Genomic DNA, 46413 nt, shown 5'->3' on the forward strand with positions numbered 1-46413 from the left:
AAAAGCCCCGCTTGGCCTGGACGGTAGTAATCGCCGCCGTTAACGTCGTCTTGCCGTGGTCAACGTGACCAATCGTGCCCACGTTTACGTGCGGCTTCGTCCGTTCAAACTTTTCCCTCGCCATGGTAAAACCCTCCGACTTTGGCGTACGAAATTTAAGGTGACGCCCAATTTCAATTAGGCGCACACAAAGGGACATCGCTGGCGTCGTTTAACTTCACGGCCGCCGCTGCGAGTCCGCTAGTCTAAGCTATATATCAGGTCTTCTTTATCGGTTCGTTCTCGGGGAACCAATTAAAAACCCATACCTGCGACGAGTTGTTGCTGCACCAATTTGGGAGCCTCTTCGTAATGGGACAATTGCATCGTGTAGGTTGCACGTCCCTGGGAAAGTGAACGAAGGCTCGTCGCGTATCCGAACATTTCTGACAATGGAACCTCACCCTTGATGACTTGCGAGCCGCCGCGTTGCTCAATGCCCGACGTACGGCCTCGCCTTGAGTTAAGGTTCCCAAGAATGTCACCCATACATTCTTCCGGGGTGACAATCTCGATTTCCATAATCGGCTCCATCAACACAGGCCCGGCTTTTTCAACTGCCTGCCGGAAGGCGATGGATGCTGCGATCTGGAAGGCCAGGTCATTAGAGGTCGCTTGATCGTACGAGCCTCCTACTAGCCGCGCTCCTAAATCTAGCATAGGAAAGCCAATTAAAATACCACTTTGTAGGTTCTCTATCAAGCCCTGCTTAACGGATTCTGCAAAGTTTTTTGGAATTACATCATCTGTAACTTCATTAATGAATTCAAACCCCTGATCGCGCTCACGGGGATACACTTCTAAGATGACATGGCCGAACATATTTTTGCCAGCCTGTTGGCGTTCATAGCGCTCTTCCGCGCGGCTTTTTTTAGTAATCGTCTCGCGATAGGCGACTTGCGGCTTGCCGACATTCGCCTGTACGCCATATTCACGCAATATTCGATCTATGATAATTTCGAGGTGTAATTCGCCCATGCCCGACAAAATGGTCTGCCCGGTTTCTTCATCAATTTTCACATGGAAGGTCGGGTCTTCTTCCATCATTTTTTCAAGAGCGAATGCTAATTTATCTTGATCGGCGACCGTTTTCGGTTCGACAGCGACGGCAATGACCGGGTCAGGATACGAAAGGTTTTCAAGAAGGATCGGGTGATTCAGATCACATAGCGTATCGCCCGTCGTCGTAAAGTTCACTGGCGCACACGCAATGTCGCCCACTGTCACTTCGCTAATTTCTTCTTTTTTATTGGCGTGCATCCGCAACAGACGCCCAATTTTTTCTTTTTTGCCTTTTGCGGCGTTCAGAACAGCCTTGCCCGCCTGGGCCTTGCCGGAATAGACGCGAAAAAACGCCATCCGCCCGTGAGAGTCGGACGTGATTTTAAACGCCAGCGCAGAAAACGGCTCATTAATATCCGGCTTGCGCGTTTCTTCTTTTTCCGTATTCGGATGAATGCCTTTCACCGGCGGAATATCCAGCGGTGACGGCAGATAATCAATGACCGCATCCAACATCAACTGGATGCCTTTATTCTTCAATGCGGAGCCGCACATTACCGGTACCAATTCGCTTGAAACGGTCGCTTTGCGAATTGCCCTACGAATGGCGGCGGGGTCAATGTCATCGCCTTCTAAAAACGCGTGCATGATATCGTCGTCATAATCGGCGATGGCTTCAATCATGTGATTGCGGGCTTCTTCAGCGGCGTTTTGTAATTCATCAGGAATCTGACAGTCAGAAAACGCCGTACCGTAATCATCGGCGCCTTCTTCCCAGGTGCGCGCTTTCATTTCGATTAAATCAATGACGCCCTGGAAATTTGATTCCGCGCCGATGGGGATTTGGATTGGCAACGGCTTGGCGCCTAAACGGTTGGTCATTTCATCGACAACGCGCTCAAACTCCGCGCCAGTACGGTCCATTTTATTAATAAATGCAATTCGTGGGACATGATAGCGGTCAGCCTGGCGCCAAACGGTTTCAGACTGCGGCTCGACGCCGCCCACCGCGCAAAAGACGACGACAGCGCCATCGAGTACGCGCAAGGAGCGCTCGACCTCAATGGTGAAGTCAACGTGCCCCGGCGTGTCAATAATATTTATCTGGTGATTGTTCCACTGGCAGTAGGTCGCAGCGGAGGTGATGGTAATTCCCCGCTCTTTTTCCTGCTCCATCCAGTCCATTTCAGCGGCGCCGTCATGGACTTCGCCAATCTTGTGCGTACGCCCCGCGTAATACAGGACGCGCTCAGTGGTGGTCGTCTTGCCCGCGTCGATGTGGGCAGCGATTCCAATGTTGCGGATTATGGAGAGGTCGTTTTTTTTAGCGCACACAATAATTGTCTATCCAGGCTGAATAAAATTTATTTTTGGACTTGAAAACGCCGAGGCCCAAATGAGCCTCGGCGAGATTGACAAACTTTACATGCAAGTGATTTGTCCCGCGCTGGTTGCGCGACAGACTACCAGCGGTAGTGGGCAAACGCCTTGTTGGCTTCCGCCATGCGGTGAGTGTCTTGTTTCTTTTTAATCGCAGTGCCCTGGTTTTGAGAGGCATCGAGCAATTCACCCGCCAATTTGGCGCGCATGTTCCGTTCACCACGTGAACGGGCAGCAGCAACCAACCAGCGGATCGCCAAGGTTTGTTGGCGCGTCGAGCGAACTTCGACTGGCACCTGATAGGTAGCGCCACCGACGCGACGAGAGCGAACCTCTAATGTCGGCTTCACATTATCAACCGCAGATTGAAACATTTCAATCGGGTCTTTGTCCGCTTTTTTCTTGATTTCTTCCAAAGCGCCATAGAAGACATGTTCAGCCAGCGAACGCTTGCCGTCCAACATGATTCCATTGATGAACTTGCTCACCAACACGTTTTTGTAAACGGGGTCGGGAGCGACTTTTCGTAGATCCGCACGCGATTTTCTTGACATTTTACTTTATCTCTCCAAGAACTCTTTCAAGTCTCTTATCTATAACGATTTTATGATTATTCTTTTGGACGTTTGGAACCATACTTGGAACGTCCGCGCCGACGGGAGTCTACGCCAATGGTTTCCAACACGCCGCGAATGACGTGATAGCGAACCGAAGGCAAATCTTTCACACGACCGCCGCGAATCAGCACAATGGAGTGCTCTTGAAGGTTATGGCCTTCGCCGGGAATGTACGCATTCACTTCAATGCCGTTGGTCAAACGAACGCGAGCAACTTTGCGCAGCGCTGAATTCGGCTTTTTGGGGCTCATGGTCCACACGCGAGTGCAAACGCCGCGTTTTTGCGGGCAGCCTTTCATCGCCGGGGCTTTGGATTTTTTGGTTTTTGTCTTGCGTCCCTTTTTGATCAGCTGATTGATCGTCGGCATAATAATTCCTTATGTCTTATATATTCTTGTGTCTATAAAAGTTGTTTTTATCCACAAATTGAGCCCCGATCATGCACTTTATTCGCATTAGGGGCGCAAGTGGAAAAGAATAAGAGCGATGAGGCCTATCGTCAAGCCTCACCGCCCGTATTTGTCACTCGAATCAAACGTGAGCCTTCACACGGTCCCGGCTTAAAATCTCGTTGTAATACTTTGCATGATACCCCCAGCCGGTGCCTGCTGGAATCAAGTGGCCCATGATTACGTTTTCTTTCAAGCCCAAAAGGTGGTCGATCTTGCTGCTGATCGCGGCTTGAGTCAGTACCCGCGTGGTTTCCTGGAAGGAAGCCGCCGAGATAAATGATTCCGTATTCAAGGAGGCTTTGGTGATGCCCAAAAGCCTCGGTTTGAACTGGGCCGGTTTACCACCCTGTTGCATGACCTTTTCGTTTTCCTGGCTCACTTGATAGCGGTCGATATCTTCATCCAGTAAGAAACTACTATCGCCGGAGTCAGTGATGGTTACCTTGCGGAATTGTTGGCGGACAATGACTTCGATGTGCTTATCATTGATGCCAACGCCCTGCAAACGATAGACTTCCTGCACTTCATTGATGAGATACATCTGCGTTGCGCGTTCACCCATGACTTCGAGATATTCGTGAGGGTCAATGGAACCATCAACCAGTTTGTCGCCAGTTGAAATCCAATCGCCGTCACGAACAATCACGTGCTTGCCAGCGTCGATTTCATGAGCACTGAGCACTGAGCCGTCTTTATCGGTAATCAAGATAATACGCGTACCGCGACGGCGTTTTTTGCCGATCTTATCTTCGATTTGCTCAGCCAGTTCTTCCAGTTCATCCGGCATTGGGATTTTCACCCAGCCGTCGACTTTCGTAATAATGGCCAAGTCGCGTTGTTTCGGACGACGCGCTTCGAAGAGTTCTTCAACACGGGGCAAACCACCGGTCACGTCGCGGGATTTAAAGGTTTCTTTTGGAATTTTGGCCAGAATATCGCCAGGGCTGATCTCATCGCCGTCGTTCACAACAATATGCGCGCCGGAAGGCAAGGAGTGGTATTCAGGCTGCTTGCCGCGTTTTTTGATGATTAGCGATGGGTGCTTGTCTTCGCGGTGCTCCATAACAATCATCTGCGATGACGCGCCGCCTTCTGGACGCTGACGGCGCATGGTGACGCCTTCAATGATCTGTTCAAAATGCGCGACGCCTTCCATGGAAGCGATTTCCGCCTTGAAGTACGGGTCCCAACGCGAAATTACGTTGCACTCGTCTTTCTTACCAGACGTACGGAAGAAGGACGTTCCGCGCCGCTCGACTTCTTCGCCGGCGGCGACAAAGATCGTTGCGCCCAATGAAATGCCGCCTTCCAACTGACGGAACCGGTCCGCGAGTTGTTCGGTGTGGGCGAGAATCATCCCACTGAGAACATCTGCGCCGTCTTCAACGGTAATGATTGATCCCGGCGGCAAGGTGTATTCGTCAATGACGTCTTCATTTCGGTCAACAACGCAAATACGAGGAGGTCTGCCGCTCGTATAATCGCTGATAATTGATTTCAGGTTATTGGTAACGGGGTCCAACACGCGGCGAATGGTCACGCCTTCAACGATGTCCGCAAAGCGAATTTTGCCTTCAGTGCGGGCAATCGTCGGCGTGATGTGATACGCCAATGGCTGCCCTGCTTTGACCGATTCGCCGTCTTTAATCTGTAAGCGGTGACCCGGTTGCAGATTGTACAATTCAGCCGCTCCACCTTTGGAGACTTCAACCTGTCCATCAAAGAAACCGCGCGGGACGACCAACTCATCGCCGTCTTTTTCCAGGTCTTTTGTGGTGATGTTTTTGAACTGTGCTTTACCGTCAATGTGAGTAACGACAGGCACCTGCAGCGGGTTCCATTCGGCGATCATATCTCCAGGAGTAACCCGGTCGCCGTCACTGAAGCGCAATACGGCTCCCTGAGGAATGTTCGGGAAAGACGCAATTTCTTTTCCACGCGTGTTCACAAGCATAATGGTACCGCCGCCGCGAACTACGCAGAATTTCTTGCCCATCGGAATGGTTTCTAATTTACTGAACTTAATCAACGGTTCGCTTCGACTCAGACCGTCAGGACATGTGATGCTAGACCGTAACAAGATCGGACGACCGATGTTGTTGACCGCAATCAGGTCTTTCTTACGGTTTTCGACTAAGTTTAAATTGATGTATTTGATAACGCCTGATTCACCGTTGCGAAGACCGCCCACGCCGTCATCGTTATGGCGCATACGGATTTCGGATTCTTCCAGAATACGGCTTGTCGTACCACCGATGTGGAAGGTACGCAGCGTTAACTGCGTTCCCGGCTCGCCGATGGATTGCGCTGCGATAATCCCAGTCGCTTCACCGATGCGGACGGGGCTGCGTCGCGACAAATCGCGTCCATAGCATTTGGCGCAAACGCCGCGCGGCGATTCGCACGCCACCACGGAACGAATATAGACGTTTTCCAAACCGCAACGACCAATCATAGAAGCAGCGGTTTCATCGACTTCTTCGCCCTGCGCCACGATCACGTTACCGTTGAGCGGATTGATAATATCTTCCGCCGCCGTACGGCCCAACACGCGATCTTCCAGCGATTCCATTTCCTGGTCGCCTTCTTTAATTGAAGCGACATCCAACCCGGCCAAGGTGCCGCAGTCGGGTTCCGTGATAATTACGTCTTGGGCGACATCAATCAGGCGGCGCGTCAGGTAGCCCGCCTCCGCCGTCTTGAGCGCCGTATCAGCCAGACCCTTACGGGCGCCGTGCGTAGAAATAAAGTATTCCAACACGGTGAGGCCTTCTTTAAAGTTCGATTCAATGGGGGATTCGATGATTTCACCGATACCACCCGTCAGTTTTTTCATTGGCTTCGACATCAAACCGCGCATACCCGCCAACTGGCGAATCTGTTGTTTTGAACCACGAGCGCCGGAGTCAGCCATGATATAAATGGGGTTGAAGCCCTGATTGTCGGTCTTCAACTCATTCATCATTTCTTCCGCGACTTTTTCCGTGGTTTCAATCCAACGGTCAATCACTTTGTTATAGCGTTCGATATCGGTGATCGCGCCTTTTTCAAACTGATCAAGAATGATTTGGACTTCGCCGCGCGCGGCGTCGAGCAATTCATTTTTGCGTTTGGGAACCACCATGTCAGTCAAGCCGATGGAGATGCCGCCGACCTTGGCGTAGTGATATCCTAAGTTCTTGAGATCATCCAAAAATTTCGCGCACCGCTGTTTTCCACATTTTTTGTAGCAATCCAAAACCAATGCGGCCAACGATTTTTTATTGAAGATTTTGTTCGCAAAGCGAAGTTCTTCAGGCAGAATGTCATTAAAGATAATGCGGCCCGCTGTGGTACGAAGGCGGATGCCTTTAATACGGACTTCGATTTCATCCTGCAAACCAATGATGCCGTGATCGTAAGCGATCAACGCTTCACGTTCATCGGTATAGCGCTTCGGTTCCGAACCATTGATTGCATTCCGAACTTTCGTTACGAAATAGCACCCCAGAACGATATCCTGGCTGGGCGTCGCGATTGGCATACCGCTGGCAGGCCCTAAAATGTTGTGCATCGCCAGCATCGAGTCGCGACACTCCTGTTGCGCTTCTTGTGAAAGAGGAACGTGTACCGCCATCTGATCGCCGTCAAAGTCAGCGTTAAACGCCGTACAGGTTAGGGGGTGAAGACGAATCGCCTTCCCTTCAACCAGTTTGGGCTGAAACGCTTGCATACCCATCCGGTGAAGAGTCGGGGCGCGGTTCAGAATGACCGGGTGGTCCCGGATGACTTCTTCCAAGACGTCAAACACTTCCGGGTCGCCGCGCTCAATTTTGCGCTTGGCGCTGCGGATGGTGGTCACTTCGTCCAGTTCTTCTAACCGGCGAATGATAAATGGTTCAAAGAGTTCGAGCGCCATTTGCTTGGGCAACCCGCACTCGTTGTATTTCAAATCAGGGCCGCAAACGATAACAGAACGGCCGGAATAATCGACGCGCTTTCCGAGAAGGTTCTGGCGGAAGCGGCCTTGCTTGCCTTTCAGCATATCGCTAAGCGACTTGAGCGGACGGTTGTTGGAGCCTTTAACGGGGCGACCGCGACGACCATTGTCCAGCAACGCATCGACTGCTTCCTGCAGCATGCGTTTTTCATTGCGGATAATGACTTCCGGCGCGCGCACTTCTTTCAAGCGGCGCAAACGGTTGTTGCGGTTAATCACGCGACGATAGAGGTCATTCAAGTCAGACGTCGCGAAGCGCCCGCCGTCCAATGGAACCAAAGGACGCAAGTCAGGCGGTATTACGGGTAATACTTCCATGACCATCCATTCGGGACGGTTGCTGCTATGTTTGAAATCGCCGATGACTTTCAGGCGTTTGATGCATCGTTTCACTTTTTGTTTCGACTTGCCTTCACGGATGACCTTACGCATTTCTTCCGTCATGGATTCCAAGTCGAGATTTTGCAAAATTTCCTGAATCGCTTCCGCGCCCATGCCAACGCGGAAATCGCTGCCGTACTCTTCGCGCATCCGCAAGTATTCGCGCTCACTGAGAACGTCCATATAGGTGAGTTCAGCGCTGCCCGGATCGAGAACGATATATTCTTCGTAATAGAGAACGCGTTCCAGCGTCTTGATGGAGAGATCTAAAAGCAAGGCCAAAATGCTGGGCACGCCTTTTGAAAACCAAATATGCGCAACCGGCATTTCAAGTTCAATGTGTCCCAGGCGGGTACGGCGTACGCGGGATTGAGTCACTTCAACGCCGCAACGGTCGCAAACGACGCCGCGATGTTTAATGCCTTTGAACTTGCCGCAAGAGCATTCATAGTCGCGGGTCGGACCGAAAATGCGCTCGCAGAACAAACCGTCATTTTTCGGTTTGTATGTTTTGTAGTCGATGGTTTCAGGGTTTTTCACTTCCCCATACGACCAACCGCGAATTTGGTCCGGTGAGGTCAAACTGATCCGAATAGAGCGGACCCGGTTGATGTCACGGATTTCATCTTCACGGCGTTTTGATGCTGGCGTTTGTAACGATTTCCACATAGGAGCGTACTCCTTAATTAGTATCTGGTTTTGCGTTCGACGGAACGGTTACTTCGTTTCAGTTAACAATGCTTTTTCAGGCCGTTTTTCTGGCCTGGATTCACCCGGTTCACCGGCTCCGCCCTCTTCTTCCACCAATTCGATGCCGAGCGCGAGACTCTGCAATTCTTTGATGAGAACGTAGAACGATTCGGGAATTCCCGGCGCTCTCGCGTTCTTGCCTTTGACGATTGCTTCATAGATGCGGTTACGGCCTATGATGTCATCTGACTTCACCGTCAGCAGTTCCTGCAAGGTATGCGCGGCGCCGTATGCTTCGAGCGCCCACACTTCCATCTCGCCCAAACGCTGACCGCCGAATTGCGCCTTACCGCCCAATGGCTGTTGTGTGACCAGTGAATAGGGGCCAATCGAACGGGCGTGAATTTTATCATCGACCAAGTGGTTCAATTTCAACATATAGATGATGCCGACAGTGACCTGCTCAGCGAACGGCTCGCCAGTGCGTCCATCAAAGACCACGCTCTTACCCGTTTCGGGCAGACCGGCTTCTTTCAGGAGATCAAAAACGTCCGATTCTTTTGCGCCGTCAAAGACAGGCGTGGCAATGTGAAAGCCCAGTTTATGGATCGCCCATCCAAGGTGCGTCTCAAAAATCTGCCCGACGTTCATTCGGGACGGAACACCCAACGGATTCAACGTAATATCGACCGGAGTACCGTCTGCAAGGTGAGGCATGTCTTCAACCGGAACGACGCGCGAGATGACGCCCTTGTTTCCGTGACGACCCGCCATCTTGTCGCCAATAGAAAGGCGTTTCTTTTTGGCAATATATACTTTGACCATTTTGAGTACGCCAGGAGACAGGTTGTCGCCGGTTTTGATGTACTCAACTTGCTTTTCGTACTGTTGCTGAATCTCTTCCATGTCAGCGCGGTATTTCATGCGCAAATGGTCGAGTACGGGATCATCGGGAATGCTCAAATCACGGATATCCAAGTCGCCCAATTTATTGAGATCGTTCTTGGTTACCTTTTTGCCTTGCGACAAGAGAATTTCGCCCGTTAGAGGGTTCACGATGTCGCTGGCCAATTCACGACCAACTAGCGCCCGCTCGGAACGCTCGATCCATTCGGCGTCAATGGCTTCGGTTTTCTTTTCACGGTCAGCCAACAATCGCTTGATGGCGCGTTCGTCTTCCGTACGGCTGCGCCCGCCGCGCATCTTGCGAGCGAACACTTTGACGTCAACAACAATGCCCTTGGTTCCAGGCGACGCCTTGAGCGAAATATCTTTTACGTCTTCCGCCCGCTTACCAAAGATGGCGCGCAGCAGCTTTTCGACGTTTGAGGTTTGCACTTTGCCCTTGGGCGAAATCTTACCAACAAGAATGTCGCCGGGGCTAACGGGAGCGCCGATGCGGATCACACCGTTTTCATCCAGGTTGCGTAATGCTTCTTCGCCAACATTGGGGATGTCGCGGGTGATTTCTTCTTCGCCCAATTTAGTGTCGCGCGCTTCGACTTTGAATTCTTCGACGTGAACGCTGGTAAAAACGTCTTCTTTAATCAAGCGCTCGCTAACAACGATCGCGTCTTCGAAGTTCGCGCCTTCCCATGACATGAAAGCGACCAGGACGTTCTTGCCGAGAGCGATTTCGCCTTTGTCGGTCGCAGGGCCATCAGCGATAACCCAACCCGCGTCAACATGGATACCTGCACGGACAATCGGCTTTTGGTTCACGCAAGTATTCTGGTTGGAACGCATAAACTTCGACAAAACGTATTCGTCTATGTCGTTCTCGTGTTCAGGATCATCCGGCCGAACCACAATGCGTTCGGCGGAAACATATTCCACATTGCCGGAGCGTTTCGCGACCACAACAACGCCGGAGTCTTTCGCGGCTTTGTATTCGACGCCAGTACCAACAAGCGGCGCTTCGGGACGCAAAAGAGGAACCGCTTGGCGCTGCATGTTTGAACCCATGAGTGCGCGGTTGGCATCATCGTGTTCTAAAAATGGAATCAACGCGGACGAAATAGAAACCAACTGTTTCGGCGAAACGTCCATGTAGTGAATCTGGTCAGGAGAAACGCGAGGGAAGTTGCCGCGATAGCGCGTCAACACCGTCTCGTTGATGAACTTGCCCTTACCGTCAATCGGCGCGTTGGCCTGAGCGATGATCGAATTGTCTTCATCATCGGCGGAAAGGTATTCAATTTCTTTTGAAGCAATGCCGTTCTTCACTTTACGGTAAGGCGTTTCAATGAAACCAAATTCATTGACCCGCGCATAAGTAGAAAGACTTGAAATCAGACCGATGTTCGGGCCTTCCGGGGTTTCAATCGGACAAACGCGACCATAGTGGGTGTGGTGAACGTCGCGCACTTCAAATCCGGCGCGTTCACGATTCAGGCCGCCTGGTCCCAACGCCGACAAACGGCGCTTGTGGGTCAACTCAGACAGCGGGTTGACTTGATCGAGAAACTGCGACAACTGGCTGCGCCCAAAGAAATCGGCGATGGCTGTTGTGATTGGCTTCGCGTTAATCAAGTTACGGGGCATCACGTTTTCGATGTCAAGAATGCCCATCTTTTCGCGAATGGTGCGTTCCATGCGGGCCAAACCAACGCGCACTTGATTTTCTAACAATTCGCCGATGGTGCGGACGCGACGGTTGCCCAAGTGATCAATATCATCCGAGGCCGCCTCGCCGCGATACACGGAGAGCATATAGCGAACCACGCCGATGATATCTTCAACGGTCAGGGTCACGTCTTCGATTGGAATATCAACGCCCAATTTTTTATTGAGACGATAGCGGCCCACGCGGGAGAGATCATAACGGCGCTCTTTGGTAAACAAGTTCTCAAAAAGCATGATCGCGTTTTTGGCTGCGGGCGGCTCGCCGGGACGCAAGGTTTGATAAATTTCACCCAGCGCCGACTCTTTGTCTGAAGTATTATCTTTAAGGATCGTGTTTCGAATAATATTAAAATCGCGCGAATCGCCTTCAACCAACCAAATCGAACCGGCTTTCATTTCGACCAATTTATCGAAAACAGCGTCGGTGATTTCCGTACCCGCTTCAACGAGAACGGAATTGGTTTCGGGGTCAACGTAATCACGACCGACGACCTTGCCCACTAACGTATTTCGGCTGCGGGAAGTCACCTTGGCTTCGCGTTGCTTGACGAATAAATTCATAATGTCTTCGTCGGTTTCATACCCAAATGCGCGAAGCAATACCGAAGCAGGCAACTTTCGGCGACGATCAATGATAACGGACAAAACGTCATTGAGGTCGTTTTCAAATTCCAGCCAAGCGCCCCGATTGGGAATTATGCTCGCTTTAATCAAGCGCTGACCGCTGTGGTGAGACTCGACATTAAAGGTCGCGCCTGGAGAACGGTGCAACTGGCTGACTACAACGCGCTCGGCGCCGTTAATGACGAACGTTCCCCGCTCGGTCATCAAAGGAATCTCGCCAAGATAAATTTCTTCTTCGCGAATATCGACAATCTGAGGCTCGGAATCTTTGTCTTCGGCCTGCTTGACCACCAAACGCACCTTGATGCGCAACGGCGCAGCGTAGGTCATTCCACGGTCAATACACTCCATCACGGAGTACTTGGGGCGCCCCAACGTATAGTTAACAAACTCCAACATTGAGCCGTCGCGGCCTTTGACCGGGAAAATGGAACCAAACGCCTGTTGCATTCCAACATCTTTGCGGCGATCAGGCAGTTCCTGGCCTTGCAGAAACAACGCATACGACTGTTGCTGCGTTTCGATTAAGTCGGGAATTTCGATGACGTCCTGAATCTTGGCGAAGCTGCGTCGTTCGCGCCATGGACAATCGTTTACGGCTTTCGTCATGAGCGTCTCCTCAGATCAAGAGGTTTTCCGTACCATTGTTATTCGTGTTAATATCTTTGGTGGTTGCCTTCCGCGTACCTGACACATATACAGGCTGGTTCACAAAAACGGTCTCCATGAGGGAGGCCGCCCACGCGGAACACGTAAAGCCGGCAATCTATTCTGCCGGCGGTGCTTCCTGGTTAGGCGGGGTTCAAATTCGTACGAACATTGCAATAACGCAAAAATCCCCGTCTTGAAGACGAGGTTATCCCCTTCATTCATTCTCGATATCCGTACGTTCATCGCGCGCTTTTTTTGGTGAGTGGTTCTTGGTTCACAGGGTCTCTTTACTAGAAAACGAATCAAGTGAGAAAAGATAACCCTATGCGTCAATGATGTCAAGGGCATCTATCAGATTTTTTATCATAATATCCAAATCACAGTTGACCCTGCCAGTTTATGGGGCTTATATAAATTGTTTGGCCTATTCCCCCTAATAATCCAGGGCAAATAAGCCGCCTCGCCTGATTGTATATAATATCGAACTCGCAAAATTGGAGAAAAACGTGCTCGAAGCAATTATTTTTGACATGGACGGCGTGTTGGTTGATTCAGAACAGTTTATTCGTCAGGCGGCGGTAAACATGTTCGCTGAAAAAGGCGTTTCGGTCGATGCTGACGATTTTCTTCCTTTCACAGGAACAGGAGAAAACCGATTTATTGGCGGCGTGGCTGGACTCTATGGAATTTCGATTGATCTCGAAAAGGACAAAGCCCGGCTGTATGCGATCTATGGCGAACTCATTGTCGGGAATCTCGAGCCGCTTGACGGCGTAGTCGATTTTATAGCGCACTGCCGCAAAAATGGATGGAAGTTGTCTGTCGCATCAAGCGCGGACGATATTAAAGTTGACCAAAACTTGAATGGGATCGGCATCCCCAGAGACCAATTTGATGCGGTGACAACCGGAAGCGATGTGACCCGCACCAAGCCCGACCCCGATATCTTCTTAATCACGGCGAAAAAAATGGGCGTTCATCCTGGAAATTGCCTGGTAATCGAAGACGCCGTTTCCGGCGTGACCGCTGCCAAAGCGGCGGGATGCCGTTGTTTGGCGCTGACCACCAGTTTCTCTCCCGAAGCGCTCCATGAAGCCGACTGGATTGGAAAAACCCTCGCTGATTTCCCTAAAGAAGCCATAGAATGGTAAAAAAAAGCCGGAGTGGAAATATCCGCCCCGGCCTTTTATCTCTCTATTGTACAAAAACAACTACATATTGACTGCTTCAGCCGACTCGTCATCCTCGTCGGAGAGTTTGCTTTTCAAGATTTTTTGAACCCGGTCAGCCATATCCGACGGGATGAGAGCGTCTAACCGTCGGCGGAAGCCTACATCCGCTTCGTGGTAATCGACCCGCTCACCGTTCTCGCCAGTGTCAATCTTGGCCAGATTCAGTCTGAGTCTCTCTTTTGTCATCGCCCTGCTCAACAATAATAAAATAATAGATAGTATCGTTATCGACAGAGCGAAGCTGATCTTAACCTATTCTTCGTCAAGTTCTTCCATTGCGCATTCGGCAATAATCTTCTGGGCCACTTCATTCGGCACGGGATCATAATGCGAAGGCCGCATTTCAAAACTGCCGCGCCCCTGGGTAATCGACCGTAAGTCGATTGAATAGGTGAACATTTCCGCTAACGGCGCGTGAGCGCGAATGATTTGCTTTCCATTGGCTGGCTCCATGCCCAAGACGCGCCCCCGGCGGGTGTTGAGGTCACCCATTACGTCGCCCATGTAATCGTCAGGGATCGTAACTTCAACTGTCATAACAGGTTCTAACAGGACTGGCTTGCATTTTTCTTTGGCAATTTGACGAAAACACTTAGAAGCCGCCATTTTAAAAGCCATTTCAGATGAATCGACATCGTGATACTTTCCATCGAACACTTCAGCGCAGACATCCACAACAGGAAATCCGGCTAAAAATCCGCGTACCATCGCATCCGCAATGCCCTTCTCTACCGCAGGAACGAATTTTGTCGGTATTGATCCGCCGAAGAGGCTATTAACAAATTCATATTCTTTACCGCGTTCCAATGGTTTGAGACGCAAATGGACTTCGCCGAACTGACCGCGCCCGCCGGATTGCTTTTTGTGACGGTAGCTGCCTTCGCCCTGGGCGCTAATGGTTTCCCGGTAAGCGACCTTCGGCGTTTTAAGTTCTACTTTGATTTTGCTTTGGTTTTTGAGACGTTCGATCAATAAATCAATCTGCATCTGCCCCGCAGCAGAAATCACCGTTTCACCGGTTTCGTGGTCGCGTCCCGCTTTAATGGTCGGGTCGCCTGAAATCAATTTTGGAATCAGGCCGCCAATTTTGTCTTCGTCATTCTTATCGTCCACATGAAAAGCCTGGTGAACTTGCGGTTGTGGGTACGTCGTCGGCGCGACCAGAAGATCGCCCGCTTCCGTCGAGATGGTATCGTTGGTTTCAAACGAGTCAATTTTTGCGATTGCAACAATATCGCCCGTTGAGGCGCTTGGAATTGAGGTGTGTTTTTTACCGTTGACTTCGAGGATATGCCCCACGCGGTCTTTGCTGTCTTTGCTGCGGTTGAATAATTCGCCATCGCCTTTCAGGGTTCCACTCATGACGCGCAGGAATGAAATTTTCCCGACAAACGGGTCAACCAAACTTTTAAAAATAAAGCCAATGCCGGGGCCGTCTTCTTGAACAGGCTCTTCGGTAATTTCGTCGCTGCCTTTTTTGCACGCATGGAAGGTTTTGCGATCAAGAGGAGTTGGGATGTAATTCACCAAACCGTCCATGAGCGATTCGATGCCAATGCAGTTATAGGCGTCGGAAACCAAAATAGGAACGGTTGCTCCGGTTAGCGCGCCGTCGTGCAGGCCATGACGAATGTCTTCATAGCTTAATTCTTCTTCATTAAGATATCGCTCCATCAATGTATCATCGGTCACAACGGAGGCTTCGATCATCTTGGCGTGAAATTCTTCTTCCACGTCTTTGACGTCATCTGGAATTTCTTCGCTTTTTTCCACGCCGCCTTTTTCATTAAAGGTCAACGCTTTATCGGTAACCAAGTCGATGACGCCTTTGAAACCGCTTTCCTGGCCCCAGGGTAAACGAACGGGACAAACTTTTGCGCCTAAGTCTTCTAATTGCTGGACGCAGTTTTGAAAATTTGCGTGTTCGCAATCCATCCGGTTAACGACGACAACGCGAGGAATGTCCATCTCAACGATATAGTCCCAGATTTTTTCGGTTTCGACCTCGACGCCGCTTTGCGCATTGATGACAAGCAATACGCCATCGGCTGCGTGCAGTGCGCCTTTGATATCGCCGACAAAATCCGAGTAGCCCGGCGTGTCGATCAGTTGGATTTCAATATCTTTATACGTGCAGGTCAATATTTTCGAGGTAAGGGTGTGTTTCTTTTGTTTTTCGTCGTCTAAATAGTCGGCATACGTGGTCCCATCCAAAATTCGCCCCAACTTGTCAATGACGCCGGTATGATAAAGCATCGCTTCAATGAGAGAGGTTTTACCGCAACCGTGGTGCCCCACAACAGCGATGTTTCGTTTTTTACTGACTGCGATCTGGCTCATGTAAAACTTCCTCCTCTATGTCCTCTGCTTCCAAGGATGAAATTGAGGGTCGCCCCTCCCCATGCGAAGCGTGATTAGAATCCCATTAAAGTTGATAGATTAACATTAGATACGGGTCGAAGGTAAGCCTCTCAGAATAAAGCGGCTTATTCGCTAGGAAAATGAGGATCAAACACAAGCGCAAGAGGAGCCGATGGATTAAATTGAAGGCGGGTTGAGATAACGGTTTGTTGGAGAAAATGTGGAGATAAATTGCGATGGTGGTTCAAATTACCAGCGCCGCCATGAGAGACGGAGGAAGAAAAACTCGTAGAAAACGAGCCTCCTATGTCCGACTGGGTCGCGCATCCAACTGATGTCAACACCAAGGAAATAATCACAAACAAAATTGAAACGCGTTTTCTGTTCATTTAACCCTTTTCTCATGCTCTCCAAGGTTTCATTATAGGGAAACGATTCGCACTTCGCAACAGATAAATTTACAGGACGCTTCTCAATTGATCCGCACACTCTATCAATCCATCGCAAAGCCTATCTTTTTCCGCTTCGATCCTGAGTGGATCCATGAAACGATTTTGCACACGCTACCACTCATCGGCCCCTTGAAGCCGGTCATGCAAAATCAGTTTTCATTTAACGACGGCCGGCTCAAGCAAACCATTTGGGGATTAGACTTCAATACTCCAATCGGTCTCGCGGGCGGGTTCGATAAAAATGCGCGATGCGTGAATTTGTGGGACGCTTTCGGCTTTTCATTTTTTGAAATCGGAACGGTGACGCCGAAACCGCAACCTGGCAATCCCAAACCACGGTTGTTTCGCTACCCGCATCGGGAAGCTTTGATTAACCGCATGGGGTTCAACAACGACGGAAGCGAAGTCATCGCTGAGCGCTTGCAACATCTGGCGGCGCTGCCTCACCGGGCGTTAATGGGCGTGAGCCTGGGCAAGCAATTTGATACTCCAGTAGACGATTTAGACCAAGTCGTTGATGACTATTGCACGTCCTTGAAACGCCTGCATGATTACGGTGATTTCTTCGTCGTGAATGTGAGTTCGCCCAATACGAAAAACTTGCGCGAACTACAACAGAAAGAATCCCTGCAAGCGATACTGAATGCGTTAAAAATGGAACTTCAGACAAAAGATAAGGCGAAACCTCTGTGCGTGAAATTTGCGCCCGACCTCAGCGAAGAGCAAATCAACGAAGCGGTAAGCGCCGCATTAGAATGCGGGATTGACGGCTTCATCGCAACCAACACCACCAACCAAACCGGGGAAACGGAAAGCGGCGGACTCAGCGGCAAGCCCCTACGGGAACGCGCCACCGAAGTTGTAAAACTCATTGCGCACATTACCGAAGGCAACGTCCCCATCATCGGTTGCGGTGGAATACTCGACGCGCCAGACGCAATCGAAAAATTGGAAGCGGGCGCCTGGGCGCTGCAAATTTATACAGGGTTCGTCTATCGCGGGCCGGGCGTCGTCTATGACTTGAATTGCGGGATACTCAACGAAATGGACAAACGCGGCTTTACTCATCTTTCTGATTTTCGTAAAGGATAAGACCGTTTTATAAATGGTGTTTGTTCAGCGCGCTCGAAGGGCTCAGCGATAAAGACCGATACAGAAACTTAATCCGAACACATTTTTGAGTGCAACTATAAAAATGGACTTTCAAGGCGTACTTCAATCAAATTTGGATTCATTTCAACAACATTGGCCGCAAGCGGCGAAATTGCTGCAAACATTTTTCGCCAACCATAAAATCAAAATTCAAACCGACGGCGTCAACGTCAAACTCCGGTTTCTACATAACCATTCAGACGCATACGTCGAAATGATTGCGCCAATCCAACCGGACCTTTCACTAAACACATACAGGCAATACGAACAGTTCAAACCAGAACGGCAGTGGCTCATCTTAATGGGCGCATCGGCTGTTTCGCCGGATTTTTTCGTTCTTCGACCACAAGATAATTCCACTCCAGTCGTCATCGTCGAACCTGACGTCGCGGTTCTTGCCGCGTATTGCTGCATCCGCTCATTCGCCGCTCTGGTTTCATGCAAACAATTTCATGGGTTTCTCGGCCCCAGCGCATTGCGTGAATTTCAACAAACGCTGGTCGACCGGTTGCATCCTTTTTTTCTCGCCAAGCCCAATATTCATTTCATTCCAGGAACCGAATACGCCCGACCGACTGAGGAAGAATCGCAGCGTCTTCAAACCGTGCAAAAGATGGTCATGCACGAGCGTGAAGTGCTGCTGAAGAAAGCAGAAGCCGCACAACAACGCTACCACAATCAACAAAACAAAAAAACGAAAAAAGTATTCCTGGTTATCCCCTCGGTGTCTTGTTGGCGCAACATCTGCGACGGCTTGGCGGAAGGGTTCGAGAAAAATGGCATTGAAGTATTCAAATTTTATCACCTCTTTCCTCCCTCGAACGTCACTCCTTTAGACTCGCTTCGACTCACAGCGGTGTTTTATAAACAGCAACCCGACCTGATTATTACGCTGAGCCATGCGTCCGATTTATTTATTCAGGGCATTGAATCCATGCCCGTCAAACGATTGGTTTGGTATATCGACGAACCCAACCATCTCATTCACAAACCGCATGGACGTTTTGATTATCTGGTTCCAGTCTGGAAAGAATTTAATGCAACGCTTGAGCAACGCGGCGGTACCCTGCTCGACGAAGTGCCGATTGGATGCGGCGCGATCCAATCATCACATCAGAACGACTTAGAGTGCGAGGTCGGTTTCGTCGGCAGCATCGTTGATACGATAGACATACAAAAAGCGCTGCCCGATGAGATTAGACAAAAAGTTCAAGCCATCGTAAATGAAAAACTGGCTGATTGCAGCCGCGTCTATTCAGAATTGCTCTCGCGTTTTGGCTTGGATGAGAAAGACATTCAAATCATCACTCAGGTTGTTCAGCCAATTCTTCGCACAGCCGGCATGACCGACGCGTCGTTATTGGAATTTTATCTGAACGTCGAATGCAATCGTATCCGCCGCATTTCGGTTTTGTCGGCGCTGCATGAATTTGATTTGAAGATATACGGCAATCCTGAGTGGCAGCGCCTCCTGCAAGACACGCCGATTGCTCATTGTTATCAGGGAAAAGGGTTGACCTCACAAGAGTGCTATGACTTTTACTGCTCGGCGAAAATCAGCATCAATATTCATCCGTGCTTCGCGCACAGCGGCCCCAATACGCGAGATTTTGACATCCCCATGTGCGGTGGATTTCTGTTGAGTGATATTGGTATCCACGCCAAAGAGCGCATGGCGGAATTTTATAACGCCGAAAACGAAATCGCGTTATTTGACGAACCTGAATCAGCGGCGGACGCCGTTCGGCGCTACCTTCAACATCCCGACCAGCGCCAGAGAATGATCGAAGCCGCGCAACAGCGCACCTCCCGCGATCATTCCTACGCGGCGAGAGCGAAGCAGATGATGGTTTTTTTACGATGTACAGAAACGTAAATTGAAGTTTGGGGAGAGCAAACCCTGCCTAGCCTACGGCTAGCAGGCTGCCGCAGGCTGGCTCCTGGTGAGCCGCGTAAAAACGACAACATTTCTCATCCACGCGGCTCGTCGGGAGACTCGCCCTCCCCTTCTGTAATCTCAGCTCAATTTCAACCAGTCAATGCCGATTTTGTCGAGCGCGTAGCCGGTCTCTTTTGTGTAATCGCCGTAACACGCCATCCAATGGAAGCCGCGCGTTTCTTCGTTTACGCGGTCGGTATCAGCGTGCATCTGAATATCAACCTGCGAGCGGCAGATATCCATAAACGGATTATCAACCACTTCCGCCGTAAAGCCCATCCAGCGTTCAAAGTTGAAGTCGGGGTCGATCACCGTCATGGTTTCGCCCAGTTTAAACTCGACCTTGGGCGCAGCGCCGTAGTCCGACTCAAAGTGAGTCAGAATATTGACCGGCTCGTCGGTCTCGCCATCCATTTTTCGCGGCGCGGTGCAATGCGCCATAGTGACCACGCCGTCATGCGGATAAGTCGGGTCGTTCAAAAAGACCGGCTTGTTGCAGAGATAATGCAGCAATACGCCGGACGGAATGACCACAAAATCTGACTCGCAAAACGCCTGGTAGCCGCCGTCATTGAGCAGCGAAAGCGGCATACAAGCCGTCGTTTCAGAAATGCCCATCACCGTGCCCATGCAATTGTTGATGGTGAAGGCGTCCGTCCCGGCTTCGTCCATTAATTGTTGAAAGACTTCGGTCAAGAGAAAGGCGCGTTCCATAAATTCTGGGTTGGTATTCATTTCAACGCCGGGCTGTTTGAGATAATTGGCTGAATCCTGCGCACAGCGTTTGACCAGCATTTTGTTTGCTTGCGCTTTTTTGATGCGTACGCTGAGATCGTCATAGGTGACGTCGATCAGATCCATCTTGAAAATATTGCGCGTGTGTTCCGGCGCCGATTGTCCTCCAGCGCCCCAACCGCTGGAACCGCCCAACGAAACGATCTTCTTACCCATTGTATTTTTCACCGCATAAAGCGATTTGAGCCGCCACGCGACTTCGTCCATGCGGTCGACGATAACGTCTTTCGGGCCGACGCCGGGCTGTCCGAAATCATCCACGGTTTTTCGCAGATAGCGGTTATGGGCAATCTCGTACCATAGATAGACCGGGCCGCTGCGATGGCGCACAAACATCAGCGTCCATTTGTTTGGGTCGGAGAGCGCTTCGAGCGTGTCCGTGCCGCAGTTTGAGGCGAACATCAGCGTCACGTCATAATTTTCTTTCGCAATCGCCGCCGCCTGATCAGGATTCTGCGCCTCACGCAATGGCCGCAATTCAATCGGGAAATCGACCTCTTTCTTGAGCGATTCCATTTCATGTTCAATGCGGCGTTTTTCATCGGCAACGTCTTGCTGCGTCTTGATTCCGCCCCAACCGCGCCAACTGGTTTTTTCACGGGGCTGCGCGACGCCGTACAAAAACACAGGCTGAACGGTCAGCGTCTTCTGAATCGGTTTAATGTGTTCGGTATCATCGCTGAATGCGCGTTGCGCTCCCAAAGCGGACAACGCAATTCCTCCGGCGGCGACGGCGCTGGCGCCCGCCATGAATCCCCGGCGCGAAACGCAATCGCTAGGCTGGCTGGTGCAGATCGATTTTGTGCAGCAACGGCATTGTGACGGCAAAGATGACGACGAATGGCTATGTTCGTGAGTCATTGTAATTCCCCCCATGTTGACGAACTGGATGTCGATGCGGTAAAGCAGGGTCCGCAATCAAGCAAATGTTCATACAAATGAGAGAGAAAGTCAACAAAAAAATTTAATTATGGAACCGGATGTCCTTTTGAGGCTTGCCACACGGAGTACCATTGCTCGCGCGTCAGTTTGAGTTCAAGAGATTTGACGGCGGACTGGATCCGTTCAATTTTTCCGGTTCCTAATACAGGGAGAAATTGTACGGGATGCGCGAGTATCCAGGCCAAGGCGAGCCGATCCAACTCGGTTTCATTCAACTCGGCGCCAAGATCAGACAACGCCTTGCGTACGCGTATCGCCTGCTCTGATTGACCGCTGAACAAACGACCGCCTCCAAAGGGCGACCAAGCCATCGGGCGAATCCCGAGCTGTTGGCAGAGATCAATCGAACCGTCCTCTTGCGTCTCGGTGGATAACACCGAATATTCGATTTGGTTTGTCACTAACGGAAAATCTAGGCGCGACGCCAAAAGATGAAATTGGCCTGGCGTAAAATTCGACACGCCAAAATAACGCACTTTGCCCGCAGCGCGTAATTCGACAAAAGCCTCCGCGACCTCATCCGCGTCCATCAACGGATCAGGGCGGTGAATGAGCAACAAATCTATATATTCCGTTTGCAACGCCTTTAACGAATGATTGACCGATTGAAGTATATGTTGCTTTGATGTGTCATACGATTTAATACGGTGACTCGGGCGCTTTTCGGAATCGAGTTTGATTCCACACTTGGTCACAATCTCGACCGACTCCCGTGGGACGCTCATCTCTTTCCAAGCGTTGCCAAATAATTCTTCGCAAGCATATTCACCATAAATATCCGCATGATCGAACGTGGTGAGGCCCAGACTAAGACAATCTTCAATCAATTGGATGGTTTGTGATGCGCTGTAGTTCCAGTCTGATAAACGCCAAAATCCTTGCACCAATTGAGAGAATTTTGGGCCGTCTTTGCATAGTGATATTCGGGGAACTGTCATTGAAAATTCTCTTTCATTTCCCTTTGGTTTCATCAACAATCGGGCAACTATTTTTTCTTTTTATACACCTTCACATAATCAACAACGAACTCATCGGGGAACACCGCATTTTTGAGTTCTTCCATTTTGGAGGGAAGTTCCATGCTGAGAATCATATATTCTTCGATATGTGAAAGCCCTTTGGTCACTTCATAAAATTTCAACCCATCAATAAAGAACACATATTTTTCCGGCGTCCATTCGAGGGCGAAGGTATGAAACCCATCGCTTACGCCTTTGAGATAGCTCTGCATTCCACGGGTGGTTTGCTGGTTCGGCCCATACGCCCAATGGACGTTATGTGAAACGATGTCGGTTCCCAGTTTTTTGAAGAACTCCATGATGTCGATTTCGGCGCCGTAGGTCGCGGGGTCTTCGCCTTTGGCGATATCAGTGGATTGGATCCAAAACGCCGCCCACACGCCTGCTGACTTTTGTAACTGAGCGCGGCACTCGAAATAGCCGTACTTGGTCATGAACTTGCCCTGCGTCCCGACCGCGCTGATGTAAATCTTGTCGTCTTGTTCGTAGGCCAATAATTTGAGAAAGCCGTCTTCGACTTTCACCGCGTCAGACGTGACATAGCCGACTGCTCGAGGGCCAATTCCCCGCACTGCCCATTTTTCGGCATCCAGTTGATCGCCGTTAAATTCATCCTGCCAGAATAATTCGTAGCCCATTGATTCAGGCGTATAGACCGTATCAGTCATCGGTCCCTGGGCGGGGCGTTGGGCAAAGGTTGGTACAGCAATTGAAATAAATAATAAAAAGATAGACAACCTCATATTAAACTCCAATCTGAATAAAATTCTTATAAATTGACTTCACAACAATAGTTGATATTAGGCTGTGAATGGCATGTATACAACTCTGCTCGCTTCGGTGCGGGCTTTCAAGCCCTCCTCACAGGCGCTCCCAGAGTTACAACCATGTCCGGTTTGATTATTGAGTCTTTGAATTGTTAGAAAGCCTTTTTGTAATCATTGTTTTTGAGATGTTTTCTTAAGAATTTCATATCAAGCAAAGCGCCAACGCAAGTACATGAATCCCCCCGGCGTCTTCGACACCACCCCCCCTTAAAAATGGGGGGAAAAAAACGCTCTATCACATTCCAGATTCTCATTATAAAGAGTGCGTGACAATCAGAGTGTCAGCGTAGCGAAGCCAAGCGATAAGTATAGAAAACATTTCGAGAAGAAAACTTTGATAAATCCAACACAAAAGGCGGCGAGGCCGCCCAGCGCGCCGGAACGGCTCAGCGATTAGTATTGATGGCGCTGGATAAAGATAAGCATAAATAAGTGTCAAATAAAAATAGACAAAAAAAGAGCGCCAGAGTTCATCTGGCGCCAACGGGGCACAAGGCCCCCAGGGTTGAGGGCGATGAGGGAGGAGTTCGGTAATGCGTTCGCTTAAGGCCGAGGCTCCTCACACACATCGTGTGGGCGATCTTTTTTGTAAAAGGTACTCGCGTTTACTTTTGCTTATACCTTGTCCAAGTCGTTAATCTGATTTTGCTTCAACGTCTTTACGTATTGGTCTAATTCATTGAGCGTGTTGTCTGTTGTTGAAAAACGCCGCTCGGTTTTTTTTGGATTCATGCTTTCCGCTTTCGCGGTGAAACTTTCAGACTCGACGTCAAAGTGATTGAGCATTCCATTGTCGAGCCGCTTCTTTCTTTTGTGATTGCTCTTCGTCGGGTCCCACAAATACACGATACAGAATGAAACCGAAACGATGATGCAAAAAACAATCTTGGCGGTTGGGGAATCTGAAAAGAATATGGATTCGATCAGTTGCATTTGCTTGTTCCCTCAACCAATTTCGTTATTTTGAGAGAACGCAAGACCGATGCCAAAACACGAAATACCCCTAACTGCCTATATACATAAGAGTTACGCTATCCTCCAAATTGACTCTCAAATTGAAAGGCGGTAAGTTTCGCCTGGTGTAACTTGCCGGTGTGGAAATTTGTTCCGTTGGTGAGAAGATTTTGGCGCTGAATGGTGCGCCCGATTGATAGGCGTACTGCGGGTCTTGCACGTTCATGGATTCGATGCCGTTAATCCTCCCTCAAAATCCTCATGTGATCTGAGGGAGGAGCGCTCTATTCGTTTTCTTCGTTTGCGACCTCAATGCTTTCATCTACGGCTGCGCCGCCCTGTTCCATTTCATCATTTTCAAGTGAGAGTTTCTCTTCTTTTGCTTCGGGCAACTTTCCAATTGCCGCAACGGCGTCGTCAGTCTCAAGGCGAATCAGGCGTACGCCTTGGGTGTTGCGTGATATGGAACGAATGTCGCTCACGCTGGTGCGAATTGCGACGCCGCCCTTGGTGACCATCATAAATTCATCGTCTTCGTGGCAGATCAATGCGCCGATTACGCGCCCGTTGCGGTCGCTGGTTTGGATGTCGATCACGCCCTTGCCGCCGCGGTGTATCTTGCGGTACTGCGACACTTGAGTGCGTTTGCCGTAGCCATGCTGTGTAACGGTCAGCAGATAGGACTCTTCGTCGCAAACCGCCATGCAGACGACCTGATCGTCGCCATCGAGACGAATGCCTTTCACGCCGCGCGCCGTGCGCCCCATCGGACGCACTTCATCTTCGTTAAAGCGAATAGCGACGCCTTTTTGCGTTGCAATGATTACTTGATCGTCGCCAGTGGTCAGCCAGACCGACAGCAACTTGTCGCCGTCATCAAGACCAATCGCGTTGATTCCGCCTTTGCGCGGGTGTGAGAACGCCGTCAGTTCCGTCTTCTTGATAACGCCCTTCAGCGTAGCCATCAAGACGTAACGGCCTTCGACAAAATCGGCCACCGGCACCATCGCCGTGACGGATTCGCCCTTCTCTAATTGCAGAAGGTTGACCATCGCTTTGCCTTTTGAGGCGCGGCCTGTCTCTGGCAGTTCATATACCTTGAGCCAATGCAAGCGCCCCCGGTCGGTAAAGAACAAAATGTAATGGTGGGTGGAAGCGATGAAGAGAAACTCGACGAAGTCTTCATCCTTGGTGTTCATCGCGTTGATACCGCGGCCTCCACGCAACTGCCGACGATAGACGGATGTGGCGATGCGTTTGATGTAGCCTTGGTGAGACACGGTCACAACCATGTTCTCTTCGGCGATCAGGTCTTCAATCTCTAAATCCGCGGCCGCGTTCACGATTTGGGTGCGGCGCGCGTCGCCAAAACGCTCTTGAATTTTGAGAATTTCCTCTTTCATGATTTCCATCTGAAGAGTTGGCGTATTCAAAATTCCATTAAAGAATTCAATGTCTTTCAATAACTGGTTGAATTCGTCTTCCAGTTTCTGGCGTTCGAGGCCGATCAAACGCTGCAGTTGCATTTCGAGGATGGCTTTCGCCTGAATTTCTGATAATTCAAACCGCGCCATCAATCCGTCCATCGCTTCCTGACGGTCTTGCGACTTACGGATCAGTTCAACGATTTCATCAATATTATCGACGGCGATGCGCAGGCCTTCGACGATGTGCATACGCGCTTCGGCTTTGGCGAGATCATACTCCGTGCGTCGCACGATGATTTCGCGGCGGTGATTGACGAAGTGCTCAATCAATTCGCGCAACGTAAAGTATTGCGGACGATTATCAATCAAGCCGAGAAGGATAATGCCGAAGGTGGACTGCATACGCGTGTTTTTATAGAGTTGGTTGAGAATAACCTCGAAGTTTTCGTTGCGCTTCAGCTCCACCACAACGCGCATTCCATCGCGGTCAGACTCATCGCGAATATCGGAAATGCCTTCGATTCTTTTATTGCGAACCAAGGCGGCGATTTCTTCCACCAACCGGGCTTTATTCACCATATAAGGGATTTCAGTAATGACGATTGCGTCTTTGCTTTGAGTCAACTGCTCACGGTGGGTCATGGCGCGCATGATGACGCGCCCGCGCCCCGTGGAGTACGCTTCGGCGATGCCCGCGCGACCGCAGATGTAAGCGCCCGTCGGAAAATCGGGGCCAGTGATGTGCTTCATTAGGCCGCCGGTGTCGATCTCCGGGTCTTCGATAAATGCAACCACGGCGTTGATGACTTCGTTGATATTGTGTGGAGGAATGTTGGTCGCCATACCGACTGCAATGCCTGATGCGCCGTTCACCAGTAAATTGGGAATTTCAGACGGTAAGATGGCAGGTTCCTGCATTTGCCCGTCAAAGTTGGGCATGAAATCAACGGTATCTTTTTCAATATCGGTCAGCAGGGTTTCCGCAATCGAAGACAAGCGGGCTTCGGTATACCGCATCGCTGCTGCGTTATCGCCATCGACCGAACCGAAGTTACCCTGCCCGTCTACCAATGGATAGCGGTAAGAGAAATTCTGCGCCATACGAACCAAGGTGTCATAAATCGCCGAGTCGCCGTGGGGGTGATATTTACCCATGGTTTCACCGACGATACGAGCGGACTTTTTGTAGGAAGAGCGGTGGGACAGCCCTAATTCGCGCATTGCATACACGATGCGGCGTTGAACCGGCTTGAGGCCGTCGCGGACATCCGGCAAAGCGCGTTGGACGATAACCGACATCGCATAACTGATATACGACGTCTTCATTTCGTCTTCTATATTGATGGGTTTAATACGCTCATTTTGGCTGTACATGCCTGTAAGACTCCGTCAGGGTAAAATTGGGCGCGGTTTGGTTTGCAGGGATACGGTTTAAGGAAAGGACGCGGATTTTCCGCTGGTACGAAAAAGACTTGCTACTTTTGTGTATCCTCAACCGTATCCGTGTTACTACACGGATCATCATTCAACCGGTCGCGCCGGATTTCATTAAATAGAATAGCTTCAATAGTATAGGGTGGTTCTCAGTTTTTAGCAATCCTATTAGACCGCCAGACGCGAAGGCGTTAAATGGAAGAAAATAGACGGTTTTGCAAATATCATTTGCTATACGGTGATGTTTATGCGATGATTCCGCCCCGGTCAAAATATCAATATAGTGAATATGTGAATCGTAATGATGAATCCAAAGGCTAGAACTCTTCTACTGTATTCTTGCTTGACTGCGTTTTTTTTAGGAACCAACGCCGGGGTTGCCGCATTGCCTGGATATGAAGGCGAGACAGCAAAATTCTTGTCATTCATTGTTGAAACCCACCAGAAAGAAACTTCAACCAAAGGAGAACACAACGAACAATCCCTTTGGCAGGAAGTTTTTCTCAATCTTGAGACGAGCAAGGGAGTGACTCGCGTCGTATACGGCCCGAAGCGCCCCGTCGATTTCACGCAACCAAATATCGTGGTACTGCTCAGCGGCAACGAAGCCACGCAGATTGACCATGATAAAAAGCAAGTGTTTATTGACAGCATTCAGCCAACGCACCAAGACGGTTCTGCGTTTCTCTACGCAGGCCGCCTACATCACGGCGTCAGCCTGGCTTCTGTCGTGAAATCCCTGTCTCACTCTCCCATTCAACACGAAAAAATCTATACGCTCAGCGCTCCGTATTTTAATTCTGAAATCGAAATCTCACTGGACCGCGACCAGCGCGTCATCGCGATTGAAGAAGGAGAGCGTTCTTACCAGTTTCAATGGAACCAACTGGCAGAGAGTGAATTTGAATACGTCGAATCGCTTCATGTCGTTTATGATTTTGGGTTCCGCCGAATCGAAATCAACGAGTGGGTGCGCGAATGCAAAGCCTACCCCGAACTGCCCAACCAGTTCTTCCAATATGAATGGCCGAATGATTACTCCGTACGCGACCTGAGAAAGAAACCCGCCCCCCCATTAACCCTTTCCAATTAAGCCTAGCTCATAGATACTATGTACGGCTTTTTTAAACGGAAATCAGTTAAATAGAATCTGAATACACTTGGCGGGAGGAACGATCATGCGCAGTACGCCTATCGGCATCGCGATGCTGAACGATGAGCGGGAACACGTCTATACCCAAAACAATCCGGTAAACATGGAAGTCGTCCAAAACTGGACGGACTTCATTCGCAAACGAGTGAAAAACATTGATGGTTCGGCGCCGGAAGTCGTGGCCGCCAGCGAAATCATCGTTGACACGCGCAGCGCGCAACGAATCGGCGAGGAACTATCACGCGCCAATTGCAAGCAAGTCATTATGCTCTATAACGTATGGAACTTTCCGTTCCTGGCGTGGCCGTTTCTCAATAGCCTGGGTGATGTGCCCGTGTTGAGCCTGTCGAACAACAATGGCGCCTTTCCTGGCAACGTCGGCTTGCTCGCGACAGACGGCGGGCTTCGCCAAGCGGGCAAGCGTACGCACCGCATCGTCGGCGATTTGAAAGATAAAAAGACCCAACGCCGCGTGATTGATTGGGTGCGCGCCAGCCAGGCCGTCACCACCATACACAACGAAGTGTTTGGACTCTACGGCGGTCATTCGATGGGTATGGAAACCGGTTTCGCCCACTTAACCCCGACGCTGAAATCACTGGGCTGCACCATTCGTCAGATCGACCAGCTATGGTTGGTCAAAGTGATGGAAACCGTCGATCAAGATGAAGTGCGAAAAGGCCGCGAGTGGTATGAGTCGCTGCTGGGCGACCGTATGCTCTATGACGGCAACATGCTGACGCCCCAAACCCTCGAAACCCAAATCAGCCTCTACCTCGCCATGAAACAAGTCAACGAAGAAAAAGGCTTCGACTTCTGCGGCCTCAAAGGCCAACGCGAAATGACCGAACACGTCTGCCTGGGCGACGTACCGGAAATGATCCTCAACGACCCCTACGATTGGAACGGCCCCAAAGAATCCATGGTCTGCTCGACCGAAGCCGACTTCTACGCAGCGGTGACCATGCAGATGATGAAGTACATCACCGGCGGCCTGCCCACGTTGTTTATGGACGTGCGCCTCTATCATCCCAAACTCGACCTGTGGGATTGGTGCAACTCCGGCAACCACTCGAGCTACTTCGCCGAACGCAGCATGAAGCCGGAAAAGAACTTCAAGAAGATTACCTTCCACCCTGCGTTGGAATATTACTTCAAAGCGGGCGGCGCCTCGGTCGAGTTCGACGCCGCGCCGGGACAGATGACCTTTGCGCGACTTGGCCTCTGGGACGAAAAACCCTACATGGTGATCGTCAAAGGCGAGTCGGTAAAACTGCCCGCCAAAGACCGCAAAAAACTTAACGACCAAACCAACCCGACCTGGCCGCACGTTCATGCGCGGTTAGAATGCGACTTTGAAGAGTTCACCAGCGTATTTCCCTGTAACCACGTGCTGGGCGTTGAAGGCGACCAAGTACAGCCGCTGGTATACTTATGTGAAATCTCCGGCATTCAGCCGGTCGTGTTAGGAAAATCCGCCAAAGGGTTCTACCCGCCCATTTGGGAACGAGTGAAATAAACGAATGACGATTGACTTACAACAGATAACAGACCTGGGCCTTCGCGGGGACATGGTTCCCCGCGAATTGTCTCAGGCTTTACTCGAAGACGAGGGGCCCGACGTCTTGCCGATGGCGCAAGCAGCAGGCCAAGTGCGAATGGCGACCTTTGGTCGCAAGGTCAAACTGCACCAGATCAACAACATCCAGAACGGGCTGTGTCCCGAAGACTGCGGTTACTGCGGACAGTCAAAAATTTCCGATGCGCCGCTCAATAAATATCCAATTAAGTCCGAAGACGAAATCGTCGAAGAAGCCCACGCCGCCAAAGCGCGCGGGGCGTACCGCTACTGCATGGTCGCCAGTGGGCGCGGCCCGACGGATAACCGTATCGACCAGCTCGCGCACACCGTTAAACGTATCAACCAGGAAGTCGGCATCCGCACCTGCCTGTCTGTCGGCATCGTCTCAAAAAAACATGCGCAGGTTCTTCGCGACGCGGGCTTGGACCGCCTCAACCACAACTTAAACACCAGCGCCAATCACACGCCTAACATCGTCACCACCCATACCTATGACGACCGCATTCAAACCCTGCGCGACGCGAAATCGTGCGGGTTGGAAATTTGCAGCGGCATCATCACTGGAATGGGCGAAAGCAACCAGGATATTCTTGACGTTGCCTATGAACTGCGCGACTTGGACGCGCGTTCGATTCCCATTAATTTTTTAATCCCGATTCCAGGCAATCCCCTGTATGACTTTAACCAACTCTCGCCAATTCGGTGCCTGAAAATTTTGTGCGTGTTTCGCTTTATCAATCCGACTGCGGAAATCCGCATCGGCGGCGGGCGCGAAGGCCACTTGCGCAGCCTGCAAGCGCTGGCGCTGTATCCCGCCAACTCACTATTCATTGAAGGCTACCTGGTGACGCGCGGCGACAAAGTCGACAAAACCATTCAAATGATCACAGACGCAGGGTTTGAAATAGACGGTGATATTGACGTAGACGCAGACATCAGCAGCGCCGAAAAATACCAGATTGATCAAGACCCCAATATTTTAAATCCCAAAACGACAGTTACTGGCTAATTGTTCGTATATAATGAAGCAGAAGCCATCTCATAAACATTCACTTTGGAGGGATATTACGTCCCTTTAAAATACATAAGCCAATTCAGGCATGGGTGCATCTCTGGGAGCGCCTGTGCGAAGTGGCCTGAAAGCCCGCACTGAAGCGAGCAAAGATGTACCCATGCCATCCATACTCGATAATTTTTTTTGAGATGGCTTTTAAAGGAGCCGGTCATGAGCGAACGATGCATCTGGGGAAAGATAGTCCGCATTCTGGATGAGCAGCGTATTTTGGTCAACATTGGCTTTGAACATGGCGTTGAGCCTGGAGACCGTTTTCATATCTTAGAGATTGGCGATGAAATTCAAGACCCGGAAAGCAACCAAGCGCTTGGTCAACTACAACTGGTCAAAGCCGAAGTCGCGGCGGTGCACGTGCAAGAAAAACTGACGCTGATGATGCCGCTCAGTGAACAGCAAATTCGCCCCGATTCTGTTTTGTCGGCAACCCTGGCCAACACGTCATCGCTCAGCCACGCGCCGATTGAATCCAACCGGGGCCGTCTGAATGTGAAGCCAAACCAGATTCATGGACGCGAGATGATCTCCGCGATTGGGACGGGCGATCCGGTTCGTTCCGTCTTCACGAAAAAATAGCGTTCGTACGCTCCGGCTAATCCGGCAAGCGCTTGATGCGCAGATTTTTGAAATACACCGACTTCTTATAATCGTTGCGTTGGATGGCAATATGCCCGGCGTCGCTGCGGCCTGTCAGCGCTTCAATATTGTACAGGTTTACGCCGTCCTGAATGACGACGCCGTTTACTTTCACCCAGACGCGACCATCTTGATAGCGAATCTCATACGCGTCCCATGAGCCAATCGGCCCGCGCGGATCGCTCAATGGCTTAGCGTAGCGCTCAATCGCCCCGTTTGATTTGTTTGTGAGCGGCTCCCCAAACTTCGCATCCAGTTGAATCTCTACCCGGTCTTTGCGCTTAAAAATATCTTTATTGGGCGTATGAATTAAGACGCCGCTGTTGCCTTTGGGATCAAACCTGGCGTCAAACCGTAAAATGAAATTAGAAAAGCTCTTCTTTGAGATCACCGCCCAATAGTCCCACCCGCCGACTTTTAATACGCCGCCCGGTTCAATTTTCGGCCCCGCTTTCTCGAGGCCTTGAATGATCCAGCCGCCAGGATGCGTTGTGTTGAATTCATCGAATAAAGGCTCAAAACCTTCTTCGCCGCCAGTCACAGACTCAGCGCTTTTCGTCTCAATCTGATTGAGCGTTTCATCGGACGGCGCATCCGTAAGAATTGGCTGTGAGTCTCCCTGCTTTTTCTCGAAACCATCTGCCTCTGTATTTTCAGCAGCCTGATCCAACAATTTTTTTTCCGGCCCGCTCAATTGTTCTTCTTCGACTTGCCGGGTGGTTCCATCCGCATGAATGATAAAAATCATCCGCTTCGACGATTGCTTCTTTTCGATTTCGCCAATTGTGTTTGATAAATCAATGATTGCATCTTTCAGCATGTTAATCTGCTGAGACTGATCAATCACCGCGTTACGAAAATCGTCCAGGTCGAATGCCTCTTCAATATCGGGCGCGTCAGTATTTGAAGCATTTCTATTTTGCGGGTCGATAAATAGGAACACGCAAATCGCTGCAAGCAAAATAAAATTCAATGATATTCCAGCAATCAGTAATGGTTTTTGCATGGTCGTTCTCCCCGTTTCGTCTGTGCTATTCATTATAAATCGAAGTTAAATCGACATTAACTAATTTTTTTCTGGCAGTGAGACCTGAACAGCCGCAGAATAGGGAAATTCTTGCAAATCACGCAATCGAAAAATCAAGTGGTCTTCCGGCGGCGTGATTTGGGTGAGATCAATCTCGTTGTATGCAATTATATCAAGTTCAATTTCAGAGAGTTGCTTGCTTTCCTCGCTAAATGCCCGCCCATAGAGATAGATTCCAGTCACCTTCAAGCGTTGCTTAAAAATCTCAGGCCGTATCGACAAATCCAGTTTGATCGCCAATTGCGCTTTACGGCGATGTAGCCGCTTTAATAAAGCCTGTTTTTTTTCAAGAACCGCCATCATGCTCTTCATCGTATCAATTCGTTTCTAAAATGGGTTACAGTTGAGAATTCATTCTGGTTTTGAGTTACAAAAAAATGTTCTCCAACTACATAACTTCTATATATACAACCAATTACAAAAAACACACACAAAGCGTATCTCTGGCATAATTTTTGCAAAACCATACTAAATCAGTCGGAAATCAAAGACCTTTAGTAAAAGAAGCGCGACCATGTATCCTAACATAAACAAAAATCGCTATATAAGCCAATTATTGATTGTTTTATCTGTTTTAGGTTTTTGTTTTATTTGTCTTGCGATTTTGCAAGAAATGAATTTTCTCCATAGAATCGTAAGGAATATTGTAGATTTAATCTTTGCATTATTCGTATATATCTTTTTCTGCAACTTTTTTTCCCGATTTGAATGGTCAAAAAAAGCAAAACTTCTCAGTTTAATTCCAATTGGACTTATCACAATTGATTGTTTACTGAATATCGTGCATAGCATTTCGGCGTTTGATGAAATTCCTGTATTGGGGAAAAATAGCTCTTTCGCAAGAATGTTTGATGAATCATTTCTTATCTTAACGATTCTTTCGCTTCTTGCTTTTTTCACATACCTGATTTCTGAACTCGAACACACACGGCTCGCCTTTGTCGAACAAAGCAAAAACCTCAAGAGTGAAATCGACCGTCGGCAACGAATTGAAAAACGTCGTCGCCATGAACAGCAAGATGAAATTGTGGGACAGTTAGCCGGAGGTATTGCGCACGAGTTTAATAACATCCTCACCATTATCATTGGCAATCTCTCAATCGCTGTCTGCCATGTTGAGGAAAAACACCGTTCCTACTTAGACAAATCTCTAGCCTCAGCAGAACGCGCTTCTGATTTGGTGAGTGAACTCTTGTCCTTCAGCCGCCGGGAACAAATGGAATTTAGCCAAGTCCAACTTGAAAATATTCTCGAACAATATTGTAAAATTGCAAATCAAGATGTGGACAAGACAATTCAAATCCAATTTAACAATGAACCCAACCTTCCTCCAATCAACGCCAATGAGAGCAAAATCTTCTTAATCTTGATGCAACTCACGCGGAATGCAAACGAAGCCATTCTTGCGAAGCGCAAACAAAATCTTTTTCAAGAAGGAGAACAAGGGATTATTTTATTTGATCTTAAAAGGGTAACGGTCACCCAGGATGATATAAACCACATGTCGCTTTTGAAAGAAGGCTCCTATATCGTCTTAACCATTCGCGATAATGGAATTGGCATCTCAAAAGAAAACCAAAGCCGATTATTTCTCCCGTTTTTCACAACGAAAGAAGTGGGAGAAGGCGTAGGTCTTGATCTCGCGGAAGTAAAGGGAACCGTCGAGCAACACAATGGCTCGATCCGTTTCTCAAGTCAGGAAAATGTGTTCACTGAGTTTAAAATATTTTTCCCCGCAGAGGATCAATAAGTTGCATCCAATCAGTAAAGAGAAATTAAAAAATCAAATTGTCCGTACGGTAATGACTTATTTCATCACAAAGACAGACTGCAACGCGAACGAACCTCCGCCAACCGCAAAACGAAAATCCGCCGCTCCATTTTCGCGATTGACAAACCGCGCGTCTTCTAATGAAATTTCGCGCGTAACCCATTTTTTGGTTTGAGTACATTCCACCCGAACGGCCATTTTATAGGCGCCGTTTAACGTCGCGCTTGAATCATGCGAGTCATACTCAAGCGCATGCCAGACAAAGCCGTCATCATAATAGGTGTACTTCACCTGAATGGGAGTTTTCACATCATACGCAAAAGGATCGGCGATTGAGAAATACATGTACCCATTTGCGGCCTCGACCGTCTTGATGCAATACTCGTCAGCATATCGCGCGCGCTTGACCGGCCCATCCGTTTGCCCGCGAACCAGCCAAATGCCCTTCTCTTCTATCGGGCTGCCAAGACGGATTGAAACCGTATCCTCATTGGCAAATTCACTGCCCTGTTGTGATGGAGGCCGAGGAACTGGATCAGGGTATTTGAGAGAGAATCGTTGATTGCCGCTGTCTCCCTTTTTAAACCGTTTGACATATTCGCTTGTTAACTCGATGTATTGACTTCCATATTCACGGGACTCACAGATGCTGGTCCCTTCGTGCATTTCGTTCCAGGTTTCGATCAATACAATATTGGCAGAGTTGTCGAGTATTTTCTCCCAACCCCAACGATAGAAGTTCCCATTTTCTCGCTTGCGTATAGGCGTCGAACGCCCGGGAACGGCAGAGTCGTTGTATCCAGCGCCAATCTGCACGACGTTGTCGAAGAAATAGGGGCCGCTTAAAGCCGCGCCCCACTGCGTGGTTGCGTCAGAGCCTTGGGCCCAAGACATATCGCGGATGATATAAGGACGAACGCCGTGGAAATCCCGCTCGAAGTTTTCATAAACATAGTCATACAAAGTCGCGTCATGGTTTTTAGAAAAAGCCGCGCCGTATAAAACCACGAGAGGCTTCCCCTCGACGGTCGCCCAATGACGGGGATGGATCTGAAAATAAAAATCACGTATGGTGCGGTAAAAAATATCTTTGCCGACGTTGGTTCGGAGATCATACTTTTCGGTGCGGTTTAACTCGCCGCGCGTACTCGGCAACAGCGTGCTCGTATCATAAAATAATCCAATTTTGATCGGTTGTTTTCTCTCTTGAATGCGGCGGTCAGCGGCAAGTTGCAAGGGGGCAAGCCCCTCGACGCTGAAGGAGACGTCAGGTTTGAAATAATTGTCCGGCGTTCCCCAATAAACCGGCAGGATGAAATCTAATCCAGCGTCGGCGCAATCATCGAGTTGTTCCGCATGCCAGGCGGCGTCCCGATACGAAACGGATTCAGGTTTCACAAAATGGTCTTGAAGAATATCGACCGTCTGCGCCGCATCCTGGTAAAAATGGTGCTTGGGATAATCATACCAATAGAAATAATGCGTCCCGACAATCTTCTGTTCTAATGAATAAGAGCTGCGTTGAGCAATTTCTCCGGGACTCCACGCTGGGCGAAAGTCTTGAGAACTCGCTGAAATCGTGACCGCAAAGACACACAGAAAAACGTTAACTAAACGCATGAGAGTCCCCCCAGGACGCATAACACGAGATTACGCGTTATCTTTATCGCTCTTTTCAATAATGTGAGTGATCGAAGATTTTTGGATTTCGATTTTGGTATCTTCGTTGATTTTGATGGCGGCAACATCTCCCTTGATACCGATGAGAGTCGCGTAGATGCCGCCTGCGGTGATGAGGCGGTCGCCTTTTTTCAACTGGTTGATTTTTTGTTCATGTTTTTCGCGTTGCTTTTGTTGCGGGCGAATCAAAAGAAAATAGAATATAAAGAAACAGATACTCAACGGCATCAACATCTGCATAATCGAAGTCATACCACCTGCTTGTTCGGTACCCATGTTGAAACTCCTTGGGGTTCAATAAGAATAGGCCGGTTTACCGGGAATTTTCTTGTCCGTAGGAAACATGAAACCAGCGCAAAAGAGTATAGGTTGAGAAGTGTCTCTTACAAAGAGTTTTAGGGATTGACGGTTCCGTGCGCGAGGATAAGATTATCAACATTGGCCCGTAGACGAATGGTAAAGTCACCGGATTTTGGTTCCGGAGTTTGTAGGTTCAACTCCTACCGGGCCAGTACCTATCTCCCCTATCAAAACCCACTCTTTAAACTGTATTCGGTTCTATTTATTTTTCACTTTCACAAGAAACATATACTCCTATCTAATTTAGATGTGTGCAAAAAAATAGTCAAACAGAAAACTTATCAAACCTTGGCTTGGTGATAAGATCACTGCGTTTACCATCGTGCCCAGCGCAGTGCTTGCACAACGAGGACACGCCGCGCCAATGCCATCGTCAAACCGGACTTCCATAACGGCTGGTCGCTGTAATTTTGGCTTGAGTTGATACGGATTGAGGTTGTTGCTGAAGGAAGTGTATTAAGAGGTGAGAGGTTGGCTATAATGCGGAAAACGGTTATCTCTGATAAGAAATAACCGTCAAATGCTGCATGCGATTCTTTGTTTCGCACCTAAATGGGTAGGCATATTATTTTGATTTCAGGCGATAATATCGTTCGCTTCCAAGAATTTTTCGCACCCAAAACCCTGCGTGCTCTGGCCGGAATATTGCGAGGGGATTATGCGACAGGCCTTTCCAAATGAGTTGCCACCCGACCGTTTTATTTCCACGTTCCAGTTGACGAAGCCCATCCACAAACAGTAATGAATGCTCAACAAAATACAACAGAATTCGATAAAATAAAAATGCAAATTGATTGCGCCTTTTCCAATAATTCAGCGTACTGTCTACACGTTCCCGGATAAAAGTTCTTTCGCCGGCATGCCCTTTTTGTTCTTCATGCTTCCGAAAAGCAACGAGGTCATCGTCAAAATAATGGAAGCGATAGCGGCTTTGCGCTTTTAGAAAGAAGTCAAAATCCATAGAGTAATGATAATCGACAAGCAGTGGGCCGACAGCATCAAACACTTCACGCTTGAATACAGTACCCGGCTGCCAGAGACGCAACGCCCCCCACCACCAATGCAACATTTTCCACGGCGTATAATTAGGCGCATGTTTTTCTTTTGGTCGCCCGTCTGCATCAACAAAGAGAATATTGCTATAAATCACGCTCGCGTCTGGATGCGCTTGTATATACTCAGACAGTTTGTTTAACGCGCCCGGTAACAAATAATCGTCTGAGTTAACCCACACGATCCATTCATTGCTGCTGCGCTCGATTGCTTTGTTGATTGCGTCAGACTGCCCGCTGTCCGGCTCCGATATCCAGTTGAGAGTTTCGTAATTTTTCATCACCTCAATGGTACCGTCGGTCGATTGATTATCGGCAATTACATGCTCAACAGATGGATAATTTTGTTCCAGAACCGACTCGATATTCACGCGAATATACGCCGCCTGATTAAACGAGGGCGTCACTACGCTAAAACTGGGTGGCGATGATTGAGAAGCGTTTGTTTGTTGATTTGACGAGTTCATAGATTAATCAATTATGGGATTACAGAATAGCGCGGCTTAATTGACCACGTTTTCATATCGCGGTTGTAACATACATGGTTTGTCTTTGCAGCAAACCAACAGTGTTCCAATAGCACTTGGGGCGCGCCCCGAAATAATAAAGCGATGCGGCGAGCAAACGTCTTTGCGACGCTGGCTGATCCGCCGCCGTGCGCTGCGAGTATTTGGTTGATCTGATTTTCATATTCCTGCCAATGGACGTTGCTGCGTTGTTCATCCGTCCAACGAAAACACCCCAATGGAGCAGCAAGCGCATACACTTCGGCGTGCTGCCAAAACCGGAGCCATAATTCAAAGTCAGCCGCTAACGTATAAGTTGTGTTTAATTTGGCGCCCGCGCGCTGCCACAGTGAACGCCGCCAAAAGGTCGATTCCTGCTGCATCGCGGCATGCACCGTTCTATCCTGACGAAACTGAATTGCGTCGGGAAACAGAGCGCGGTTTTGATTAAATCCCGCTGTTTTTTCGGAGGCGACAATCACGCCGTCTCGATCAGCAAACATGGGAAATTGCGATGTTAGCCACTCAATATCAGGAAACGTCTCAAAGATATCCAACACAGCAGACAGCGTGTAAGGCAAATAAAAGTCATCGGCATTTAGCCAAGCGAGAATTTCGCCTTGCGCTATCGCAAATCCCTTGTTGATTGCATCGTACGGGCCGTCGTCCGCCTCAAAAATCAACACCACGCCGTCATATTCTTTAAGGATATCTCGCGTCCCATCAGTAGAACCGCCATCAACAATAATATGCTCGACGCCGCTGCAATTTTGCCGCTGAATACTTTCGACGACTGTATGAATCGTTTTCGCGGCATTAAAGCATGGCGTAACAATACTAAGGCGCGGCTTGGTGGCTGTCATTGTATGATTAGGAACCGGGCAGTATGAGTTGTTATCGATTTAGAGATCGCAAGCGCTTATTTTGTTGCTCGCGCTGCTGAGCAGTTGCATAATGATGGTACTTACGAAAATCGCTATCATCCTTCACAAAACACAAATCGATTTGAGCAAGCGCACCATCTAAGGGGCGGTATTGATGACCAAAAATATCATACGGCGCAAACCCTTGTGATTTCATAAATTCAATCAGGTCTACAATTGTTTTTCCATTTTCATAAAAGCGGAAAAATGATGTTTCAATAATCGCGAATTCTGTTTTTTGTAATACTTGTAGACCACTCTCTAACACATCAAGTTCAGCGCCCTGCACATCAATCTTCAATAAATAGGGCGGCTCTAATTGATTTGCGTCACAAACGGAGTCGAGCGTCTCAACTTTTACAGTCCGCACAACGCCATTTACATCACTATCCTCTTGTTCCAAATAAAATGATGAACCAAATAAATCAGGGTGAACATGTAATTCTTTTTCACCCGGTTCATTACTGAGAGCAACATTCAGACATTTTGCGTTTGGAATACGCTTCAGAGAGTCTTTCATCATATCGTCGTATTCTAAAAGAGGTTCGATCAACAAATAATTCGAGTTAGACAATACCTCTGCGCACATGACGCTCCACACGCCTTGAGCAGCGCCAACGTCGATCACAGAACGAATATCGACGCCAATATGCTGAATCTGACGCAACACTTCATACATTGATTGACGGTTCCACTCTTCCGCCGTCCGCCTCTGTACTAATTCTGCACCAGTAAGTCGAACCGCAGATTTAATTGCTTGTTTCAGCAGTTGGATCATTCAATTTAACCTTGCTCATCTCTTGGGTATACCAAGCGATGGTCTGTTTCAATCCATCTTCTAGCGACATTTGGGCTTCAAAGTTTATGAGATTTTTAGCCCGCTCAACATCCAAACATCGGCGCGGCTGCCCGTCCGGCTTGGTTGCGTCCCATTCGATTTGGCCTTGATAGTCGCACAGCCGGGCAATCAGTTCGACCAATTCGCTAATCCGAATTTCGCGTCCAGTTCCTAAGTTGATCGGCTCTGAACCGGAATAACGCTCTGCCGCGCATATAAGACCTTCAGCGCAATCATCAACATACAAAAATTCACGGCTGATCTTGCCCGATCCCCAGCATACAATGGAGGGGCGGTTTGCTTGCTTGGCTTCCAAACATTTCCGAATCAAGGCCGGTATGACATGAGAACTTTGCAAGTCAAAATTGTCTTTTGGTCCATACAGATTCACTGGCAATAAATAGATGCAGTCAAACCCGTATTCCTGGCGGTAAGATTGTGACATGACCAATAGCGATTTTTTGGCAATGCCATAGGGCGCGTTTGTCTCTTCGGGGTAACCGTTCCAGATTTCATCTTCGCGAAACGGCGTTGGAGCGAATTTTGGATACGCGCAAATGGTCCCGACTTGAACAAATTTCTCAACGCCGACTCGTCGCGCTTCTTCGATCAAATGAATTCCCATTGCCGCATTGGCGTAAAAAAAGCGTCCGGGATGTTTTTGGTTGGCGCCAATACCGCCGACTTCAGCAGCCAGATGAAACACAATCTCCGGCTGTTCATCGCGATACCACCTCCGGACATCTTCCTGCTCGGTAAAATCATATTCACTTCGGCGAGGGATCAATAAGGTTTCACACTCTCGCTTGCGAAGCCGCTGACAAAGATGTTTGCCCAAAAAACCATCACCGCCGGTTATCCCGACACGCCGTCCACTGAGATCAAGCTGCGTCATTCACGCCACCCCTGATTGCTTTGAAAGCCCGCATTTTGAAGAGTCTGTTCCCGTTTGGCCAATTCCAAATCAGCGTCACACATTCGTTTGACAAGTTCTTTAAAACTGACCTTGGGCTTCCAGCCTAATTTTTCATTAGCCTTGGTTGGATCGCCTAGCAGCAAATCAACTTCGGATGGGCGCATATAGCGCTCATCCTGCTTGACGTACTCGGCCCAATTCAAATCGAAATAGCCGAAAGTTTCATCAAGAAATTCTCGAACGGCGTAAGTTTCGCCCGTCGCGATAACATAGTCATCCGGCTCATCTTGCTGCATCATAAGCCACATCGCTTCTACATAATCTCGAGCATGCCCCCAATCGCGTTTGGAGTCGAGATTGCCTAAATATAAATAATCTTGAAGGCCTAACTTGATTCGCGCAGCGGCCCGCGTAATTTTTCGGGTGACGAACGTCTCGCCGCGGCGTTCTGATTCGTGATTGAATAAAATGCCGTTGCAGGCAAACATTCCATACGCTTCACGGTAGTTTGCAGTTTGGTGAAACGCATAGACTTTTGCGCACGCATAGGGTGATCGTGGATTAAACGGCGTGGTTTCAGACTGAGGCGTCTCGAGAACTTCTCCGTACATTTCACTTGAAGACGCTTGGTAAAATTTGGGCGTCTTGCCGCTTGTTTCTCCACAACCACGAATCGCTTCTAACAAGCGCAGGGCACCTCCGGCCACGACATCGGTCGTGTATACGGGCTGAATAAATGAAACCTTTACATGAGATTGCGCGCCCAAATTGTAGACCTCGTCTGGCTGAACCTTTTCGACAATCTGGTTCAGACTGTTCGCATCCGCTAAATCACCGTAATGCAAAAAAAGACGGGCGCCCGCTTCATGTGAATCAACGTACAAATGGTCAATACGGTCTGTGTTGAAAGAACTGGAACGACGGATGATACCGTGAACTTCATACCCTTTTTCAAGCAAAAGTTCAGCAAGGTATGAACCATCCTGTCCAGTAATTCCAGTAATTAGCGCTTTTGGCATCGTTAAATCAAATCCTTTCCATTATTGCTGATATTTATTTTGCATTGATGCAATAACCTGTAACACGAATAAGATATCGCAAAACTTTTTGTAAAAGATAGCAGTGATCTAGCACTCTTTACGGCCAGCATCGCCTAATTACGCTCACTTCATCTAACAATCCAAATACCTGCCGAACAAATTTTTCACCTGTGCGGTCATTTAAAATTGCTGCACTTTGCTCGATGAGTTGTTGCGCCAAATTCGGTTCAGATATAAATCGATAAAGAGTATCTGCAATATCACTTGGATTATGAGGATCAAAATACAAAGCAGAATCTCCAAGTTGTTCTTTGGCGCCTGGATAGTCTGATATAGCAACGGGACATCCAAGCGACAACGCCTCCAACGGTGGCAAGTTTTCTGGCCCGGAAAATGATGAATAAACTAATGCAATCGCATTCTTATATAACCACGCGAGTTCTTCTTTAGAGACAAACCCTAGAATATACACGGAATCAATTAAATTTAAATCTTGTATGACCCGATGAATATAAGTTTCATTAGATTGGTCGGAACCAGTCAATATAAGTTTAGGATTTTCACGTGTTTTTTGAAGCAATTGAGATAATGCATGAATCAAATTAACATGATTTTTATGCGCCCAAAATTGCGCAGGATAGAAAAAATATTTACTTGAAACAATGCCTGGGATATTAGAGAACCTTGTTGGCAGTGTAGGTTCTGACGGCAACATGGGAGTTGGATGAGGATTAACACAAACACGATTAGGAGGAATACTATAATACCAGCCTAACTCTTCGCGTCCAACGGTCGTACCAACAACTACTCGAAGAGCCCGCTTAAGAAAAGATGATTGCAACATTTCACGCTCATCCCATTCTCGATTAGATGAGACTTCAGGAAACCAAGGATGCGTACAATGTTGAATATCCCAAACCGTCGCGATATATGGAATGTCAATTGGGTCATAGTTTCCGCCAGCAACATACCAAACAATATCTGCCTTACTCTGACTTGCGCAGCGCTCAATGAGAGGTTTATATCCTTGAAAAATACGACGCAGTATAGGTGAAAAACGTATTGCCGTTGATATTCGTCCTTCAAAAAAACGATTTGGAATAATAGGAAAATATTCAATGTTTATTGAAGGCTTCTCATTTTCAAAACCTAAATCATGCGTGTATAGAATAAACGTATGATTTGATAAATGAGCATGCGTTTGAAGCGACTCTAATACAGATGAAATAAATGTGCTTCCGCCTCCAACTTCTGGCGACCAATTTGGAGCAAAAACGCCGATACGCATAATTTTAGTTTCTGATCTCTTGGATCAGCTCACAGATTCCATGAATATCTTCATCGGTTAACGAACAAGTAGATGGCAAATATAATCCAGAATCCCAAATATAATCCCCAACAGGACATGGAATCGCTCGAAAATCAGGAATTTCCAACAAACATGGTTGCTGATTCATTGGGCAGAAAAATGTACGTGTATCAACGCCTTTTTCTCTCAACTGTTTTGCAAATTCATCCCGTGAAAGTCCAAATTCAGGTTGAATGCAAACAGCATACATCCAGTATACATTGCGCGCCCACTCCATCTCGACGGGCAGTTGTAAACCAGGCACCTCTGATAGATATTTATTGTAGGTATGCGCAATCCTCCGCTTATCCGATATGACCGATTCAATTTTTTTTAATTGAGCCAATCCAAATGCAGCTTGATATCCAGTCATTCTATAATTATATGCTGCTATTTCATGGCGAAAACGCGGCTCAGTAAAACCCACATTGCGTAATAAGCGTAGTTTATCCGCTAAGTCATCATCATTAGTCACAACCATTCCGCCTTCACCAGTTGTGATAATTTTATTTGCATAAAAACTGTAACAACCTAAATCACCAAAACTCCCTGTCATCCGTCCGAATACTGTTGCGCCATGCGATTCTGCGCAATCTTCAATTACGCGCAAGTTATGTTTTCGTGCAATTTCCATCAATACATCCATATTGACTGGGTGGCCAAAAAGGTGAACAGGGATAATCGCTTTTGTTTTTGGTGTAATCAACGATTCAATCAAATCTAAATTCAGATTCCATGTAGTCGATTCAGAATCGACCGGTACTGGAACTGCTTGATTGTGTACAATTCCCAGGGCTGTTGAAATATTAGTGCTTGTACTCATTAAAACTTCATCGCCCCTGCCAACGTCAATGGCCCGAACCGCCATCTGCAACGCCGTCGAACCACTGGTGACCGCAATTCCGTGGCGACAACCACAATATGCAGCAAATTCACGCTCAAAAGTTTGAATATATGATCCAAAAGTACCTGAAATTTCACCCTTTTTTAGAGCATCTACGACATTGAGAATTTCTTCTTCGCCTATGATCGGTTCAAAAACAGGTATCATGATTTTTTTATTTCAACTTCCACTTTATCAAATTCAGGTCCCATAAATGGTCCTTGCTTTACGCTTATGCACTGCATATCTTCTATTACACGTATCGCATGTGTTCCATGGATTAATATAATAGCATCGCCAGGTTTCAATGTTGCGCTATGAAAATGAGAACCTTCATCGTCATATAAATCGACTGATACAACTCCCCTTTGAACCACGAACATTTGTTGTAAATCATCAACAGTACGTGAAAACGGTCGGTGATAGTGGGGCGGCTCATGATAACCAGCTCCATGAGCTAATAAACCAAATTGAAAAGAGGATTCGGGAGGTGAAAAGAATGTTGTTCTATCTACTTTTGTGTCAGCCCAAATAATTTCAGCATAACGAGTTTCACCATGTTCAATGACTTCGACGCTCATGTTATTTAAATCCTTACTTTATAATATCTTTGAGAATGCTTGTTTTGTTTGTTTCAATATCAACAATAGGAAGGGTATCTATAGCAGAAAAACGATCTTTTCCAGATAAATATGTTAATTCCCCTGCTTTGTTTCTTGATTCACGAAATCGGGATTCAACATAAGCGTCATCTACACTCTTTGGTTGAAGCCCGTTGAGCCGATCATGTCTTACAAAAAAAGCGTTATTACCCGCTTGATTACAACCGACAAGTTCATAACCCTTGCGTTTCGCTAGATGTTGCAACGCTTTCAATGAACATCCCCAATACAAATTAGAAAAATGTGCTTTGTTCCGTTCAAATATTGAGTCATATGGAATTGTAATCCCATGAGATTTTCCAAAAACGCTGTTGTATTCAACGATAACAATAACCGGATTAACAACGTCAATTTTTTCCCACACCCAATAATCGTTCCCATCGATATCAATTGAAAGCAATCCTATTTCTCCAGAAAGCCCTGCTTTGGATATCAACATATTTATATTGTCCAAGTCGATAAAAGCCGTAACAGCAGTAAGATCTTGCCTCCAATACAATTCACTCTTTTTCACATGTTGAATATTGTTTTCATCACCATCAATTATCAAACCTTTCCAATTGTTATTCATTAAAAGAAAACGCGTATTAGACTCTTCATAATTCTGCACTCCAAATTCAATAAAAATCGATTCGGCGTTAGTTATTTTTGTTATTCTAATTAAATACTGAATTATTCCATCTTCTCCAAATTGAGAAAACACCTTGAATTCCGACTTTTCTATATCGGACAGAACACCAAATTTTTCAACCTGCATACTAATAAGTTTACCCTGCAACAATTTGAGTGAAGTTAAATCAACAGAAGAGTCAGAGTTACGTGACAGAAAATGCTTGAACATTCGTAATAGTTTACGCAACATTAATATGCTTTCCTTAATTAATTTACTTTATTATTTTCAATTTGTATATATCTAAAAAACTGTTCATGTTTCTGAATAGCGAATTATCTTTTAATTTATGATTGAATATTGATATCGTTTGCTCGTTGATAAAATGCACCTTCCCAAACGACATCATTCAGTCTCGGTTGAAATTTAGCATCCCACGATTCAATTTTGCACCATTTTTTTTCTAACGCTGCATTTAATTTTGAACGTGAAAAAATCCACATTGGATAGCTTGCCTTATAGATTGAGGGAGAGACGCTTTGAATCGTAATATAATCTTCATCGTTTTCGGTTATTGGTAATCGATCATAAATTAAATATCGAGAATTCGCCTGTTCTGCTTCTTCTAGATAACGATATGGGTCAGGCAAATAACTTAAAGAACAAGCAAAAATTATTACATCAACTTGCCTACATGAAGCTTTTGTTATCGTGTTAAAAAACCTCAATTTCTTTGTTTTAAATTCTTTTTCTCCAGTACAAACGAGTTCTTCTTGCTCAACAACATTCCATTTAATTCCATTTGGTAAATTATTTAGAAAACGAAAATTCTGCCGATATGTGCTTCCAAGCGCACCACCAAAATCAATAACATTTAAACTTTGATTATCAATTGCTACTTTCATTAAACAGGCTAACAGAGGCCAATCATAATTAATGCGATCAAACAACACAGTATCTCTTTCGTATATTGACTCACCATTCACAACTGAGCGGGTAGATTCAATTAACCTTTCAAAAAAAACTTTCTCGTTATACCCACCACACTGCCTTGAAGCATCCTCCCAACAAAAGTAAACACCTTTAAAACCACCAGAACTTTTAAAATCTTTACGAGGTAAAAATCTTGCTACGCAGTATTTTAAAATTTTTATAATTAGTTTCACCAGTATTATCCTTAAATTTTTTAGAAATTTTGTAACAGTTTAGCCGTTTGAAGAGATTTGGGTTGTTTCCTCTTTACAACTCACTCTATTTTAGCTTCCCTGATTCTGTATTCATTTGATAGCGTCACTTGATAATCGGGTTGAAGGATCATGT

At 47.9% G+C, this 46413-nt stretch carries 36 protein-coding genes and 1 tRNA gene; 9 read left to right on the forward strand and 28 right to left on the reverse strand.

Translation table 11 applies throughout. From position 1 onward, the window contains the following. The 6 genes from P9L94_08340 to rpoB all read right to left on the reverse strand — a co-directional run. Positions 1-124, reverse strand: a 124-nt coding sequence (locus P9L94_08340) for a GTP-binding protein (protein MDP8244073.1), incomplete at its 3' end; no start/stop codon positions are given. A gap of 170 nt (positions 125-294) precedes the next feature. Next, positions 295-2376 (reverse strand): elongation factor G, encoded by a 2082-nt coding sequence (fusA, locus tag P9L94_08345; GenBank protein ID MDP8244074.1) that lies wholly within the window; start codon positions 2374-2376, stop codon positions 295-297. A gap of 128 nt (positions 2377-2504) precedes the next feature. Beyond that, on the reverse strand, positions 2505-2975 hold the full coding sequence (gene rpsG / locus P9L94_08350; GenBank protein ID MDP8244075.1) for a 30S ribosomal protein S7: 471 nt from the start codon (positions 2973-2975) through the stop codon (positions 2505-2507). A 56-nt stretch (positions 2976-3031) separates the two neighbouring features. Next, entirely contained in the window at positions 3032-3406 is a 375-nt protein-coding gene (rpsL, locus tag P9L94_08355) for a 30S ribosomal protein S12 (GenBank protein MDP8244076.1), read from the reverse strand. A gap of 163 nt (positions 3407-3569) precedes the next feature. Further along, entirely contained in the window at positions 3570-8519 is a 4950-nt protein-coding gene (gene rpoC / locus P9L94_08360; GenBank protein ID MDP8244077.1) for a DNA-directed RNA polymerase subunit beta', read from the reverse strand. 48 nt (positions 8520-8567) lie between these two features. Beyond that, positions 8568-12398, reverse strand: a complete 3831-nt coding sequence (rpoB, locus tag P9L94_08365; GenBank protein ID MDP8244078.1) for a DNA-directed RNA polymerase subunit beta — start codon at positions 12396-12398, stop codon at positions 8568-8570. Positions 12399-12946: 548 nt separating this feature from the next. Here rpoB and P9L94_08370 point away from each other — a divergent pair. Beyond that, entirely contained in the window at positions 12947-13591 is a 645-nt protein-coding gene (locus P9L94_08370) for an HAD-IA family hydrolase (GenBank protein MDP8244079.1), read from the forward strand. A gap of 60 nt (positions 13592-13651) precedes the next feature. Here the strand turns inward: P9L94_08370 and P9L94_08375 are convergent, their stop codons facing one another. The 3 genes from P9L94_08375 to P9L94_08385 form a co-directional block, all read right to left on the reverse strand. Next, on the reverse strand, positions 13652-13858 hold the full coding sequence (locus P9L94_08375; protein MDP8244080.1) for a hypothetical protein: 207 nt from the start codon (positions 13856-13858) through the stop codon (positions 13652-13654). 66 nt (positions 13859-13924) lie between these two features. Continuing rightward, complete coding sequence (fusA, locus tag P9L94_08380; GenBank protein MDP8244081.1) at positions 13925-16012, reverse strand: elongation factor G; 2088 nt, start codon at positions 16010-16012, stop codon at positions 13925-13927. Positions 16013-16158: 146 nt separating this feature from the next. After that, a complete protein-coding gene (locus P9L94_08385; protein MDP8244082.1) occupies positions 16159-16422 on the reverse strand; it encodes a hypothetical protein in 264 nt (87 codons plus the stop codon). A gap of 87 nt (positions 16423-16509) precedes the next feature. Here P9L94_08385 and P9L94_08390 point away from each other — a divergent pair, with 87 nt between their 5' ends. Both P9L94_08390 and P9L94_08395 read left to right on the forward strand, forming a co-directional pair. After that, a complete protein-coding gene (locus P9L94_08390) occupies positions 16510-17577 on the forward strand; it encodes a quinone-dependent dihydroorotate dehydrogenase (GenBank protein MDP8244083.1) in 1068 nt (355 codons plus the stop codon). A 103-nt stretch (positions 17578-17680) separates the two neighbouring features. After that, complete coding sequence (locus P9L94_08395; GenBank protein MDP8244084.1) at positions 17681-19513, forward strand: glycosyltransferase; 1833 nt, start codon at positions 17681-17683, stop codon at positions 19511-19513. A gap of 141 nt (positions 19514-19654) precedes the next feature. Here the strand turns inward: P9L94_08395 and P9L94_08400 are convergent, their stop codons facing one another. The 5 genes from P9L94_08400 to gyrA all read right to left on the reverse strand — a co-directional run bounded on the left by P9L94_08400 (position 19655) and on the right by gyrA (position 26914). After that, the gene (locus P9L94_08400) at positions 19655-21232 is read right to left on the reverse strand and encodes a hypothetical protein (protein MDP8244085.1); all 1578 of its coding nucleotides are present in this window, start codon (positions 21230-21232) and stop codon (positions 19655-19657) included. A 107-nt stretch (positions 21233-21339) separates the two neighbouring features. Then, entirely contained in the window at positions 21340-22251 is a 912-nt protein-coding gene (locus tag P9L94_08405) for an aldo/keto reductase (GenBank protein ID MDP8244086.1), read from the reverse strand. A 47-nt stretch (positions 22252-22298) separates the two neighbouring features. Further along, entirely contained in the window at positions 22299-23075 is a 777-nt protein-coding gene (locus P9L94_08410) for a glycoside hydrolase family 16 protein (protein MDP8244087.1), read from the reverse strand. Positions 23076-23774: 699 nt separating this feature from the next. Further along, positions 23775-24092, reverse strand: coding sequence for a hypothetical protein (locus P9L94_08415; GenBank protein ID MDP8244088.1), 318 nt, complete (start codon positions 24090-24092; stop codon positions 23775-23777). Positions 24093-24397: 305 nt separating this feature from the next. Continuing rightward, positions 24398-26914, reverse strand: a complete 2517-nt coding sequence (gene gyrA, locus P9L94_08420) for a DNA gyrase subunit A (protein ID MDP8244089.1) — start codon at positions 26912-26914, stop codon at positions 24398-24400. A 361-nt stretch (positions 26915-27275) separates the two neighbouring features. On the opposite strand from gyrA, the gene P9L94_08425 reads away from it, so the two are divergent. From P9L94_08425 to P9L94_08440, 4 genes are all read left to right on the forward strand, one after another. Further along, positions 27276-28067, forward strand: coding sequence for a hypothetical protein (locus tag P9L94_08425; GenBank protein ID MDP8244090.1), 792 nt, complete (start codon positions 27276-27278; stop codon positions 28065-28067). Between the two features lie 85 nt (positions 28068-28152). Beyond that, on the forward strand, positions 28153-29646 hold the full coding sequence (locus P9L94_08430; protein ID MDP8244091.1) for a hypothetical protein: 1494 nt from the start codon (positions 28153-28155) through the stop codon (positions 29644-29646). Positions 29647-29650: 4 nt separating this feature from the next. After that, positions 29651-30718: a biotin synthase BioB gene (gene bioB / locus P9L94_08435; GenBank protein MDP8244092.1), complete on the forward strand. Its 1068-nt coding sequence runs from the start codon at positions 29651-29653 to the stop codon at positions 30716-30718. A 216-nt stretch (positions 30719-30934) separates the two neighbouring features. Further along, positions 30935-31357 carry a hypothetical protein gene (locus P9L94_08440; GenBank protein MDP8244093.1) on the forward strand — a complete coding sequence of 141 codons (423 nt, stop codon included), beginning with the start codon at positions 30935-30937 and terminating at the stop codon, positions 31355-31357. Between the two features lie 16 nt (positions 31358-31373). Here the strand turns inward: P9L94_08440 and P9L94_08445 are convergent, their stop codons facing one another. Both P9L94_08445 and P9L94_08450 read right to left on the reverse strand, forming a co-directional pair. Then, a complete protein-coding gene (locus P9L94_08445; GenBank protein ID MDP8244094.1) occupies positions 31374-32423 on the reverse strand; it encodes a DUF1080 domain-containing protein in 1050 nt (349 codons plus the stop codon). A gap of 60 nt (positions 32424-32483) precedes the next feature. Then, entirely contained in the window at positions 32484-32816 is a 333-nt protein-coding gene (locus P9L94_08450; GenBank protein MDP8244095.1) for a hypothetical protein, read from the reverse strand. A 202-nt stretch (positions 32817-33018) separates the two neighbouring features. Here P9L94_08450 and P9L94_08455 point away from each other — a divergent pair, with 202 nt between their 5' ends. Then, a complete protein-coding gene (locus P9L94_08455; GenBank protein ID MDP8244096.1) occupies positions 33019-34254 on the forward strand; it encodes an ATP-binding protein in 1236 nt (411 codons plus the stop codon). A 57-nt stretch (positions 34255-34311) separates the two neighbouring features. Here P9L94_08455 and P9L94_08460 read toward each other — a convergent pair whose 3' ends face one another. After that, the gene (locus P9L94_08460) at positions 34312-35895 is read right to left on the reverse strand and encodes a DUF5010 domain-containing protein (protein ID MDP8244097.1); all 1584 of its coding nucleotides are present in this window, start codon (positions 35893-35895) and stop codon (positions 34312-34314) included. A gap of 30 nt (positions 35896-35925) precedes the next feature. Then, positions 35926-36231, reverse strand: coding sequence for a preprotein translocase subunit YajC (gene yajC / locus P9L94_08465; protein MDP8244098.1), 306 nt, complete (start codon positions 36229-36231; stop codon positions 35926-35928). 163 nt (positions 36232-36394) lie between these two features. Between yajC and P9L94_08470 the strand changes: the two genes are divergently transcribed. Then, positions 36395-36467, forward strand: a tRNA-Gln gene (locus P9L94_08470). 413 nt (positions 36468-36880) lie between these two features. On the opposite strand, the gene P9L94_08475 is transcribed toward P9L94_08470, so the two are convergent. The 10 genes from P9L94_08475 to P9L94_08520 all read right to left on the reverse strand — a co-directional run bounded on the left by P9L94_08475 (position 36881) and on the right by P9L94_08520 (position 46259). Then, entirely contained in the window at positions 36881-37834 is a 954-nt protein-coding gene (locus P9L94_08475) for a glycosyltransferase family 2 protein (GenBank protein MDP8244099.1), read from the reverse strand. An 11-nt stretch (positions 37835-37845) separates the two neighbouring features. Further along, a complete protein-coding gene (locus P9L94_08480) occupies positions 37846-38736 on the reverse strand; it encodes a glycosyltransferase family 2 protein (GenBank protein MDP8244100.1) in 891 nt (296 codons plus the stop codon). 31 nt (positions 38737-38767) lie between these two features. Further along, positions 38768-39574: an FkbM family methyltransferase gene (locus P9L94_08485; GenBank protein ID MDP8244101.1), complete on the reverse strand. Its 807-nt coding sequence runs from the start codon at positions 39572-39574 to the stop codon at positions 38768-38770. Then, positions 39546-40529, reverse strand: coding sequence for a GDP-L-fucose synthase (locus P9L94_08490; protein MDP8244102.1), 984 nt, complete (start codon positions 40527-40529; stop codon positions 39546-39548). The genes P9L94_08485 and P9L94_08490 overlap by 29 nt, the downstream gene beginning before the upstream one ends. Further along, entirely contained in the window at positions 40526-41569 is a 1044-nt protein-coding gene (gmd, locus tag P9L94_08495) for a GDP-mannose 4,6-dehydratase (GenBank protein ID MDP8244103.1), read from the reverse strand. Before gmd ends, P9L94_08490 begins: the two co-directional genes overlap by 4 nt. Positions 41570-41687: 118 nt before the next feature. Further along, positions 41688-42878 (reverse strand): glycosyltransferase family 1 protein, encoded by a 1191-nt coding sequence (locus tag P9L94_08500; protein ID MDP8244104.1) that lies wholly within the window; start codon positions 42876-42878, stop codon positions 41688-41690. 4 nt (positions 42879-42882) lie between these two features. Continuing rightward, positions 42883-43989, reverse strand: coding sequence for a DegT/DnrJ/EryC1/StrS family aminotransferase (locus tag P9L94_08505; GenBank protein MDP8244105.1), 1107 nt, complete (start codon positions 43987-43989; stop codon positions 42883-42885). Beyond that, the gene (locus tag P9L94_08510; GenBank protein ID MDP8244106.1) at positions 43986-44402 is read right to left on the reverse strand and encodes a hypothetical protein; all 417 of its coding nucleotides are present in this window, start codon (positions 44400-44402) and stop codon (positions 43986-43988) included. Before P9L94_08510 ends, P9L94_08505 begins: the two co-directional genes overlap by 4 nt. Positions 44403-44415: 13 nt before the next feature. After that, positions 44416-45345, reverse strand: a complete 930-nt coding sequence (locus P9L94_08515) for a hypothetical protein (GenBank protein ID MDP8244107.1) — start codon at positions 45343-45345, stop codon at positions 44416-44418. 95 nt (positions 45346-45440) lie between these two features. Beyond that, complete coding sequence (locus P9L94_08520; protein MDP8244108.1) at positions 45441-46259, reverse strand: methyltransferase, TIGR04325 family; 819 nt, start codon at positions 46257-46259, stop codon at positions 45441-45443. Positions 46260-46413 lie beyond the last annotated feature (154 nt).

Source organism: Candidatus Hinthialibacter antarcticus, from assembly GCA_030765645.1.
Classification (GTDB): Bacteria; Hinthialibacterota; Hinthialibacteria; order Hinthialibacterales; family Hinthialibacteraceae; genus Hinthialibacter; species Hinthialibacter antarcticus.

Coding starts and splice junctions, on each gene's coding strand:
- rpsG (MDP8244075.1), bottom strand. CDS start 2,975: ATGTCAAGAAAATCGCGTGCGGATCTACGAAAAGTCGCTCCCGACCCC.
- rpsL (MDP8244076.1), bottom strand. CDS start 3,406: ATGCCGACGATCAATCAGCTGATCAAAAAGGGACGCAAGACAAAAACC.
- rpoC (MDP8244077.1), bottom strand. CDS start 8,519: ATGTGGAAATCGTTACAAACGCCAGCATCAAAACGCCGTGAAGATGAA.
- rpoB (MDP8244078.1), bottom strand. CDS start 12,398: ATGACGAAAGCCGTAAACGATTGTCCATGGCGCGAACGACGCAGCTTC.
- P9L94_08375 (MDP8244080.1), bottom strand. CDS start 13,858: ATGACAAAAGAGAGACTCAGACTGAATCTGGCCAAGATTGACACTGGC.
- fusA (MDP8244081.1), bottom strand. CDS start 16,012: ATGAGCCAGATCGCAGTCAGTAAAAAACGAAACATCGCTGTTGTGGGG.
- P9L94_08385 (MDP8244082.1), bottom strand. CDS start 16,422: ATGAACAGAAAACGCGTTTCAATTTTGTTTGTGATTATTTCCTTGGTG.
- P9L94_08395 (MDP8244084.1), top strand. CDS start 17,681: ATGGACTTTCAAGGCGTACTTCAATCAAATTTGGATTCATTTCAACAA.
- P9L94_08400 (MDP8244085.1), bottom strand. CDS start 21,232: ATGACTCACGAACATAGCCATTCGTCGTCATCTTTGCCGTCACAATGC.
- P9L94_08405 (MDP8244086.1), bottom strand. CDS start 22,251: ATGACAGTTCCCCGAATATCACTATGCAAAGACGGCCCAAAATTCTCT.
- P9L94_08410 (MDP8244087.1), bottom strand. CDS start 23,075: ATGAGGTTGTCTATCTTTTTATTATTTATTTCAATTGCTGTACCAACC.
- P9L94_08415 (MDP8244088.1), bottom strand. CDS start 24,092: ATGCAACTGATCGAATCCATATTCTTTTCAGATTCCCCAACCGCCAAG.
- gyrA (MDP8244089.1), bottom strand. CDS start 26,914: ATGTACAGCCAAAATGAGCGTATTAAACCCATCAATATAGAAGACGAA.
- P9L94_08425 (MDP8244090.1), top strand. CDS start 27,276: ATGATGAATCCAAAGGCTAGAACTCTTCTACTGTATTCTTGCTTGACT.
- P9L94_08430 (MDP8244091.1), top strand. CDS start 28,153: ATGCGCAGTACGCCTATCGGCATCGCGATGCTGAACGATGAGCGGGAA.
- bioB (MDP8244092.1), top strand. CDS start 29,651: ATGACGATTGACTTACAACAGATAACAGACCTGGGCCTTCGCGGGGAC.
- P9L94_08440 (MDP8244093.1), top strand. CDS start 30,935: ATGAGCGAACGATGCATCTGGGGAAAGATAGTCCGCATTCTGGATGAG.
- P9L94_08445 (MDP8244094.1), bottom strand. CDS start 32,423: ATGCAAAAACCATTACTGATTGCTGGAATATCATTGAATTTTATTTTG.
- P9L94_08450 (MDP8244095.1), bottom strand. CDS start 32,816: ATGAAGAGCATGATGGCGGTTCTTGAAAAAAAACAGGCTTTATTAAAG.
- P9L94_08455 (MDP8244096.1), top strand. CDS start 33,019: ATGTATCCTAACATAAACAAAAATCGCTATATAAGCCAATTATTGATT.
- P9L94_08460 (MDP8244097.1), bottom strand. CDS start 35,895: ATGCGTTTAGTTAACGTTTTTCTGTGTGTCTTTGCGGTCACGATTTCA.
- yajC (MDP8244098.1), bottom strand. CDS start 36,231: ATGGGTACCGAACAAGCAGGTGGTATGACTTCGATTATGCAGATGTTG.
- P9L94_08475 (MDP8244099.1), bottom strand. CDS start 37,834: ATGAACTCGTCAAATCAACAAACAAACGCTTCTCAATCATCGCCACCC.
- P9L94_08480 (MDP8244100.1), bottom strand. CDS start 38,736: ATGACAGCCACCAAGCCGCGCCTTAGTATTGTTACGCCATGCTTTAAT.
- P9L94_08485 (MDP8244101.1), bottom strand. CDS start 39,574: ATGATCCAACTGCTGAAACAAGCAATTAAATCTGCGGTTCGACTTACT.
- P9L94_08490 (MDP8244102.1), bottom strand. CDS start 40,529: ATGACGCAGCTTGATCTCAGTGGACGGCGTGTCGGGATAACCGGCGGT.
- gmd (MDP8244103.1), bottom strand. CDS start 41,569: ATGCCAAAAGCGCTAATTACTGGAATTACTGGACAGGATGGTTCATAC.
- P9L94_08500 (MDP8244104.1), bottom strand. CDS start 42,878: ATGCGTATCGGCGTTTTTGCTCCAAATTGGTCGCCAGAAGTTGGAGGC.
- P9L94_08505 (MDP8244105.1), bottom strand. CDS start 43,989: ATGATACCTGTTTTTGAACCGATCATAGGCGAAGAAGAAATTCTCAAT.
- P9L94_08510 (MDP8244106.1), bottom strand. CDS start 44,402: ATGAGCGTCGAAGTCATTGAACATGGTGAAACTCGTTATGCTGAAATT.
- P9L94_08515 (MDP8244107.1), bottom strand. CDS start 45,345: ATGTTGCGTAAACTATTACGAATGTTCAAGCATTTTCTGTCACGTAAC.